The organism is Streptomyces venezuelae (genome assembly GCF_008642355.1).
In the GTDB taxonomy this organism is placed as follows: Bacteria; Actinomycetota; Actinomycetes; order Streptomycetales; family Streptomycetaceae; genus Streptomyces; species Streptomyces venezuelae_B.
The window spans coordinates 2,738,461-2,794,421 of sequence record NZ_CP029193.1 but is presented as its reverse complement, the minus strand read 5'-3'; the positions used below and the strand labels follow the sequence as shown (position 1 = coordinate 2,794,421).

Here is a 55,961-nt window from a genome sequence, read left to right as displayed (position 1 = left end):
CGTAGGGCTCGCTCCGCATCAGTGCGTCGTAGCGGTCTGCCGCCGAGAAGTGCCAGAATTCCGTTCCGTAGTTCGTGAATCCGGCGCCTTCCATGGCGTCGAGTAGCAGAGCGCGGTGGTGGCGCGCGGACTTGCTGAGGTTCGGGGCGTGCGTGAAGCAGGCATCGTCGCTTTCCTCGGGGGAGGCGTTGACGCGGGCGCCGAGGTCGAGCTCGTGGCCGTCCTGGTCGACGAGCGTGATGTCCACGGCCGCGCCCGCGGAGTGGGGCGCGATATCCGGCGGCGACACGTACCGGCTCGCGGCCTGGTGCAGCTGCTGAGCCGTCCACTCGGGCTGCGCAACGGCCAACTCCTGCCGGTACTCGGTGAAGTAGCGTCTTTGGAGGGACAGTGGCCGGTAGCCCTCGATGAATAGCAGGTCGATGCCGGCGGGCAGGAGCGAGCGCGCGTGCATCAGCCGGGCCAGGACACCCTCGCGGACGTGGGCGAACGCGCCCAGCGGATCTTCCTTGCGGGGATCGACGCGGAGGCCGTGGTCGCGCACGTCGACGAGCGGTTCCCCGCACTCCCTCACCGGGATCGCGGCGACCTGCGGATCGGACATCAGCACCAGACTGCTCATCGAGTCTCCCTGGAATGGCTTGTACTGCGGCGTCGGGGTAGGAGCGAGGCCGGTTTCGCGCAGGATGCGCGCAATGGTGTCCTGCAATGTGCTGTCGGCTTGGACCACGGTCTCCAGACCGTCAGGCAGTAGATCCAGCTCGCGGTACCAGGAGACGAGGTGGTCGTCGGTGACTTGCTCCAGGTAGGCGGCATCTGCCTTCGAGGCGTGTCGGGCCAACGTCGTCTCCAGCGGTACGTCCAGGTAGTAGCAGCTGGAGATGCCGCGGTGGTCGCGTACCAGAGAGGTGATCATGTGGCCGTAGCGGTCCGCGTAGAGGATTCCTTCGAGCACGACGTGGAAGCCTGCGTCGAGAGCCTCGCGTGCGATCCTGCTGAGTAGGGCGATGTTGGCGCCGCGTGCGGTGTCGTGTTCCCGGAGCACGTTCCGGCGGATCACGTCCTGGCCCACGATCGCGATGCCGCGGCCGTGGTGATCTCGCAGGCCCTGGGCCACGCTTGACTTGCCCGACGCCGAGTTGCCGCGAATCACTACGAGGCGGGTGTCTTCACGTCCGGTCGCAAGTGCAGTGGAGGTGCGGCGGTGTGTACCGCTTGGTGCCCCGGTCATGCGGGCCAGCCCGTCTCGCTGTACAGCTCCCCGTTCTGGATGGCCTCGATGGCCACCCGGGTGTACGGGACGAGGTTGTCGGGGAGTGCGGAGGGGTCCCAGAATTTCCACTGGGTGCATTTGTCCGGCTCGCGTAGCTCAGGCTCGCCGCTCCAGGTTCGCGCGCGGAAGAAGAGGCCCATGCGGGGCGGGTATTTGGGCTTGCCGATGTGGTGGATGACGTGGGCGAGTTCGACGTCCTGGCGCTCGATGTGAAGGCCGGCTTCCTCCTGGGCCTCCCTGAGCAGGCAGGCGATGGCGTTCTCGTTCCCGCAGTGGCCGGCCAGCACATGCCATGTGGATGGCGCGAATGCGGAGTCGGGGTGGCGCAGTCCGAGCAGCACCGTCCCGTCGGGTCGCTCCAGGTAGAGGTGGACACCGATGATGTTGGGGACTGTGCCACGTGGTGAGGCCAGACTTCGTCCCTCGGTTGCGGGCCCGCTCTGCGTCGCCGGAAGGCTGGCGGCATGGCGTCGTACGAGGTCGCTGGTGGTGTCAGCGATGCGCAGGCGGTAAAGGTCCTCGGGGGCGAACCAGGCGAGCATCACCCCTTCGGTGAGGGGGAGTTCGCGTGGCTCACCGTTCCAGCGGCCGGCGTAGATGGCGATGGGTACCGCCGCTCCGGCGTCGTTGGAGGCGTACTCGGTGCCGAACGGGGTCAGGTCTGCGAGAGCGAGCCCGGCCTCCTCGGCCAGTTCGCGCCGCACGGTGTGTTCCAAAGTGGCGTCCTGGCGCTCTCGGCCGCCGCCGAGCAGGGACCACATGCCCGGCTCCCAGATCTGGCCGGGGAAATAGTCGCGTAGGTGGAGCAGGTACTCGCCACGGTCGTTGTAGATCAGGGCGGACGCGTTGGCTGTCTCCGGTTCGGTCTGGAGCGGGAGCTTGACCAGCTTCTCTCGCAGGGAAGGGGAGGCCGCCCGGTCCATGGGCCGCCACTCGATGCCGCCGACCTCCTCTTCCTGCAGGACCACCGGTGTCTCGTTCACTTTGCGCAGGCGGAAGAGGAACCGGAGGTCGTAGTGCTGGTGGCCGGGCTCGCCCTTGGCCGCGTGGGCATCGATGTCGTGGATGTCGATGTCGAACGGCACTGTCTCGTAGCCGGGCCACGGCGTGACGGCCTGGGGCGAGATCCCGGTCTCCTCGTGCAGTTCTCGCAGCGCTGCTCTGGCCAGGGACTCATCCGATGGCTCGGTATGTCCGCCGGGGGCGAGAAACTTCCCGCTGGCTAGGTGCAGCACGTGCAGGACGCGGCCAAGATCGTCGAGGACGATAGCGCCGCAGGTGACGTGTCCCGTGAAGGTGGAACGGCTGGCGATGTCCTCGCCGGTCCGGTCGAGGGCATTCAAGAAGTCGGCGAGCTGCTCGCGCTCGTGCGGGTGGCGAGCGAGGTAGGTCTCGACGGTGGTGCGGACGTGGTCGTGCGACAACGGCATGGGCTACCTCAGAGATGCATGGGAAGGGGGACGAGTCGAGGTGGGGGTCGGGTCAGCTCAGCCGCATCCCCGCCGCCGGGATCTCCTCGATGACTGCAGCGAAAGCGGTGGGCAGCCGCCATTGCTCGCGTGCCACGCCCGCGGCGATTTGGGCCTGTCGCGCGCCGGGCTGGCCCCAGCCCAACAGGGCGGCTGCCTGGGCGGGCGTGGCGAGCAGGCGGGCGAAGGGCCGACCGGTGGCGGGATCGACGGCCGCCGGTCCGATGGCGGTGACCCTGGCGGCCAGGCGGAGCCTCGCGTTGGGCCCTACGCCGCCGTAGACCTCGCCGTTCTCGTCCAGCACCCAGCCCAGCCGTACCGGATCGGCCAGCGTGAGCTGGCCTTCCTCTTTAGCCTCGCGGTGGAGGGTCTCTTCGGGCGTCGTATCGGTGCTCTCCACGGTGCCACCGGGCAGCATCGGCAGCGCGCCCCGCGGGCCGGGGTCGGCCACGACGACGACCCGGCCGTCGGGGACGAAGCACCACGCCCACGTCTGCTGCACGGGCAGTTGGTCGGGGACGGGTCCGCGGTGGAGCGGACTGTCCCACAAGGGCCGGTAGCGGACGTGGACGTCGAGCCGGTCCAGGGCCGGGACGTCGAGGATGTGCTGGCCGTCGGCGAGGTGCGCGGTCGCGGTGTTCCCGAGCCGGGCTCGGTAGGCGGCGAGCATGATCCGCCCGTCCACGGGCCGCAGCCGTTGCACTGCGTCCCGGGTCTCCTGGAAGGCGTACTCGGACAGCTCCTCGTGCGGCAGCCGGATCGTCGCCACCTGGTCGGGGGTGAGGGTTCCTCCGTCGAATACGAACCGGACCTCTCCGGGGCATGGCGTGCCGGGCTGGAGGTCGGGGTGGTGCGCGGAGAAGGAGTGGACGGCGAGCACGGCCGACAGGGGCAGATCCAGGCCCAGTTCCTCTGTGATCTCGCGTCGGCAGGTGACGTGCGGGTGTTCGCCGGCTTCGACGACGCCTCCGGGCAGCAGCCACGAGTCGTCCTTGCGGTAGGTGGGGTGCACCAGCAGGACCCGGCCCACCTCGTCGGTGATGATCGCCGCCGCGCCGAGCCACGCCGCATGCCGGGACGAGGCGTACTGGTCTTCGGGTTCAAAAGCACCCGGGGCGGGGTGATCTGCAGGGCTAACGGGAGAGGCCACAGGGCTCTGCCTTTCAGGTGGTGGGCGGGCGAAGGTACGCCTACCAGCGGGACGATCGTGATGCGCCGGTGTTCATCCGGTGCTGCGGTTCCCCTTGCCGTCGTCGAGCTCGCTCGTCACTCAGTTGCACCTTTCGGAGAGGAGGACGGGAGGGCGCCGAGTGGTGCGGGGCCCTGACGGAGGTCTTCCCCGCTCGACGTGGGCACGGGCATCTCGCGCAGCCCTCGCAGTGGGGAGAGCAGGAGGACGAGGAACGGAACGGTCAGCAGTCCGGTTCCGGCGACCAGCGCGGCGCGCACCCCGACTCCTGTGCCCAGGACTCCCGCGACAAGGGCTCCCAGCGGTCTGCCGGCCGAGGTCAGGCACGTACTCACGGCCTGCATGCGGGCCTGCATGGCGGGCTGTGTGACCATCTGCCGGATCGAACGCTGCGTGGTTCCAGCTGCGCCCGCACAGGCGAGTTGCACGAACAGGGCGCCGGCGATCACGACCTCCCAGGCGAGTCCGGGGGAGGCGACCAGGAGAGGGACCTGCGTCAGGGGCGTGACGGCGAGCGCGGCGAGCATCATCGGGCCCGGCCCATACCTGTCCGCGAGGAGTGGTGCGGCCAGCGCGCCGACGGCAGCGCCCATAGCGCCCCCTCCCAGAACGACGCCGAACGCGGTCGGGCTCATGTGCAAAGACCGCAACAGATACAGCGCCCAGAGCGAGTTCAAGAGCGCCAAGGCGAAGGAAATGGTCGTGTTCACCCAGGTCAGTACGGCCAGGCGGGGATCAGCGCGGACGTAGCGGACCCCCTCCATGATCTCGGTCCGCATCGCACGCCGTGCTCGGGGCGGGGAAGTCGTTCGGGACTGGATCCGCAGGGTGCACCAGGCGCTCACCAGGTAGGACACGACGTCGCCGACGAGGGCCCGCGCCGGTCCCGCTACCGCGGTCAAGAGGGCTCCGAGGTTGCTGCCACCCGTCGCCGCGACAGCGAACAAGGCGCCGATCCTGCTGTTGCCACGTTGGATCAGTGCTCGATCGACCAGAGACGGCAGCAGGCTGATCGCCGCAGCATCCTGCATTACCCCCGCCGCCCCCTGCACGACGGCCACGACCATGAGCTGTTCGATGGTGAGCCGTCCCAGTGCTGCCGCGACGGGCACCGTCGCCAGCGCGGTCGCGCAGATCAGGTCGCTGACGATCATCTGCTGCTTCTTCGAGTGCCGGTCGGCGAGCGCTCCGGCGTGCAGAGCCAGCAGCGCTGGTGGCAGCTGGCCCAGGAAAGCCAGGACGGCGACTTGTGCGGTGGTGGCGTGCAGGTGCACGACGGCGAGCACGGGCAGGGCCATAGAGGTGATCGAGCTGCCTGCCACGCTGGCCGCCTGGCCCGTCAGGTACCGGCGGAAGTCGCGGTGCCGCCAGAGGGACGGGGCGCGCCGGGGGCTGGTCATGCGGGCTCGGAGGTTGAGGGCCGGGCGGGCCGGGGCACGGAGGGGTACTCGTACTGCTCGGCCTGGAGGCGGTACATCCGCGCGTAGCGGCTGGCAGGTTCGGCGGCGAACAGCTCGGCGTGACTGCCCTGCTCGACGAGGCGCCCTTCGTGCATGACGAAGATGTGGTCGACGTGCCGGACCGCCGCCATGCGGTGGGTGACCAGGACGATGATCCGGTCAGGGCCGGCAAGCCCCAGGATCTGCTCAAAGGCACGTTGCTCGGCGTCCGGATCGAGCGCCGAGGTCGGCTCATCCACGATGATCATGCAGGCGTCACGGAAGTGGGCACGCGCCAGCCCGATTTTCTGCCATTGGCCTCCGCTCAGGTCGTGGCCGCCCCGGAACTGCTTGCCCAGGAGCGTGTTCATCTCCCGCGGCAGGGCTGCGATGTCAGTGTCCGCACCCGAGTACAAGGCGGAGGCTGCCAGGCCCTCCGGGGAGGCGGTGCGGTCGTGCTGGCCGATGCGGATGTTGGTCCCTGCGGTGAACGGCCAGCGCTCGAATGTCTGGGTGAGCAGGCTGACGTGGCTGAAGAGCTGGCGCCGGTCGGCAGCCGCGACGTCCACCTCGTCCCAGCGGATCCGGCCGGCGTCGGGCAGGTGGAGGCCGGACAGCAGCCGGACCAGCGTGGACTTACCGCTCCCGTTCGGACCAACCAAGGCGATGACACTGCCCAGCGGGATGGTGAACGTCACTTCCTTGACCGCAGGTTCGGTCCGCCCGGGGTAGCAGAAGGAAACCTTCTCCAGGCTGATGGAGCGCGGGCGTTCCGTCAGCGGAAGGCCGGCATCAGGGATGGCACGCTCCTGCGCCCGCACCAGGAACTCGGACAGATCAGCCACGTACAGGGACTGTTCATGCAGCTGGCTCATGGTGCTGACCAGCGCGCCGATGCCGGCGGAGCCGGAGTTGAGGGCCATGGCGGCGGTGCCGAACGCGGCCACGCTCATGTGCCCGGTCAGGCACAGGCTGATCATCAGCGTGAACGTCAGGAGGTAGCCGACGCCCTGGAGGGCGGAGGCCAGCAGTTCCGTGCGGGCCTTGTCGCGCGCCAGGCGCTCCTGCTCGCTCTCCGCCGTGTGCGACATCGTTTTGAAGTGGCGCAGCAGGTAGGTGCCAACCCCATGGACGCGTACCTCCAGCGCGGCGGTGACGGAGGTGAGGAGGTTCGACAGCACCCGGCTGGCCCGCAGGTGCTCCACCCAGGACATGGTCGAGGCGTAGCGCTGCTGGGCTACCCGCATGACGCCCCAGCCGCGCGGCGCCACGATCAGGACGAGCATCGGCAGCAGAGCCGGGTTGAGCGAGAGCAGCACCCCGCCGGACGCGACCAGGGACAGGACGCTGTTGATGGCGGCCACGCTGGAGCCGATCATGTGGCGTGCCTCGTTCGCCCCGTACTGGGCGCGGTCGATCAGCTCGCGGAACTCGCCGTCCTCGATCGCCTCCATCTCGACGCGTTCGCAGGCGGTCAGGTACTGCTCGGAAGCGGCTCGCTCGACCTTGGGTTCCAGGCTTCCCGCGGCCGAGGTCGACCAGGAAGCGAGCAGGGCGTTGATGCTGTTGATCACCACGAGCAGGACCCCGGCGGGCAGCGCGTGCCGCAGGCCCCGCACATCTGTGCCGGCCGCGAGGACGGCGTGCAGGGCAGCGTTGACGGCCAGCAACTTGAATGCCGTGGCGACGCCCTGGCCCACCTCTGTGACACCGACGGTGATCAGGGAGCGCCGGTCGGTCCGCCAGGCCAGCGCGACCGTCCGCCCCACGAGACGTGGCAGCGACTTCAGTGCACCCCACAATGTGAGGTCGAGTCGTGCGTACTCGTGAGTGCTCCACCCCATGTCGTACCGCAGCGGCCCGCCGAACAGCTCCAGCTCCGCCTCGCTGATCTTCGTGTCCGCCTTGGTGATCCTGCCGAAGAGCTTCTTCACCGAGCGCCTCCTGCAGGCCAGTTGACGGCCCGGTAGGACGGGCCGTGGGTGAGCATGTGGAAGATCGTGGCGGTGTAGGGGTGGCAGTCCGGCGACGGCTTCTCCATGTGCACCCAGAAGAGCCCTTCGTGTGTGTCCGGCTCGGCGTTGTAGGGCTCGCCTGTCCACGACTGGGTCACGAACACGGCGGTGATCCGGTCTGCCTCGCCGTCCGGGGCGTGGTGGTGGATGAGGCCGCAGAACTCCTGCTGGTCTGCGCTGATGAGGACCCCTGCTTCCTCCCGCGCTTCACGCCGCGCCGCGTGATCGAGCGGCTCACCGGTCTCCAGGTGGCCGCCCACGATCGTGAGCTGGCCCGGAGCGAGGGGGGCATCTGCCTTGCGGCGTACGCACAGGGCGGATCCGTTCGACCGAAGCAGGACTTGCGCCACGTCGGCGATCAGCAGGTGAGGCGTGTGCTTCACAGGCCCCCCTCCCGTGCGAGTCGCTCGACGGTGCGCCGGCCTCGCGCGGTCACCAGCGCATCGCCGTGCCGGGGACCGTAGGCGAGGGCACTGGCAGCGTCAGCGGCGGCGAATGCGGCAAGCGCCTCGCTCTCCGCCGCGGAAAGGGGCCTGCCGTACCCCTCGAACAGGGCCGTCCGCAGGTCGGGATGATCCGGCCACAACGAGGTGGCGAGTTTGACGAAGTCGGCGACGCACGGGCCCAGTGCGCTGCGCTCGAAGTCGATCAGTGCGCACCTCTGTCCGTCCCAGAGCAGGTTGCGCTCCCAGAAGTCACCATGCTGCAGCCCAGCCGGTAGCGGCCCGCAGTCGGGCAGCGTGCTCACCAGCTGCCGCAGAACACCGGCCTCCACGGCAGACAGGTGGTCGCCGGCCTCGGCGATGTGCTTGTCCAGGCCGGTGACCGTGCTGTCGACGATCCTGTCCGTCTCCGGTTGGCCGAGGGCGCCGGCCAGCGTGCCGTGGAGGCGGCGCAGGAGCTGGCCGGCCTGCCGGTGGGCCGCGCGGCGGCGCGATGGTGACCGCTCATCCTTCAAGGGCTCGCCATCCACGGCCGTCAGGATCAGGGCGAGTAGTTCAGCGGAACTGTCCTGCAGCACAGGGGCGTTGCCGTGGCCGAGGTGAGGGACGGCCTCCCGATAGGCGCGGGTTTCCCGCGTGTAGAGGATGGGCTTGGGCGCCACTTTCACATAGTGGTCCCCGGCGGCACTGCTCACCCGCCACACCTGTGAGTTGTCACGGTCGTGCGAGGAGTCCCGCACCCCGTCCAGGGGCCCCAGCACACTTTCCACCCAAGCTTGGAGGGGTGAGGGCAGACGAGTCGAGTCCGTCATGCCAGGTACCTCGTATCCGGTCGTGAACCGTCGGCGAGGACTACGGCGTGTTCGGAGCTGACGCGGTGGAGGGTGCCCGAGGAGGCGGTGGGGTTTTCGAACGCAGGATGAACGAGTACGGGATGCATGTGGGCTCCTCGGGGCGAGATGCGGACAGGTGATCGGGTAACGGCGGGTTTGCTGTCGCCGTAATGGGTGTAAGCGGGCGAAATCTAGAACCTGATTTCGAATAATGGGCCCTTCCCTTCTGTGGCTGGGTGCGGTGGTCTGTGATGGTGTGTTCGATCACTCGTGTGGGTTCTGGTACCTCCAGCGGGGGATTGCCGGGGGCCGCGTGGGCGGTCATGGGGTGGCGAGGTCCGGGCGGCGAGTGAGGGCGTCGCGGAGAAAGCTGCGTTTGGAGTAGAAGGTGTGCTCGGCCGCCCAGCCGTGCTGGGCGAGGTACTCGCCGAGCCAGGTGTTGATCCGCTGCATCTCAGTGAGGACCTCGTCCTGGGCGTGGTCGAGGATGCTGCGTGAGCGCAGGTACTCCAGCTCGCACTGGGAGAGCATGACGTCGGGGGCGGCCAGGAGGGCGCACCGGTCGAGGAAGATGCCGTAGATGTGTCCGGTGCGCAGCGACTCGCACTGGATGTCGTAGCGCACGCGCTGGAAGGGCGGCATGGCCCGGACCTGGAGGCCCAGTTCGTCGCGCAAGTACGGCCCGAAGCGATCAGGGGTGAGGTCGAGGCCGGGAGTGAGTTCCTCGCGGCGGGCAAAAGCGTCCTGGGTGAACCATTTGCGTTTGAGCACGTGCTCGGCGGTGACGGTGGGGATGAAGGAGGCGTAGCCGATCTCGGGCTCGGGGCCGGTGACGTCGAACAGGTGGTTCTCGGTGTGGTGGATCTGGAATTCCTCCCGGTATTCCGGGCGGCAGCCTTCCAACTTGCCGTCGCGCAGCGCCTTGAGTAGTTCCATGGACGCGGCCCAGATGTCCGGTGCCGGGTCGAGGGTGTACTTGAACTCCAGCTCGGTGCCGGTGAAGTGCTTGCGGAAGTACCGCAGATGGTTGTTGAGCGCCATGCTCGACTCGGCGTGCGCTGTCAGCACGGGCTCGAACCAGCGCAGGTCTTCGACTGGACCGAGGCCGACGGGCTCTGGGGTGGTGCGGATGAAGCAGGCGTCCTCGGGGTGGAAGCGGACCTGTGCGTAGGCGTGGTAGCCGCCGCCGGGGTGTTCGGCCAGGTAGCACAGCGGCACCAGACTGGGGATAGCTTCGGCGCCGATCAGTCCGTGCAGGGCGGGGCCTGCGATGCCGTCGGGGAACAGTGCGTCGCCATCAATGCCGGCCGCCGCGAGGCGGGTGCCGTTGGAGAGGAGCGCCTGGGCCGGGCAGTGCCCCAGGGTCTGCCAGCGGACGATCACGGTGGTGGCCGGCCTGCACACCTCCTGCGGCGGCACCTTGACGAGTACGACCGGCTCGTCCGGTCGCCGCGGCGCGGTGCGGTTGAGTAGGTGGATGCCGCCGAGGACGACCCACGCTCCCCGAGCCAGTGTCGTTTCATCGTGCACGCTGGTCTCCTTCGTGCGAACCGGGCACCGCGGATGATCGCCCCGCAGCCCGGCGCAGGCACCGGGGCGGGCGGACATCACCGGACGGCTGCCTGCTCGTCATTACGCCGTCCGGCTGGGCCAGCGGCCTAGGGTGGGACGGATGAGTCATGGTGAAGTCAGTCCGGTGATCTTGGACGAGGTGGTTGCGGACGCCCGCCTCGCAGCCTGGGAGTTCGACGGTGCGCGGGCCTGGCTGGAGGAAGCGCGTCGGCACCCCATGGAGCCGCTGGCCGCCGAGGTGTGGGTCACCGACCCAGCTTTCGAGTACGTCCTGCTGGTCAAGCACCGCGTACGCGGGTGGGTGCCGCCGGGCGGAAAGGTCGAGCTGGGCGAGGCGCCGCGTGCGGCAGCGGCACGGGAGCTGCTGGAGGAGACCGGCCTGCACTGCGAGCTGCTGCGTGAGCCCGCAGCCGTGGCGGTGCGCTCTTACCGGGCCGACTGGTCCGCGACGCTGGGCCTGTCCTACGCCGCAGTCGCCGGACGCGACGTACCGCTCGCCGGCGAGCAGAACCAGCCGGTCGCATGGTTCCGCCTGGACACGGGCTGGGACAGCGTCTTCCCCGAGGACCGCGAGCGGATCCATGCGCACGCACGCCGTCTGGAAGCCGCCCGGGTGGTCGGATCCCGCTGAGGTGTGCTCCTGGCCGCCGTTCACAGGACGGCCTCGATCCGGTCCAGGTCGGCCGTGGCCAGGGTGACCAAGTCAAGATCGTGAAGGAAGCGGCACCACACCGGCTCCAGGCCGGGTTCCTGCTCGAACTCCTCACGATTCAGGTGGCCGTTGGCGTATGCGGCGGTCCGCGCGGCGTACTGCCGCAGACGGGTTGGGCGCAGCCACCGCGGGGCGCTGACCTCGCGGGGCGAGGGGCGGAGCGTTCCGGATACCTCGGCCTGGAAGATCCACCAGCGGTGGCCGACCGGTCCGATGGGTGTGCGGCGGCAGTGGTTGGGACGCCATTGGTTCAGCAGCGGGTGCAGGTGGGTGACGGTGAGACCGACCTCTTCGGTGACCTCGGCGCGCGCTGCCTGTTCGGGGCCGCCGTGCTCGTCGACATGGCCGGCGACCGGGGCGATGCCAGCCGGAGGAGTCGCCCGCTCGAACACCAGCAGGCCGCTCGGAGAGGAGATCAGCACCCCGACGCTCGCGTGATCACAGAGTCCGGCACCGGCACCGGCACCGGTAGCCGGGGCAGCGGGAGTCATGTGGTGGCCTGTGGCAGTTGGGCGACGACGACGAGCCAGCTCGTCACGGTCGGGGCATCAGGGGTGGTCATGGCGTAGGCGGCATCGAGGATCTGCATCCGCTGAGCGTGAGTGAAGTTGCCTTCGGGCCGGGCAAAGACGGGAATGGACAGCCATGCCTTCTTTTCGGCCGCGGTGCCGTGCTGAGCGGTGACCTCTGTGTCGACCACGATCATTCCGGCTGCTGCCAGTTGGCCGGTCACGGTTTCCAGCGGCAACTTCGGCGGCCCGCCTGCATCCCGTGAGAGGGGTATGTATCCGTGTGTATCGGCCGCGACTTGGCGGATGAGGGCGTTCAGGGAGGGCCCGGTGCGGGTGGTCAGCTCGTCAGGATGCCGGACGCCGGCGAAGCCGCCGCCGATGTTGAAGACGAAGTATCCGCCCGGGCGCAGGACGTGGGCGACGGCCGAGAACACGGTGGCGGTGTCGGTCTTCCAGATCGCGGAGTTGCACACCACGGCATCGGCGCTGCTGGCCGGCAGGTGATCGGCGAGCCGTTCGGCCGGGGAGGTAATCCAGGTCACGCGGGCATCGGCCAAGGCACGGCGGCCGACGTGCTGCATCGCGGCGGCATTGTCGACGGAGACGACCCGGGCCTGGGCCGGAATCACGCCCAGGATCGCGCGGGCGGTCGCGCCGGCGCCGCCGCACAGGTCGACCACCAGGCTCGCGTCGGTCAGATGACTTCGGCGTGCGAGGTCGCGGCTGGTCGCGTCGTACATGGGGTGCTCGCGGGTGAAGGCGTTGTACGCTTCGGCGTTGCTGTCCTCGTCCCAGCCGAGGACGGCGTCCTGGGGTGCCATATGGCTGTGGCCTCGCTTCTCGGGGCGGCCCGGCAGTGCAGGCCGAGGGGGCAGGGTCAAAAGAGCGCGGACTGTACGGCGCCGGGCGGGGATGAGAACTTGGCGCCGAGGATGATGCGCCGGCCCTTGAGGGCACCGAGGTCCAGCAGATGGGGCAGTTGTTCGCCGTCGCCGTCGAGGGTGGCCAGGACCTGGGAGCCGAGGCAGGAGAGCACCGTCAGACCGTGCTCACCAGAGCGCGGGTCGTGCGGATACAGTGCGCGCCCCGCATCTGGGGTTCGCAGCAGGTCGCCTACTCCGGGCGGTGTCCACGGCTCCGGCGAGGCCGGGACGTCCAGGGCGTTCAGGGCCTCCGTTGCGCGGGCGAGGTGCTGCTGGTGGGCTGCGTGAGCTGGTGCGAGGTCGCGCAGTGCGGCCAGGGCCGCCAGTTTGGCCGAGGCACGCACTGTCTGTGTCAGGCCGAGGCGGCGGGTGAGGGCGTCCTCCAGGAACCGCACCGCGCGGCCGTCGCCGCTCCGGGTGAGGTAGGTGGCGATCAGCGCGCCCTGTTCGTCGAGGCGCGAGCGCTTGCGAGGCTCGGCTGCGGTGCCGATCTTGGTGGTGCCGTCGGCGAATGTGGCCAGGTACAGCCAGTGCGGCTGGGCCATGTACGACGCCAGGGCGTCGGGGACGTGCCCGCCATCGTGGAACCGGTGGGCGAAGCGGAAGTCGTCCCGGCCTGTGCAGGCCGCGCACTGGCCGCCGGCTTCGGCCGGGGCCTGGTCGGGGCAGGCGATGGCCTCGACGCGGACGCGGTCGGCGAACCGGTACCGGCCGGTGCACCACCTGCCGGTACCGCTCACCCGGTATCCCAGGCGCCTGCTCATAACGCGGGCGTGGACAAGCGGCCCGGTGGCCACGGGGGCGAGTAGAAGGCGGGGGTCTCCACTCGCCCAGGTGATGCCGTGGCACACGTATGTCCCGCTGTCGGGCAGGGCCTGGTCCATGGTGCGTTCCTTCTCGATCGAAGAGCGAGGGGTCAGACGGTCAAACGCAGACGGTCGGCAAGGGCGGCGGAGGCGGCCTTAAAGACCTGGCCCCGGCCCGACTGGGCGACGTCGAGCCTCGCCCAGCCACCCGCGTCGGCCTGTTCGCGCATCTGCCGCAGGACGGCGTCCTGGTAGCGGATGAAGTCCTCGTCACTGCCGCCGGCGTGGCCGGCCTCCAGGGAAGTGAACGAGCCCTTGCGCACGAGAGCCTCGCGAGCGCCGATATTCAGGAAAAACACCAGGTCCGGCGGTGTTAGATGCGCGAAGACCTGCTCGCACAGACCGGAGGGCACGGCAGGGTTGACCGCATACCGGGCGAGGATCTTGTGGTGCCCGTTGTCGAGGACCACATGGGTGCCTGCGGCGAGGGCCGGGCGGATGACGAGCCGGTCCTGCAGGGTGTACCAGGAAGCCAGGGCGAGCAGCCAGTAGTGATCTCCGCACGCCTGGGCGACACGGGCGTCACGCCGATAGACCAGCTCGTTGAGGTGGTCGAGGTAGGCGGACAGGTCCGGGTCCTGGGGGACGTCGGTGTTGTGCTTGCCGATGAGGAGCGCCGCGTGGCCGGCGTCGTTGAGGGCCTGGTGCAGGCGGGCAGCGAGGGTCGACTTGCCGGCCCCGTCACCGCCGACGAAGGTGATCAGCTTCCCGGCTGCGGTGGTGGTCGGCGCGTTCGCCGTCATCGGGACTCTCCAGGGGTGTGGGCGGGACCGGTGGTCAGGCGGCCGGTGATGAGGGTGCGGATGCGGTCCACCAGGACGGCGCGCCGGCGCAGGACGTCGCTGTGCCGCTCATTGGACAGGTCGGCGGGATAGTGGGAGGCGAGGTTGTTGGATATGACGTGGAGGTAGCCGAAACCGATCGCTGCCTGGCGTGCTGCTGCCCCCATGGGGCCGATCTCCGGGTCGACGAAGGCGTACGAGGCGGTGTGCTGAAGAAGCCAGTCGCGGTTCTCCAGCAGGATCGACGGGGAGGAGACGTGCAGACCGCCGAGCACTCCTTCGTGGTTGACGGCGTAGTCGCCGAAGAAGTCGTCCCAGGTCACCATCGCCCCACGGACCAGGCTGGTGTTGCCGGTCGCCAGCCAGGAGTTCGGCTCGACGCCGGGGGTCAGGGAGCCGACCTTGCCGACGTAGACGACGTCGCCTGCGCCGAGTTCGGCAAGGCGCGCGACGACCCGCCCAGCCACGTCTCCCCAGATGCTGTGCAGGAACCCGAGGTAGACCACGCGACGGCCGGCGACCACGGCTCTCTGCCAGGCGTAGCCAGGCCCGCGGGTCCACACGCCGTTCCCGGGAGCGAGGTACTGAAGGCCCCAGCCGATGATCACCAGGTCGCCGTCCAGGTCCAGGTCCAGCGCGTTGAACGCCGCGCGGCACTGCTCCTGCTCGGGCGGCTGGTAGGTGACAGTTCCGACCGGTCGGCCGGTCATGGCCAGGTACGTGGCGATGATCAGGGCGTAGTGCTGGACGTAGTCGGCGCCGGGGAACGCCTTGACGATGAGGTCACGGCCGTGAACCTCTGCGGTGGGCCGCTCGATGTTGAACAGCTTCCCAGTCTTCTCGTACCGCGATACCACCGCAGTGCGGTCGTAGCCGCCGATGACGCGGATGCTGTCCCACTCCTGGTCCTGGATGAGGTGGTGGACCTTGATCTCCAGGTAGCGCAGCAGCCGCGCGTGACTCATAGTGTGCCCGGCCGGCTCTATCGCGGCAGCGCGCAGGAGGCCGGGCGCGGGGTCGGCCAGTAAGGGGGTCATCGGCACTCCTCGGCGATCTTCACTGTGCTGCCGGCCGCCGCGCGGACAACGCAGATGTTCTCCCGGACGAGGCCGAACCGGTCCTCGGGAATCGGGCCGAGGTTCTCGATCCGCGGCGTGGAGGGCTTCTCGTACGGGCCTTCGGGCAGCAGGGCGATGCCCATCGCGCCGAGGATGACCGGCGCCGCGCCGTCCACGGAGGAGATCCACTCGTGCTCGCGCTGTTCGATCAGCTCCAGGTGCCCGGTCCGGCCCAGACCGAGCAGCCGGTAGACGAGCAGATCGTCGACCAAGCCGTGCTCTTGCAGGTAGGCGGTAGCCAGCCAGCGGGTGCGGCACAACTGCTGGTGTGGATCAGGTCGGCGCGACGCAGGCAGCGCGATGGCCCCGGCCCAGTCGCTGGTCACATAGGCGTCGTAGGTGCGCAGCCACTCGTCATCGTCCGCGGCGTGCAGCACCGCGCACAGACGGAACGCCTCGCCGGACAGTGCCCGGATCTCGCACGCGGCCTTCTCGCTCGCCTTCAGGGTCGCGGCCCCATCCCGCATGACGTCCGGCAGGATGATCTCCCTCGCGGACACCGCAAGCGCAGCTTCGACGAGGCGCTCCGCCGGCAGGGCGTAGCCGAGGTCGAAGAGCCCGTTGTCGACGATGATCTCGGCGCCGCGCTCGGCCTCACGGGCGAAGAAATCCCGGTACGTCTCGTCGGAGAGCACGTGTTGGGCGGCCACGTGGTGCACGCGGGCCGGCTCCTGGGCGACGAAGTGCTTCAGGTAGGCGGGCGGAGCGATGACGGAGAAGTCGATGCCCGTGGCGGTCACGACGCCCTCCACAGGCCGGTGGTGAGCGTGAGGAACTGCTGGGAGAGAACCGGGTCGGTCTCGAATCGGCCTCCCGCGAGCATCGTGGTGGTGCGGGCTTCCTCCATGCGTACGCCCCGCATGCTCATGCACAGGTGAACGCCGCGCACGGCGACGGCGACGTTCTCGTGTCCGATCACGTGTTTGAGGTAGTCAGTGACCTGATGGGTGAAGCGTTCCTGGACCTGCAGTCGGCCGGCGAAGTGATGGGCGACCCGCCCGAACTTCGACAGGCCCACCACCTCGCCGTGCGGCACGTATCCGGCTGTGACCTGAAGGTTCATTGGCAGCAAGTGGTGCTCGCAGAGCGACCACACGCTCATGCCGCCCACGATGACCAGCTGGCCACCCAGTTGGGACTCGGTGAAGCAGGTGGTCGTCGCGGCGCCGTGTGGGGACAGGAAGGTGTTCCACCACTCCGCAACACGGTCCGGTGTGTCGGCCAGCCCCTCGCGGGCGGGGTTTTCGCCCAACTCGACCAGGAGTTGATGGACCAGGTTGGCGACCCGGCCCATGTCGATGATCGCGGCGGGCCCGGGGCTGGTGGCGGGCGGTGCCGCTTCCGGGCTGGCGGTGGAGATCGTCATGGACGTCTCTCGCTTCCTGGGGTTATGGGAACGGATGGGGCGTGGTGATGTGCGGTTACCGGCCTCGGGCGTCCGCGAAGGCCAATACGTGAAGCCGGGTGGTGAAGTGCCAGTGCCGAGCGGCGACCGCGTCGGCCAGGACTCGGGTGGTTGCGGTGATCGCTTCGGGGGTAGTCCCTTCCGGCATCACCCACACCGGCGCGAGCCGGTAGGTGTCCGCCAGCTCGGCGATCCGGTCCAGATCGGCCAGCGTGGACGCGACGAACTTGAAACCTGCACGCCTGGAAGCGACAAATGCCTCCAGTGCGGCGGGGACGATGCTCTTGCTCTCCTTGATCCCGAAGCTGGCGAGTTTGGGCGAGACGTTGAACCGGACCCCGTCGATCACCAGCTCATGAAGAGGGGCGATGGAGCCGTTCGTCTCGACCTCGACCCGCTTGCCGGCTGATATCAGGCCCCGGACGAGCGGCACCAGCCGAGCCTGCTGGATCAACGGCTCACCGCCGGTGATGACGACCAACTCGACCGGCGACAACGCCGCATAGGCCAGCAGGTCCTCCACGGTCCGTTTCGTCGATTCCTTGCGCGGATCGAACTGGGACCAGTCCCACGTGTACTTCGTGTCGCATTTCGTGCAGGTCAAGTTGCACCGGGACAGGCGGATGAAAATGGCTGGGTGTCCGCAGCTCGGCCCCTCACCCTGGAACGTCGGGACTTCGACACCGAAACACTCTGCGACGATCAGCCCAAAATCGGCTTCTCCAGCCTGGGGCCCGAGGCTGATCGGCTGGGGTGTGGTCACTGGCCCTCCACGGTAAAGCGGGCCCAGCTTGCGCGGGTCTCGCGGACCAAGACGGAAACCAGACGGCCGGGGATGGCGGGCTGGAGGTTCTGGACGAACCAGCCGGCCAGGAATTGGGCCAGGCGCTCCGAGGTCGGCTCGAAGGGGAGGATCTCGTGCAGGTTGTGGTGGTCGAGTTCGTTGTTCAGGAACTCCTTGAACGGAGCGAGCGCCCCGAAGTCCGTGACGAAGCCGGGCTCCTCCAGAGAGGCAGTGGTGAGTACGACCTCGACCTCGTAACTGTGTCCGTGCTGGCGGGAGCATTTGTGCTCGTCCGGCAGCCCAGGGATCCGGTGTCCCGCTTCGAAAGTGAACGTCTTTCCGATGGTGAAGTCGCCGGACGGCAGTAGGACAGCGCTGAAATCCATCGATTTCCTCCGCAAGTTCAAGGTGAGACTGACTTGGGCAGCATGTGGCAGCCCCTGTTTAGGAGGCTGCGAGCTGTTCGTTCTTATGGGCCTGCGAGGCCCGGTCAAAGGCGTCCGTGAACCGCTCGGCGCGCTCGTCACCCTCGGCTCGGAGACCCCCCGAAAAGGTCCCAGTGCCGCCGGCACACATCGCTGCCCATCACCATCGCCGCGTAGAACGGCAGCTTGCTGGCGCGGACGAAGCCGAGGCGGTCGCGGAGGCTGAGCGTGCAGATGAGCTGGTTGGCCTTGAGCAGCTGCATGTACTCCTCGGCGTTCAGGTCCTCGGGCGCCCAGATTTTGTTGAGATCGGGGATGGTGGACATCTGCGCCAGCCAGTCGAGCTGGTTGCTGCCGACGACCACCTCGTTCTGCTCGGCCTGGTGCCGCGCGTCCTGCCGGAGTCGGGCCGCACCGACCACGGCGGTGGTGAGGGAGACAGCGGCGCCGGGCGGTGAGGACGGCAGTGGTGAGCTTCATCAGTCAACATCCCTTTCGCAGGGCGGAGTTGTGACCGATTGGCCGACTGGTAGTGGATTTGGGCGTTGGCTCGTTCACGCGGCCCGTGCGAGGACGACGGGCGTGAATCGGTGTCTCACTGCCTCTAGCGCGACGGCGAGCGGCGGCAGACCCACCGAGCTTCGGCGGGCGTCAACGGACTCAGGTGCGCGTAGCGGGCACAGTTCGATACTGCTGGCGATCAGGCGGTGCTGGGTGCCGAATTCCTGGGCGTGTCCGTTGGTGATGAGGGCACGGTCGTGCAGGTGTGCCCAGTGCTGAACCAGCGCGTCTTCGGCCTGGACTGCGCGCTTAAGCAGGATGGTGGCGGCGCGTTGGAAGGCGGGGTCGTCGTCGCTGTGGAGGGCGATCGTCCATGCGGCGCGGGCAGCGGTGAGGCCCACGAGCCGGTGGCCGGGCCAGTCGTGCTCGATGAGGATCCGACGCAACATGGCGGTGTTGGCGTGCTCGGTGTGCCGGCCTCGCCCGAGTTGGATGGCGTCGAGCTGGTCACGTACGCGCTTGGCTCGCTGCGCGTCCGAGCCGTCGGCACGGGCGATCAGCTCGCGGGCGAGGTCGGGCCGCCGCGGTTCGTCGGTGGTCACGTGGCGCTCCGTTCTCCGTGAGCGGGCTGGGGGACGCGGACCCGGCAACTGAGCAGTGCGTGGAGCCCGGAGCGGCGCTCGGCGCTCAGTTCGAGGTGGGCGACCTCGCCGGCCTGTCCGTCGCCGGCACCGTGCAGAGCCCAGCCCATGTCGATCAGGCGATTGAGGAGTCGCGCGACCGGGGCCGGATCACGCAGCTGGCGGGTGGGCACTTCCGCTCGTATGCGGGGTAAACCGTGGCGGGCGGCGACGTCGGAAGCCCACAAGGTGATCAGACGCGTGACGTCGTCCGGGTGACCGGGCAGCGTATAGAGGCTGCGGAGGAAGAGGCACGGCCCTTGGCCCCACCGAATATCGGGGGTGTGCTCAGGGATCAGGCAGGCCAGCATCCGTCCGTCCTCGAACAACCCGGCGGAGCGGGTCTGCGCAGCTCGGAACTGCGCGGGGACGTCCTCGTCACCAGGGAGGGGCAGGCCGTGCCGGATGAGCCAGCCCTGGCGATCCTGAACAAGCGCTGCGGCTTCCTGACGCTCTGCAGCGGTGTCCAGCATGCGCATCGTGTAGAGAGCGGACGCCGGCGTCTGTGTGAACGGGACGGGAGCGGAGCGGTCTTCGCTGCCCGTGTGGGATGCGGGCCGGATCACTGGGATACCCCGCTTCCCGTTTCACCGGTCTTTTCGGCGGTCAATACCTGCCAGCTGTGCGCGAGCACGATCAGCTCGGTGACGGTCTGTGCGCCCGTGTCGGCGAGAAGTTGGTCGAGTGCGGCGCGCAGGTCGGCAGGGGGGAGGCCCGCGGCGAGAGCGATGTCCCGAGGCAGAGTGTGTGCGGTCGTAGCCTTGATCAGGCTGATCTGCTCGGGCTCGAGATCTGGGACCGGCCGTGGTGGTGGCGGGGCGGAGACCTGGCCGGAGTCGAGGATGTGGTGGGCGACGACGGAGAGAGGGCAGCGTTCGGGGCAGGCCAGCTTCCAGCGCACGGTGCGCAGCGCGGAGTGGATGGTGCCCGGCTTGAGCTGGGTGGCCGCGGCGATCCCGCGGACGTCCAGACCCTTGATCACGTGCTGGGCGATGCGCCGTTCGGACGGGGTGAGTGGCTGTGTCGGGGTGGTGATCATGGCAGCGTCCTCGTCGAGGGCAGGTCAGTGGGTCGGGAGCGGGCCTGTAGATGCGCTGTAGGCGGGCGATATGGACACCGGGTGAGTGATGGCGGTGACCTGCCCGAAGATGCTGCCCTCGCCGAGCTTCGAGTTGTTGCTGGTCAGGGGCAGTCGCTGCACCGTCAGGGCGGCTCCCTGGAGGAGGGCTTGCCATACCCCGGTGCCGAGTACGACCTTGAGGACGTTGCGTGAGGCGTCCTCATCACCGTCGCTGAGGAGGAGGCAGCTGGGGGCAGGCCGGAAGGAAGCAGGGTCTCTCCGGTTGTCTGCGAGACGAGTCGCAAGCCTCGGGAACGACGTGAGGCGCGGACGATGTGCCCCTTGTCCTCCAACTTGGCGAGCTGGCGAGCCACGGAGGAGGAGCTGGACAGTCCGACCGCATCGCCGATCTCGCGGATGGACGGCGCGTACCCCGTCTCCTGCATGGTCGATTGAACGAACCGCAGGATCGCCTGTTGACGCTCTGAAAGTGGCTGCCTCGGCCGTACCGGCGTGGGGGCATTGCTGCTGGCGGGGCGAGCCTGGGTGGGGTCGGTCATGAGTCCTCGGCTGGTCAGGTGTGGAGTGAGTAGAGTCGGTCGTGGGCGGCGCCCGGTGACGGAGAGCGCCTATAGCGGCGAGGGTTAGATGCTGGCGGTGGACAGTTCGTTGGCGGGCGTTGCTGAGGTGGCGGCGAGGCGTTCGGACCACTGGACGTGGTCCTCGTCAAAGGCGGCGTCGGCGAGGCGAATCCGCTGGACTTCCCCGGTTCCGGCCGGCGGGTAGGTGTGCTGTATGTCCCGCCACAGGCGCTGGAGGAGGTAGTCGCGGTCCAGGGCGTGGGCGCCGTGCAGCTCCATGGCGTCCTGGGCTGACTTCATCGCCCATCGGTGGCCGAGGTACTTGCTGTTGATCAGTTCCGCGTCGCAGGACACGCCCTCGTCGAGGAGGTGCACGGCCTGGTAGGCGAGGATGCGCGCGGCGCGCAGTCGAGCTTCCATGCCGCCGACGCGGTCGCGCAGGACTGGCAGGTCGGACAGGGTGCTCCTATAGCGGATGCGGGTTTTGAGGCGTTCGGTCGTGGTGGCTACGACGGCCTCGTGGATACCGAGGCTGACGGCGGCGAGGTTGGGGCGGCCGTAGAGGATGCTGCTGCTCTGCGCTACGGCCGAGCCCCGCCCGATGTCGCCGAGCACGTTGTCGTGCGGGATGCGGACCTGGTCGAGGTCGAGGCGGCCGGCGGAGAAGCCGTGCAGGCCCAGGCCGCCGCGGTGGTCGTGAAGGGTGAGGCCGGGCCGGTCGGATTCGACCATGAACGCGGTCAGAGCGGTGGAGGTGCTCGCCCCGGCCCCGGCGGTACGGGCGACGACGAGGTGGGCAGCGGCAATGTGACTGTTGCCGACGTGGACTTTGCTGCCGGTGATCACCCACTCCTTCCCGGCGCGGCGGGCGGTGGTTTCGATGCCGCCGATGTGCCCGCCGGCCTCCGGTTCCGTCACCGCGATCGACAGCAGGCGCGAGCCGTCTGCGACTCCGGGCAGCCATCGCTGCCTCTGCTCGTCGTTGGCGAAGTGGAGCACGGCGCCGACCGGGATCAGCGTGGCCTGCAGGATGGCCGCGGCGGAAGCGGAGGCGCAGGCGATTCGGTGGACCAGCACGGACCGCGCCACGTGCCCGGCGCCGATCCCACCCAGCGCGGTCGGGATGGTGGCGCCGAACCAGCCGCGTGCGCCCATCAGTTCGGCAAGTTTGCGCTCCACCCGATCGGGTGCGGCCTCCATGCGCGCGATGCGGGGAGTGACCTGTTCGTCAGCGAACGTGTCCGCCTCGGTCCACAACTGTGCGTGGCGGGCGCTGAGGTAGGGGCGCAGAGCCGGTGGCGGAGTGCTGGATGTGGCGGGCAAGATCGTCTCCCTCTGCGTGGGCGAAGGTCGCACGGTGGAGCGGCCGACCGGGCGCGCTCTTGGGTGGTGCGGGCCGAACGTCTAGCGCAATGACGTGGGGGCGATGTGGTCCATCACATGGGCTCCGCCGTCGATGACGATGTCCCGGATCCGTCGGGCGTCGCTCAGGGGGCGCTTCTCGGGGTCGATCACGCACACCGTGCCGAGCACGGTGCCGCTGTCGTGGATGAGCGGAGCGCCGAAGTAGGAGCGGATTCCGACGGCGTCGACCACGTGGTTGCCGCTGAAGCGGGGGCTGGCGTGCACATCAGGCAGCGGCAGGGCCTTCTTGCGTGCCACGACCTCGGGGCACCAGCCGTGCTCGCGGCTCATGGTGCGCCCGACGATGACGTATCCGCTGTCCGCCGGTGGTTGGTGCAGCCCGACGAAGGTCTGCGTGTCCAGGAACAGGTTGACGAACCCGTAGAGGAATCCGGCTTTCTCGGCCATGGCGCGGGCCATCTCGTCGAATTCGTCGCTGGCGGTGGTGGGCATGCCCAGGCGGCGCAGCAGTTCGTACCGCCGGGCCAGTTCGCTCGGCTCCGCCTCCTGCGGGCGGGCTGGGGTGGTGGCGACGGGCTGCGCCGGGTTCTGCGTTCCGTGACGCAGGGCTCGTTGCGGTAAAGGGAGGATGGGCGCGGCCGGCGGCGTCAGGAGATGAGGCGTAGAGGGCTGGTACGACATCAGGCGTCCTGGTAAGTGGTGGCGGATGGGACGGGGGCGGGCTCTGTCGGGGGGGTTCGCATGGCGTGGCCGACGAGGGCGATCAGGATGCCCGCCACGTGGTCCGGATTGCGGGCGTCGCAGGGCAACACCGGCACGGACGCCGACAGTCCGAGGGCATCACGCACCTCTTCGGGGTGATGGCGCTCGGTTCCATCGAAGTGGTTCACCGCGATGGCGAAGGGCAGCTGGATGTCTTCGAAGAAGTCGATGGGGGCAAAGCTGCTTTCCAGGCGGCGGGTGTCGACCAGCACGACCGCGCCGACGGCTCCGCGGGAGAGGTCGTACCAGAGGTCTCCGAACCGGTCCTGGCCGGGCGTGCCGAACAGGAACAACTCCAGGGGAACGGGCGCGTCGGGCAGGCTGGTCCGGCCGAAGTCGAAGGCGACTGTGGTGGTTTCCTTCGCCTCGACGCCCTCGAGACTGTCCACGCCCGTGCTTGCCTCGGTCAGGTACTCCTCCGTGCTCAGAGGAGTGATGTCGCTGACCGCTGCCACGGCGGTGGTCTTGCCCACGCCGAAGCCTCCGGCGATCACGATTTTCAGCACGGTTGGTGCAGCAGCCTGTACGGGCGGCGAAGTGCGCAGTCCCGCGCGGGGGTCATCCGGCCTGGGAATAACGGTTGGCATTGGGCCACTTCCTTTTTAGGCCCACCGCGAAGGCAGCCAGTAGATCGGTGGTGGGTCGTTCTTCCGCGTCCGCGTCGAGGGCGGCATCGGAGGAGGTATACGCGGAGGGCACGGAGATGATCAGGGCGTTGGCGTCCAGAAGGTCTGAGATGAGGACCTTGACTGCGGTGACGGGGCGGGCAAGCAGCCCGGCCAGCTCGGTGACCGGTCGCGGGTGCTCCTGGCACAGGGCGAGGATCTGCTCGCACTCCTCGGCCTGACGGGGACCGGGACGTCCGGGGCCGGTGGCCAGGACGGTCTCCAGGCTCAGCAGGTGTCGCGGCCGGGTGCGCCCGCGCGTCAGCGTGTAGGTCCGTACGAACGTGGCGTCCTCGTCTGTGCGGTCGTGGGTATTCACCGGGCCTCGTCGTCAGTGCGGCTGCGGACCGGTACCTGCATGTAGGAGGCGAACCTCTGGACCAAGCGCCCGATTTCGAAGCCGACGCTGCCCGCGTCCGCCTCCGTGGTGGCGACAACGCCCAGGATCGTGTCCTTCACCTTGCTGCCCGGGTGGTTGTTGAAGGCGGTGCTGCTTCCGGCGCTCTGGACGAAAATGAGGCAGTCGTCGCGCTCGATGATGACCTGGCTTGCGGGCCGCTTCAGATGGCTTGGCCCGGTGAGGTTCTTCGCGACAGCGGAGATTCCGCTGAGGGCGGCGGACAACTCGTCCGCCCAGTCCCTGTCGACTTCGCTGTCCAGAAGTTGCAGGCCGTCCCGCGACAGCAGGACGGCGTGCGTGACGCCCGCGACCTCGGCGACGAAGTGCTTCAGCAGCCACTGCATGTCACCGCGCATGCCGCTGGCCGTCACCTCCACCTGCGACGTGGAGGTGTCCTCGGACGCGGTGTCCAACTCGGCGTGGGTGCTCATGGGAATCACTCCTGGAGGGGGAAGGGCCGGCGACTATGGCCGGTTCGTCGGGAGACGAGGGAAGGTGTGCTCGTCAGGGGCGGGTGGGCTCGTCGGAGTCTGTGGGTGTGGCGGCGCATTCGCCGGCCTGGACGCCGCGACGGAAGGCAGCTGCCAGCCCCGGCCTGGGCGCAGCCACGGGAACGTGCTCACGCTCGCCCGGCGGACGAACCGAGCCGGGCTTGCGTGTTCTCCGCGGCAGAGTGGAGGGCCTGGGGCTTCCGGCTGAAGGCAGTGGCGCCGCGGTCGGGCTTCCGCCCGGGTGGATCGCGGGGGCAGGTGCCGTGCGGGTCTGCTCCGGCGGCGGCCCGACGAGACGGACGTCGCGTTGGGTGCTCACGTTCCCGGCAGGTGTGATCGTCACGAGGAGCCGCTTGGGGATGATCACCTGGGCAGTGGTGCCTCCCATGGCGTTCTCCTGGAGGTGCACGGTCAGGTTGTGCGACTGTGCGATCTTCGCTGCGACCAGCAGACCGATCTGCCCCGCCCGCACCTGGGCACTGACGTCGACCTCGTCGGGGGCCTTGAGCAGGTGATTCATCTGTGCGCGGGACTGCGGGGGCATGGGGATGGCTCGGTCCTCGACCTCGATGACCAGTCCGTTGGGCACCGGCTCCGCGCGCACCAGCACTCTGGTGGCGGGATCGGAGGACTCGCACGCGTTCTCGATCAGTTCCGCCAGCAGGTGGGTCAAGTCGGGGCCCACATGTCCCGGGAGCCCCAGCTGAACTCCTACCGAACCCGCTGCGACCACCACCCTTGAGTACTGGACGACCTCCGAGACCGCGCCGCGCAGCGTGGTCGTGACGGACACCGGCTGACGAGTGCTGCGCAGGGACTGACCGCCCAGAACTGCTGTGTTTTCCACCTGACGACGCACCCGTGTCACTAGGTGATCGATCTGGAAGATCCTGTCCAGCAGTTCCGGATCGTCGGTGAGCTTCTCCAGTTGGTTCAGGGCCTCCAGGGCTTTGCCCACCAGGGCGTGCTCTCGCATGGCCAGACGGCGCAGGACCTGGAGAAGGACGATGGACTGGGACTCGTCGCGCACACGTATCAGCGCCGTGACGGCCTCTACCTGGAGTGCCCCGAGCGCACTGCTGATCTCCGCCGTCGCACCGGCCGGACCAGGCATCCGACGCTCGGGCAGCGGCGGCCGGGCTCCTCGGCACAGTTCCTCAGCCGACCACAGCACCGTCTTCTCCGCAGCCGCCGTGTCCTTGGCGAGGGCGGTCAGCTCCGCCGCTCGCCGCTCTTCCACGACTGCATGGATGGCGACGGCTGCCGTGCGCGTGCCGCTCCGGGCGACCAGCGCGATGACGCCCAGCCCGCAGACCAAGCCGACCACGATCCAGGCGTGAGCCGTCGCGGCCGTCAGCCACACGATCCAAGCGCCACTCAACAACACCGCCACTAGGACCAGAGGCAGCATCACGGCGCGACGGACGCGACCCACGGTAAGGGCGTCGATCTGTGGGGCTTGCCGTCTGCGGTGACTGGTCGCGGCCGGCCGTGTCGGGAACGCGCGGTCAGGCATGGGAAACCTCGTCAGTGGGTGGGGCGACAGAGCGTGCCTCGGCGTCGGGTTCTGAATCGTCTGGCGCGGTCCGGGGGACGCTTCGAGCGTCGCGCTCGGCCAACTCGCAGCCAATTACCGGCCGTTCTACTTCCGTTCCACTTCCGTCCCGCCGGAGGCGCGGATCGCGCCCTAGGCGGAGGGAGGGCTGCGGCGACAGCCGGTGCAGGAGCTGGGCGCTCTGGATCAGGCCCATGTGGCTGAACGCCTGCGGGAAGTTGCCGAGTTGCCGTCCCTGTGTGGGGTCGTACTCCTCGGCCAGGAGCCCGAGATCGCTGCGCAGTGCGAGGAGGCGTTCGAACAGGCCGGTGGCCTCATTCAGGCGGCCGGTCAAGGCCAGGGCATCGACCAGCCAGAACGAGCAGAGAAGGAAGGTGCCTTCGTCGCCCTTGAGGCCGTCCATTCCGGCTCGGTTGCCGGCCGTCGGGTATCGGCGCACCAGTCCGTCCGGGGTGCTCAGCTCCCGGCGTACCGCGTCCACGGTGCCGATGACGCGCGGGTCGCCGGGCGGTAGGAACCCGGTGCTGGGGATGAGCAGGGTGGCGGCGTCCAGAGTCGTCGATTCGTAGGACTGCGTGAAGGTGTTGCGGTGGGGGTCGAAGCCCTTGGTGCACACCTCGTGGTGGATCGTCTCGCGCAGCTTGATCAGGGGGCCCAGCTCCATGTTGAGAGCACCGGCCTCGATCAGGCGGATGGTGCGGTCGATGGCCACCCAGGCCATGACCTTGGAGTGCACGAAGTGTCGGCGGGCCCCGCGGATCTCCCAGATCCCCTCGTCGGGCTCCTGCCAGCGCTGGACCAAGTGCTCGACGAGTCGCTGGTGCAGGACCGCGGTGTCCGCGCAGTGCGCGACCCCACTCTGATGTGCGAGGTACAGGGTCTCGATCACCTCGCCGTACACGTCGAGCTGAAGCTGGTCGGCCGCTCCGTTGCCGACCCGTACCGGCGCTGATCCCTCGTATCCGGGAAGCCACGGCAGCTCCCGCTCGCGCAGGTCGCGCTCACCGGTGATTCCGTACATGATCTGCAGGTTTTGTGGGTCGCCGGCCACGGCTCGTAGCAGCCAGCGTCGCCACGCCTGCGCTTCCTGCCGGTACCCGGTGCCCAGCAGCGCGCCCAGCGTGGTTGAGGCGTCGCGCAGCCAGGTGTGCCGGTAGTCCCAGTTCCGGATGCCCCCGATCTCCTCGGGTAACGACGTCGTCGGCGCCGCTACGATCCCGCCACTTGGCCCGTAGGTCATCGCCTTCAGCGTGATCAACGAGCGGACTACGGGCTCGCGGTAAGGCCCGTCGTACGAGCACTCGCTGGTCCAGCTCTGCCAGAAGGTGAGCGTCTCGGTGAGCGCGGCCTGCGGGTCGGGAAGGTCCGGCGCCGCAGCGTGGGAGGGGCACCAGCTGAGCACGAACGCCACGCTCTGCCCCGCGGCAATTGCGAAGGCACTGACGACGGCTCCGTCCTTCTCCACCTGCTGCACGCCGGTGTCGAGCCACAACGCGTCCGCGCCTGCCTCCGCGACCATGCGCCCGCCGACCTCGTGGATCCACGGGCTGACGCTGCCGTAACCCGGCCGCGGACGCAGAGCCGAGACCATCTGCACCTCACCGGTCACGCCCTCAACCAGCCGGATCACCTGCGGCGCTCCGTCACGCGGCGGCATGAAGTCGAGTACCCGAACCGAACCTGTCGGTGTGCACCAGCGCGACTCTAGGACGAGCGAGTCACCTACGTACCGACGCTCGGCGACCACTCCCTCGTCGGACTCGCTGGTCCAAGGAGCGGGAGCGAGGCGCCAGGAACCGTGCTTCTGCGTGCCGAGCAGGCCGGCAAGCATGGCCGACGAGTCAAACCGAGGCAGGCACAGCCAGTCGATCGAACCGTCGTCACAGACGTGGGCACTCGTCTGCATGTCGCCGATCAGGCCGTACTGCTCGATGCGCGGACGTCGAATCATCGCGTGGATCTCCATAAGCCCCGTGACTGCGGGGTTGGCTTCGGGGCTGCGGTGGCAGCCAGGATCGGTGGACGGACCTCAGTTCGGTGGCCGTCGGAAAGAGGGGGGCTTGCCGCGCGGCGGCTGGTGCTGGGCAGATCGCCGCTCGCCGCGAAGCATCAGTCAGGCCGTCGGTCCGAGGACGAGAGCCAGCACGACGACTCCGCTCACCGTCATGGCCGTGGAACCGACGCAGCGAGGACCAAGCAGGCCAGGGCGAGAGCGAAGACGGCCCCGCGCAGCACATTGACCTTGGGCCGGCGCCAACGCCGTGCTCCCCTCGTGGCCTTCGGTCCGCACTCACCGGGCTCCACGTGAGCTGCCAGCTCCTGCGTGGCCTCCGCGAGCCTGACCAGGTACACCCTGCTCGGCATGTAGCCCTCGGGGATGCTCTCGGAGCAAAGCTGCTGCGCCCGCAGCAGCGCGGAGGTCCCCTGAACGGAACGCGCGCCCAGCTGGGCAACGTGGCCGCGCAACAGGCGTACGAGGTCCTCCACATCGGCAGGGCTCTCGGGAAGTAGCGAATCCTCGCCCAGCACCAGCGTCACCGTCTCTGACGCGGCCACCACGTGATCACGGTCCGCCGTCGGCGCTCCAGCAACAGGCGCTTGCCGCCCGAGCCCGCCCGTGAACTGGCCGCTGGCTCGGCGAGGGGCCAACGAAAGGCGCATGGCGCTACTCCTCTTCACATCAGGCCAACCAGGGCTGGCCGCGACTCGTGCAGGGCTCATCGGGGTCCTCGGAGGTGGGCTGTGCAGCGGTGGGCGGCACACGGCGCCGTTGCGGCGTGCGGCACCGACCTCGCCGTCGATCACTCGAAGTGACTGCGCGGTGACTAGCGAACACCTCGCCGTGAAGGCTTGGGAATGACTCTCAGATGACGTTGACCCGTCAGTAACCTGAATCGGGGTGCCGCCCGACCGGGCGGTCCTGCCATGCTGGGCGCCATGGCGACTCTCGATGGCAAGCCCGTATCCGCAGACGACCTGCTCTCCCTGGCGCTGACCAACGTCGGGCACTTCACGTCCATGCGCGTCGACACCGACGGGAGCATCCGTGGCCTGACGCTGCACATGGAACGCCTCGTACGGGATTGCAAGATCGTGTGGAACGCAGCCCTGAATACCGACCGTGTGCGCGACTACGTCCGCCAGGCGCTGGAGGGACAGACCTTGCCGTGCGTCGTGCGCGTTTCGATCTATGACCCCAAGGTCGAGATGGGGCACCCGGCCGACGCCAACGAGCCGCACGTTCTCGTGTCCGTACGCGGCGCCGGCGCACTGCCTCCTGCGCCGCTGCGCGCACAGAGCCTGGTGTACGAGCGCGATCTCCCCCAGGTGAAGCACGTCGGCCTGTTCGGTGCCCTTCACGCCCGAAGCGCAGCCCAGCGCGCAGGCTTCGACGACGCCCTCTTCGTCGGCCGTGACGGCTTGGTCTCCGAGGGCGGAACCTGGAACGTGGCCTTCGTCGACCAGGAGGGCACCGTGGTGTGGCCCGATGCTCCTGTGCTGCCCGGCGTCACCATGGCCCTGCTTCAGCAGCAGGGCGAACACCGCACGGCCACGGTCACCTTGGACCAGGCGAGGGGCATGGCCGCTGCCTTCGCCACGAACACCTCGATCGGTGTCCGGCCGCTCGCCGCGATCGACGACACCGAGTTCCCTGTGGACCATCCCGTCCTGCGGCAGTTGCAGGAGGCGTACCTGTCGATCCCCGGTGAGACTCTGTAAGGCGACATCGTGGCGGGGGTGACTAGGTGGACCGGCCGAGAGGCCGAGTTGCTGCGCATGGCCATGCGCAAGAAGCAGAAGGACTTCGCCGACCTGGTTGGTGTGAACCCGCGCCAGGTCCCACGGTGGAAGCGACGCGGGGAGACCATCGAGCTTGGGCTCGACAACCAGGCAGCTCTTGACACGCTCCTGGCCCAGGCCCCACCTGACGTCCAGCAGCGGTTTGCTGCGCTGCTGACCGAACGTGCCGCTGCCGAGCACGACGAACGAGCCGAGGAACTGCTGCGCAGGGAGCCGAGTACTCGCCGACACCCGGTCGACAGGAAGGTCATGGCCCTCGTTGAAGAGGGCATCTACCTCTCGGGGCCCGACAACCGTTCGGTGTGGCTGGAGCCGTTCCTCATCGACGTCTACCCGACGACCAACGAGGACTACGGAAGGTTCGTGCTTGCCACGAATCACCGGCCACCACAGCACTGGCCAGATGGCCACTGTCCTGTCACTCTGGCCACTCATCCGGTGGTATGGGTCACCTGGCACGACGCGACCGCCTACGCCCGCTGGGCCGGTAAGTCGCTGCCCACTGCGCGGCAATGGGAGAAGGCGGCTCGCGGACCACGGGGGCGCATCTACCCCTGGGGCAACGAGCCGACCGCCGCGAAGGCGAACACGACTGAGGCCGGCATCGACGCGACAACTCCCGTCTTCCGCTACCAGTCCGGCGTTAGCCCGTTCGGCATCTTCGACCTCTGCGGCAACGTCTGGGAGTGGTGCTCCACCGAGGAAGAGCCTGGCAATGGCCGCTACCACCTGAAGGGTTCGGCCTTCACCTCTCCGTTCGAGCGCGCGGCGCCGTCCCTGCAGAACACGGCCGCCGCGTCGATGAAGGACAACGACACCGGATTCCGCTGTGCCGCGCTCGCGTAATTGGGAGACCTGGTCGATGCCGTTCCACGGTCCTCGGAACGGTGTTGCACCTTCGGCCACCAGCGCCCTCATCGCTGGTGCCCTGAGAGGGGAAAGGCGACGGTGGTGGTGTAGCCGTCGTCGCTGACCTCGATACGCTGCGCGAAGACTGCGGCCAGGAACATCCCGCGGCCCGAGATGTCGTCCGGGCTCGCGTTCTTCACCATGGCCGGCTGCGGGTTGCTGTCGGTGACCTCCACCCGGATCTCGTTGGCGACCTGCCGAAGGACGAAGCAGACCGATCCTTCGCCGTGGACTACCGAGTTCGTGACGAGTTCCGACACCGCGAGGGTGATGCCCTCGGCGTCCCGCTGAGAGATCTTCCACGCCTGGAGCCGGCTGGCTGTGCGGCGGCGCATCTCACCGACTCGCGAGGGGCAAGGAGGAAAGGTTGCTGCGAAGCCAGGGCTCGGGTCTAGGCGCAGGTCGGCAGCGGCGCTGAGAAGCGCAGTTGTGGCTGGGCTCATCGGCAGTCTCCCAAGTGACGTGCATGGGGGCGCTCGGCGTCAGGGGTGCGAGTGAAGCGGCGTCGCTACCGTGGTCTCGCGTCCAAGGGTCTGAAGCGGACCGTTAAGCGCGCTTGCTCAACTGCGGTGCGAATCGATTGAGTTGGAGTATGGGCGCGGGAACGCTCTCCATGTAACGCTCACGGCGGAAGTGTCCGCATGAGACTTCCGGGCTCCATCCGGTGCGTAACCCGGCCTCTGTTCCGCCGTGTAACGTCCCTTGTGGTCGCTACGCGCCAGACAGGACACTGGTCGCACTCGTTCAAGGGGAGCCGCCAGCATGACGAACGCGTCGAAGAGTGCCGCGCTGAACGGCGAGATCGAGTCGGGTCCGACAGCCCGACGCCGCCAGCTCGGCTTTCGCCTGCTCGCGCTGAGGAAGGGTTCTGGTCTCTCGGCCGAGGAGGCTGGCCGGCGGGCAGGCATGTCGAAGGCGACGGTCAGCCGATATGAGCAGGCCAAGGGAAATGTGCGGTGGAATCAGGTCAAGCAACTCGGCGAGGTATACGGAGCCTCACCAGAGGAGACGGCAGAGCTGATCGACCTGGCACAGAACAGTAAGGTCACGGACGGGTGGTGGGTACCCTACGCGGGAAAGCTCTCGGACCCCATGAGGGTGCTGCTGCCGCTTGAGAATGAGGCCAAATCGATCTGGCACCTTTCTAACGGCGTGGTGCCGGGCCTCCTTCAGACGAGGCGCTACGCCGCCGCCATCAAGGCAACGCCGGGCAACACCCTTACGGCGGAAGAGGTGACGGAGTATCTGGACATGCGAATGCAACGCCAACAGATCCTTTCGCGCGTGACGCCACCGACCTACCACTGCGTGCTCGACGAGAGCGTGCTCCGGCGCAACGTCGGAGGACCCGAAGTCATGGTCGAGCAGCTTGACCTGCTGCTGGACCGGCGAGCAGAGCCGACCATCACGATCCAAGTCCTCCCGTTCAACTCTGGCGCGTACAGCGCAACGCTCACCAGCTTCATCGTCTACGGCGGGCCAGATCCGTCCCTCGATGTCATTTTCATCGAAAACGCCGTAGGTTCCCTCTTTCTGGAAGAAGAAGGTTCGCGAGCCGCCTACGAGCGTGCTCGCGCTTTTCTTAGCGAAGAGGCGCTAGACCCCGATTCTTCGGCCGAGTTGATCGCCGAGGCCCGCAAGAGGCACCTGCAAGATCAGAAGTAGCGAGGACAGAATTCGTGGCCGAACAGCCCCAGGAAATCACATGGTTCAAGAGTAGTTACAGCGCCTCACCCGACAATGAATGCGTGGAAGTAGCCAACACGCCGCTGCTGACGTTGGTCCGGGACTCCAAGTGCCCCGACGGCCCGCGCACCCGGTTCTCGCCGGACGCGTGGGCCACATTCACTACCTGCATCGGCTCCTTGACGTCGCCCCTACTCAGGTGACGGTGCGCTCGCGCTGTGCGGCCCGGCCCTCGCCATGGGGGCCGGGCCGTCATGTTTGCGCCACGGCCACATTGCTGACGGGGCACCAGAACCCCTGTGAACGACTGCGGTTGAGCTCGACCAGTCTCGAAGAAACCCTGTGAACGGGAACCGGGATGCGGACAATCGAAGGGCAGCAGTGCTGTCCGCATCAGGGCGCCGGAGGAGAAGTCATGGCACAGAAGCCCAAGCCCCTGGATGAGACGGCGTCGGTACGCGCATGGTGGGGCAAGGAGCTGCGCAACTGGCGCAACATGCGCAGGATGTCGACGCGCGAGGTCGGCGCAAAGGTGCACCTCAGCGCCACAATGATTGAGCGCATCGAGAAGTGTGAGCGGGAGTGCGACGGGGCGCTGGCCAGCCTCCTGGATGGCGCCGTTGAGGCCGGAGGTGCGCTCACGAGGTTGTGGCGTCTTGTCGAGGAGGAGGCAGCCAGGGAGGCCACGCATGCGGACAAAGTCGCTAGCGAAGTCGATCAGGGTGCCAATGGCCCCCGGACGGAGGGCATGCTGGAACTGAACCCGCCTGTGCTTTCGGAACGGAGCCAGTCAGCTATGGAGCGCCGCGCCTTCTTCTCCTTGGGTGGGGTAGCCGCCCTCGCCCCGACCGCATTCGTTGACCTGCTCCCGTCGTCTGGACCAAATGCACTCCCCAAGTCCGTCCGACCCGAGGACATCCGCCAGGTCCTGACAGCGGCGGACACCCTCGCGGGCTGGGACAACCTCTACGGAGGTGGAGGAATCGTCGGCAGCTCATCCCTGGGTCTGTTCATCTGGGCCAAGGGGCTGCTCGCCGCGAAGTACCCGACTGAGCTGAAGGACGGCCTCTATACCGCTGTCGGGCGTCTTTCCGTCGTGATGGGCGCCAGTGCCTTCGATGCTTACGCCCACGACGACGCGACCGAGCTGCTGCGGTTCGGCACCTGGTGCGCTGAACAGGGCAATAACTGGCACTTGCGCGCATCGGCACTCAACTGGCGTGCACGTCACGAAATTTGGCGCGGGCGCCCGGACGAGGGCCTCACCTACGCGGAGAGCGGCCTTCTGCGCTCAGATCGCCTCACGCCGCGTGAGCAGTCGATGCTCCATAACGCCAGGGCGCGGGCATGGGCGAAGATGCGGAAACCGGATGAGGCGTTGGCCGCGATCAATCAGTCCGACAAGATCTTCGGGCGAGCCCGCGATGGCGAAGACGTACCTTGGATGTCCTACTACGACGACGCGCAGCACCACGGGGACACCGGTCACGCTGCCTTCGATATCGCGCTCATGCCTGGACAGTCGACCGAGTTGGCGATCTCTCGACTCGAGACGGCGATCGAAGGCCATACGGACGCCTATGTACGCTCGCGCGCCTTGTCCGGCACCAAGCTGGCCACGCTGACGATGGTCACGGGCGACCCCCAGCAGGCCGTGGCCATCGCGAACCGAGCCCTGGACGAGGTCGGGAAGCTCCGGTCCAAACGCGCAGTCACTGACATAGACGATCTCACGAGCGCCTCCGCCCGGTATGCCCGCAGGCCCGACGTGGCTGAACTCCGGAGCAGGATCACCACTACGGTCAACGCATGATCACGACGCCCACCGAGGAGTCCTTCGCCGTCCTCGAAGAGGTGGCTGCGGCTGCCGGCCTGTCCGCTGACGGCGCTGAACCCATCCGCCTCGCCGAGAACGACCTGTGGAAGCTCGCCAGCGACGTGGTCGTGCGCATCTCTCGATCGGGCCAGGATGATGTCGCCGCCCGCGAGGTAGCCGTGGCGCGATGGCTCGCCGAGAACAGCGTCCCGGCCGTGCGGCCGATATCGAGAGATCAGCCCGTCCAGGCACGTGGTCGCGCGGCGACGTTCTGGGAACTTCTTCCTCCACATCGGCAGGGCAGTGAAGCTGAACTGGCCCCGCTCCTACGGCGGATGCACAATCTGCCCAGGCCGACGTTTCCCATCGGGCAGCTACAGCCGTTCGTGCGTATCGCCGAGCGACTCAGCGCTGCGCGCTGCGCGACCGAGGGCGATAAGTCCTGGCTTCTGGGTCGCCTCGACGAACTGAAGGAGCAGTGGTCCCAACTCCCGCCGGGACTGCCGCACTGCGTGGTCCATGGAGATGCATGGGGCGGCAACTGCGCAGTTACCGACCAGGGTGCCCTCCTCCTGGACTTCGAACGCACATCGATGGGGCCTCCCGAATGGGACCTGACCTCAACGGCGGTGGCCCTCGATACATTCGGCACCCTGTCCGCCAGCCAGTACGCCGATTACAGCGATCAGTACGGCTTTGACGTACGCGACTGGGCGGGGTATCCGACCCTGCGGGGCATCCGTGAACTGCGGCTGGTGACATTCGGGATGCAAACAGCGGACCAGAATGCTGGGGCGCGAGAGCAGGCTCAATATCGAATCGACTGCGTAAGAGGACGGGAAGGACGCCGGCCCTGGCATTGGACCGCGGTGGGCTGACGGGTGTCGGCGTGCGCAGGCTCAGATCGCGGCTGGCCGGACTTCGTCCCCTGGCCGCTGGGATGCCTGCGTACAAGGGTGCGACCGACGCGAAGCGTTCGGTTCCGATGTGACCAGTCCCTAATCGGCGAGGTGGTGCAGTTGCTTCGCGTTGAAGGCGTCGCCTCCCTCCTCCCGCCGAGATGGCCGGACCCCGCCTCGTAGGCCCGAGGTCAGATTCGCCCACGGCAGACGAGAAAGAGCCCCGGGGGACTGGAACCACCCCCGGAGACCATGTCAACGTACTACCTCCCCGGAAAACACCAGGTCAGAGACGCTTCCAGCGGTGCGGGTGCCAGCGTGCCGCGCTGGCTTCCGTCTCCCGTCTCGCCCCTGGGCCCTAGCAAGGAGGCCCACCTGCCGAAGGCCGCACTTCGATCGGCCCGCGTCACTGCTTCGATCCTCATGGCGCTCGGCGCCATGAACGCATGGACCGCCCAGACGAAAGCCGACTACGCCGCCCTTTCCACGGCCCTGTGCCTCTGCGTCTGCGCCGCCGGCCTCTTCGGTGAGGACTTGGTGCAGCGCGGGTATCGCCAAGACCTGATGGTGCTGGCGCACGTCGCGGCTCACCTGGGCGCCGAAGCCCGAGGTATCGCCCGAGCCGTCGGCAGCCCCGAACGCGTCGTGGCTCGCAACCTCAGCCGACTCACCGAGAACGGACTCGTGGTCCTGGTGGACGACGACGCGCACCCCGCGCTCAGGTCCTACCGACTTACCTCGTAGTTCGCGGTGCTGGGCGGAATGTAGCCGACGATCCCCGGTTACCGAAACCGGGGATCGTGCAGATCATTGAGGGAGTTCGCACCCGGCTGTGCTTGGCGGTGGAGCCGTGGCGGACACAGTTACCCGTGCCGCAAATAAGTAGGGAGGTCATGACCGGCTCGCGGTTGCTGTTGACCTGAAACGCAACGCCCATCCGCTGAAGGCCAGCGACATTTCGCTGTGCTGGCGGATCTAGGCATTTCCGGAATCCTCTTAGCCGCTCCACGCGCCCGTCTGCAAGGAACCTCGCCCATGTGCCGATTTGCGATACCCCCTGCCCATTTTCGCTGCGAGACAGGTGGATCGTTCCTCCTCGACGATCACGGAACTAGTGGGGCGGCGTCATGACAGTAGCCGTTCGAACTGGGGAGAAGCTGACCGTCGATGACGTATGCGACGAGCTGGGGGTCGCACGCAGCACCTTCTACGACTGGCGACAGAAGGGGCGGGGGCCGCGCTGCATCCGTCTCCCGAACGGGTCCCTCCGAATACGACGCAGCGATTTCGAAAACTGGCTTAGTGATTGCGAGGACGCCTCTTGATAGAAAGCACGTTTGACGTACGGATCTACGGCATCGAGCGCCGAACGAGGGCGAACGGATACACCTACAAGGTGGTCTGGAAGGTCGGCACAAAAAAGCACAGCAAGACCTACCCGACCAAAGCGCTCGCAGATGCCCGCCGCTCCGATTTGTTGACCGCCGTCAAGCGTGGCGAACCGTTTAGCACCGAGACCGGACAGCCGATCTCGTACGCCAGCAAGGCCGCTGACGCCAACTGGTACGACTTCGCGGTTGAATTCATCGACAAGAACTGGATGCAGTGGTCGCCGAACCATCGCAAGAACGTCGCCAAGGCCATGACCTCGGCCACCGTCGCGCTGCTCCGTACCCCTCCCAAGCAGTTTGACGCGGTGCGGGTCCGCACTGCTCTGCGCGAGTGGGCCTTCAACACCAAGCGACGCAGCAACCCCGACGTCCCGATGCCGGACGATATTCGGGTCATCCTCGACTGGGTCCGGCGGAACACGCTGCCTATGTCGGCGTGGGAGCAGACCGAGAAGATCGACGTCGTAGTCGGCGCCCTTGGAACGCTCCTGGACGGCACCGCTGCAGCGGCTAGCTCTGTGACCCGGAACCGCCGGATCATGAGCCTCGCGATGGACTATGCGGTCCGCCACGGGATCTTGCGGCAGAACCCCATGCCCAAGGGCAAGGGCAGCAGTGGCGGCGCCCCCAAGGTGGCTCAGGCCATCGACAAGCGCTCGCTGCTCAACGCGCAGCAGGTCACGGCGCTCCTCGAATGGATTGGCAAGCGTCCTCGGCGAGGGCTCCTATATCGGGCCTTCTTTGCCACGCTCTGCTATGCCGGCCTTCGTCCGGAAGAGGCAGTCGCACTTCGTGTCAGTGACGCCATTCTGCCGGACTCGGGATGGGGGGAGTTCGTCATCTACCAGGCCGCTCCGGAAGTGGGCAGTCAGTGGACCGACAGTGGTGACACCCACGATGACCGCGGGCTGAAGGGCCGGGCTGAGGGTGACACGCGGACTGTCCCCATCCATCCGGACCTTGTGGCCTTTCTGCGCGAGATCATCAACCGCTACGAGCTCAAGCCCACTGACCTGCTCTTTCCGGGGGAGGGCGGTGGCAAGCTGGCGGGGTCGGTGTTCCGACGAGTCTGGGAGAAGGCGCGGAAGGCGGTCCTGGCGCCGCACGAGTTCAGCTCTCCCGCGGGCAGGCGCGTGTACGACTGCCGTCACACATGCCTGACGGCGTGGCTCAACCGGGGCATCCCGCCGGCTCAGGTCGCGGAGTGGGCGGGGAACAGCGTGCCCGTGCTCCTGGCGATCTATGCGAGGTGCATCGTTGGTCAGCTAGCCAACTACCTGCGGCAGATTGAAGACATCCGGTACGTCCCTACCGCGGCGTAGGCCAACGAGATCGAGGGCGGTGCGCGATCCCCACGTGGGGATCGCGCACCGCCCTTCAGTGTTGCCGGGCGGCGTATTTTGGATGCTTTTGGGTGAGAGGGCTTGGGGGACGCATGGGGGACAGGCAGCCGTATCGACCTGGATTCACCCGGCGTCAGCCGGACTTCAGCGCTGTCTGGCAGGGCGGGGCGCGCTAGAGGCCCGCGCGAGTCAGACACCATCTGACCAGGTAAAACGCGGCCAAGCTGACGTGTCGTCAGTGGCGCCCCCGGCAGGACTCGAACCTGCGGCCAAGCGCTTAGAAGGCGCCTGCTCTATCCACTGAGCTACGGGGGCCGGGTGTGGCCGGGTGGCATGGGGCCGGACGTGGGGGTGATCCGTGACCTTGCCGGGGACAAGGATAGGGCTCCCGGGTCCCTGTCCCTGGTGCTTCGCCTCCGCGCCGTGATGTGGAGGTTCGGTGAAGCGATCCTGATAATCGCAGGCAGGTGCGAATCTCGCATCGCTTTTGGCGCCTCACGCCCCGGGTGTTGTGCACTCGTTATGCCTGCGCCCCGGTCGCCCCTTCCCTCACCTGCGTCCGATCGGCGCGCAGAGGCGCCCATATGCTTCAGAAAGACGCCAAAATTGGGCATTCTTCGCATGTGGTGACCTTGGACGTACGGCCTCAGTTGCTTGACGCACTCTCCGCCCTGCGCGAGCGTGTCGCCGCCGCACGCTTTCCGCTCCCCCTGCCGGGGGCGCCACGCGCGCGTGCCAACCGGGACGAGTTGCTGGCGCAGCTCGATGACTATCTCGTGCCCCGGCTCAGGGCCCCCGAAGCGCCTCTTCTCGCCGTCGTCGGCGGATCCACCGGCACCGGCAAGTCCACCCTCGTGAACTCCCTCGTGGGCCGACAGGTCAGTGAGGCGGGTGTGCTGCGGCCCACCACCCGCACGCCGGTGCTCGTCTGCCATCCGGACGACCACCACTGGTTCTCCGGGATGCGGATCCTGCCCGACCTCACGCGCGTGTGGGTGCCCCGACAGGAGGACGGGGAGGAGGGCGGTGGAGAGGAGCGGGACGACGACGGCGGGGATGTGTCGGCCGACGTAGGTGAAGACGAGCGTGCGCTGCGCATCGAGACCGCGCACAGCCTCCCCCGTGGCCTCGCCCTCCTGGACGCACCCGACATCGACTCCCTCGTCGCCGACAACCGCGTCCTCGCCGCCGCACTCATCTCCGCGGCCGACGTATGGGTGATGGTCACCACCGCGTCGCGGTACGCCGACGCCGTCCCCTGGCACCTGCTGCGCACCGCCAAGGAACACGACGCCACCCTCGTCACGGTCCTCGACCGCGTGCCGCACCAGGTGGTGACCGAGGTCTCACGCCAGTACGGAGCACTGCTCGCCAAGGCCGGACTCGGCGACGTACCCCGCTTCACCGTTCCCGAACTGCCCGAGTCCGCGGGCGGCGGCGGGCTGCTCCCCGCCACCGCCGTCGCGCCCCTGCGCGCCTGGCTCGCCCACCACGCCCAGGAACCCGCCGTCCGCGACCGGGTCGTCGCCCGTACCGCCCTCGGAGTCCTCCGGTCCCTCGACTCGCGCATGCCGGAACTCGCGGGCGCCGTCGCCGCCCAGTACGCCGCCGCACTACGGCTCACCTCCGCCGTCGACGAGGCGTACGAGAACGAGCACGCGCGCGTGGGAAGGCGTTTGCGGGCCGGCGGGGTGCTGGCCGGGAGCGCCCTGAAGCGCTGGCGCAGTTACCCGCTCGACTGCGGCGCCGGTGAACTGCTCGACGCCATCGCCGAGAGCCTGGAGGCCCTGCTGCTGTGCGCCGTCACCGCCGCCGACGAGCGCATCGACGAGGCCTGGCGGCGCGAGCCCGCCGCCGGAGCCCCGATCCTGGCGGGCCGCGACCCGGACATCGAGACCGCCGAACACCGCATCGGGATGGCCGTACGCAGGTGGCGGCGCGAACTGGAGGAGTACGCCGAGGACGAGGTGCGCTGCCTCGAACGGGTCGACAAGAACGCCCTTCCCGACCCCGAGGTCGTCGCCGCGCTGCTCGCCACGACGCTGCTCGGCGGGCGCAGGGCGCGCGCGGCCGGGGAGATCCTCGCCGAGCGGATCGGCGCCCAGGCCGCCGTACGGCTGCGCGACCGCGGCGGGTGCCTCCTGACCGACTACCTGGAGAAGGTCCTCAACGCCGAGCGGGAGCGCAGGCTCGCCCCCTTGGACGCCCTCGAAGTGCATCCCGAACCCCAGGCCGAGCTGATCGCCGCCCTGTCCGTACTGCAGAAGGAGAGGTGACCGCGGTGACCGCCGTCACTGATCACACCGATCCCGCCGATCCCGCCGACCGTGCGCACCATGGGGAGCATGGCCGGGACCGTGGCCGTAGGCGTGGTGCGTCTGACGCCGACGCCACTGGCGAACGCCACGACCGCCGCGAGTGCCACGATCGCCGCGATGAACGTACCGACAGCCGTACCGGCCGCCCCTGGGACGACGGCCTCATCGCCCGCCGCGTCGAAGACGCGCAACGGGCCACCGGTGGCCGGGACACGGATTCGAGTACGGGAGCCCGCTCGTACGCCCCGGCCCCCGCCCCCTCCGCGGCCCCCACCCCCTCCTACGAAAACCCCCTCCGCACCCGCCTCGACGCACTGCGCGAACTCGTCGGGCTCTCCCGCACCCGCCTCGACAGCGGCACCCTCGCCGAGGCCGGGCGCGTCCTGGACGAGGCGGCCGCCCGGCGCAGGCTCTCCGACCGGCACACCGTCGTCGCCATCGCCGGGGCCACCGGCAGCGGCAAGTCGACGCTCTTCAACGCGCTCGCCGGAGTGATGATCTCGGAGACCGGTGTGCGCAGGCCGACCACCGCCGCGCCCATCGGGTGCAGCTGGACCGATGGCGCGGCGGGCCTCCTCGACCGGCTCGGGATCCCCGGACGCCTGCGCCGCCGCCCGCTCCAAGGACCCGGCGCCGACGAGCTCCAAGGGCTCGTCCTCGTCGATCTGCCCGACCATGACTCCGCGGTCGGCGAGCACCGCGAGCACGTCGACCGCATCCTGGCGCTCGTCGACGCCGTCATCTGGGTCGTCGACCCGGAGAAGTACGCCGACGCGATGCTCCACGAACGCTATCTGCGCCCCATGGCCGGCCACGCCGAAGTCACCTTCGTGGTGCTCAACCAGATCGACCGGCTGCCCGGCGACGCCGCCGACCAGGTCCTCGACGATCTGCGGCGCCTCCTCGACGAGGACGGCGTCGCCCTCGGGGAGCACGGGGAGCCGGGCGCCACGGTGCTGGCGATCTCCGCGCTGACGGGGGAGGGGATCGGTGAACTGCGGGAGGCGCTCGGCCAGTTCACCCAGGAGCGGGGCGCCGCGGCCCGTCGGATCTCCGCGGACGTGGACGCCACCGCGGAACGCCTGCGTCCGGTGTACGTCGCCGGGGCGCACTCCGGCCGCAACCGCGGGCGGATCGGGCTCAGCGAGGAGGCCCGCGAGGAGTTCGCGGACCGGCTCGCGGACGCCGTGGGCGCGGCGGCGGCCGGGGACGCCGCGGAGCGTGCCTGGCGCAGGCACGCGGGCAAGGCGTGTGGGGACCCGTGGTTCAGGCTGTGGCGCTGGTACGAGGCGCGGCGGTTCTCGCAGGGTGTGCTGACGCCGGTCGCCCTGCCGCCCGTGGACGAGGAGGCGACGGCGCGCCAGCGGGTGGAGCACGCCGTGCGCACGGTGGCCGACGAGGCGGCGCGAGGGTTGCCCCTGCCCTGGGGACAGGCCGTGCGGGACGCCGCGGTGCGGGGGGCTGAAGGGCTTCCCGAGGCGCTCGACGAGCTGGCGGTGACGGTGGGGGTGCCGGTCGGACGGCCGCCGCGGCCGGGCTGGTGGCCGGTCGCGGTCCTGGCACAGGCGGCGATGACGCTGCTGCAAGTCGTGGGCGGCGTCTGGCTGGTGGGCCAGATCGTCGGGCTCGCCACGCCGAACCTGGGCGTGCCGGTGCTGCTGATGCTGGCGGGCATCGTGGGCGGCCCGTGCGTGGAGTGGACGAGCCGGATCGCGGCGCGAGGGCCGGCGCGCCGGTACGGAAACGACGCGGAACGGCGGCTGCGGGAGGCGGCGGCCGGGTGCGGACGGGCTCGGGTCCTCGATCCGGTGGCGGCGGAGCTGCTGCGGTACCGGGAGGTCAGGGAGCAGTTCGTGCGGGTGTCGGGGGAGCTGTCCGGGGCTGCCCGTTCCCCGATCGGGTGACGGAGTTTTCCACAAGCTGGGGGCGGTCCACAGGGCCCAGCGGGATGTGCCCGACCGGTGCAATCTGAGTTCACAGCCGCGGGGCGGCACGAGACAGACGGCCCGAAGTGTGGGGCGGAATAGGGGGTTCGGCGATGAACGAGACCTTGGTGACGGTCGTGGGCAATGTGGCGACGACGCCGGTGTACCGGGAGCTGCCGTCGGGACCGGTGGCACGGTTCCGGCTCGCGGTGACGGCGCGGTACTACGACGGGGCGAAGAGCACATGGACCGACGGGCACACGAACTTCTTCACGGTCTGGGCGTGGCGGGCGCTCGGCACGAACGTGCAGGGGTCGGTGTCCGTGGGCGAACCGGTCATCGTGCAGGGCAGGTTGAAGGTGCGCGACGAGGAGCGGGGCGGGCAGCACTGGACGTCGGCGGACATCGAGGCGGTGGCCATCGGGCACGATCTGTCGCGCGGAACGGCGGCGTTCAGAAGGGTCGGCAGGGGCAACCCGGCGCTGACGGAACCGACGCAGGGGCAGGCGCAGGGGCGGGGGCAGGAGAAGGAGCAGAGTCGGAGCCAGGTGCAGGGCGACGATGTCTCCGGGCTCTGGGAGAAGAAGCCGGAGCCGGTCGGGTGACGTGGCGTCAGGCGTCCGGCGGGGGAGGGCCCGGACACGCCACGCGAGGACGACCGAAGTGCCGCATATGGGCGAACGGATGCCGTGGATTTGTCGATAAGCCCAGCTCGGAGCGTTGTTGGCGATAACGATTCCGAGTCGGATACGCCGTCCGGTGATCTGCATGGGGCTCGTGATGCGGCGTTTCCCTAGGATGCCGGACGTAGCTCACGGGGCAGTCGGCAGGTGACATCACGCAGGTGACTGGTGAACCTGCCCCTTTCAGTCTGCTGGCGGGACCACCCCCCAACGTTGTGAACGGGTCCCGCCCGGAGGGGAATTCAGTGTTTTCTGCGTTGTCCATACGTAGCCGAGGCCGGAGTCGCGGGCGCGGCATGAGCGGATCCGGCCGGGGCCCCGTCAGGCTCGCCGCGGTGACCGCGGCGGCGGGTCTGGCTCTGGCGGGCGGGGTGGCCTTCGCGGGCACGGCCGCCGCGGAGGAGGCGCCGGCGCACCGGGGCGGAGCCGTCGCGACGCTGGGCGGGCTGCAGACGTTCGACCAGGCCGTCATCCGCGACAACGGCATCGCGCAGCAGGTGCCCGCGGGGCTCTTCGAGATGTCCGTGGACGGCGGCGGCACCCTGCAGACGTACTGCATCGACGTCCTGAACCCCACGCAGAAGGACGCCAAGTACCAGGAGACCGCCTGGAGCGGCACCTCGCTGAACGGCAACCGGGACGCGGGCAAGATCCGCTGGATCCTCCAGCACTCGTACCCGCAGGTGAACGACCTCGCCGCGCTGTCCCGCAAGGCGGGCGTGCGATCCCTCACCGCGCAGACCGCCGCCGCCGGCACGCAGGTGGCGATCTGGCGGTACTCCGACGGCGCGAAGGTCGACGCCGTCGACCCGCAGGCCGAGAAGCTCGCCGACTACCTGTACAGGAGCGCGCGGAACAGCGCCGAACCCAAGGCGTCGCTGACGCTGGACCCGCCGGCCGTGTCCGGCCGCGCGGGGGAGAAGCTCGGCCCGGTCACCGTGCGGACCGACGCCGAGTCGGTGACGGTCACGCCGCCCGCGGACTCCGAGGCGAGCGGCGTGAAGGTCGTCGGCAGGAACGGCAAGCCGGTGAAGTCGGCGCGCGACGGCAGCCGCCTCTACTTCGACGTGCCGAAGGACGCGCCCGACGGCGCCGCCGCACTGTCCGTGCAGACGTCGACCACCGTGCCGGTGGGCCGGGCGTTCGCGTCCGAGACCAGGAGTCAGACGCAGATCCTCGCCGGCTCCAGCGAGTCGACGGTGTCGGCCACGGCGACCGCGAACTGGGCCGCCGAGGGGGCGCTGCCCGCGCTGTCGGCCGAGAAGAACTGCGCCAAGAGCGGTGTGGACATCACCGCGACCAACAAGGGCGACAAGCCGTTCACCTTCCGCTTGATGGGCTTCAAGCACACGATCGAGGCGGGCACGTCACAGACCGTGACGATCCCGCTGCAGGAAGACCAGCCCTACGACTTCACGATCAACGGGCCGAGCGGCTTCGAGAAGCGGTTCAAGGGCGTGCTGGACTGCCGCACCGCGGGCGACACGATCACGAGCAAGGCGCAGCCCGCCTCCCAGCCGAGCCCCGCTTCGGCCGGCGGCACCGTCGGAGGCGGCGACCTCGCCGAGACCGGCAGCAGCAGCAACACCCCGTTGATCGTCGGCATCGCGGTGGCGTTCGTCGTGGTCGGTGGCGCGGCGGTGTTCTTCCTCCGCAAGAAGGACGCTCCGTCGGAGACCGGGACCTCCGCCGAGGAGTAGACGATGGAGTGATGGTGGAGTGATCGGCCGGTGAGGGAGGTGCGCGCGGTAGTCGTACGGCTACCGCGCGCGAGGCGAGGAACCGGCCGCCCGCCATCCGGTTTCCGCCGGGGGCTGGCCGTACGGCAAGATGGGGTGTATCTGCCCACTCACTGATTGCCGGACGGTTTCTCTTGGCTGAGTACATCTACACCATGCGCAAGACGCGCAAGGCGCACGGCGACAAGGTGATCCTCGACGATGTCACCTTGAGCTTCCTTCCTGGCGCGAAGATCGGTGTCGTGGGCCCCAACGGCGCCGGTAAGTCCACGGTGCTGAAGATCATGGCCGGCCTCGAGCAGCCGTCCAACGGTGACGCGTTCCTCTCGCCCGGGTTCAGCGTCGGCATCCTCATGCAGGAGCCGCAGCTCGACGAGTCGAAGACGGTCCTGGAGAACGTGCAGGACGGCGCCGCCGAGATCATGGGCAAGCTCAAGCGCTTCAACGAGGTCGCCGAGCTCATGGCGACGGACTACTCCGACGCGCTCATGGAGGAGATGGGCAAGCTCCAGGAGGACCTGGACCACGCCAACGCGTGGGACCTGGACGCCCAGCTGGAGCAGGCCATGGACGCGCTGGGCTGCCCGCCCGGCGACTGGCCCGTCGTGAACCTCTCCGGTGGCGAGAAGCGCCGCGTCGCGCTCTGCAAGCTCCTCATCGAGGCGCCCGACCTGCTCCTCCTCGACGAGCCCACCAACCACCTCGACGCCGAGTCGGTGAACTGGCTGGAGCAGCACCTCTCCCAGTACTCCGGCGCTGTCGTCGCGGTCACCCACGACCGGTACTTCCTGGACAACGTCGCCCAGTGGATCCTGGAGCTCGACCGCGGTCGCGCCCACCCGTACGAGGGCAACTACTCCACGTACCTGGAGAAGAAGGCCCAGCGCCTCAAGGTCGAGGGCCAGAAGGACGCCAAGCGCGCGAAGCGTCTGAAGGAAGAACTCGAGTGGGTGCGGTCGAACGCCAAGGGGCGTCAGGCCAAGTCCAAGGCGCGTCTGGCGCGCTACGAGGAGATGGCCGCCGAGGCCGACAAGATGCGGAAGCTGGACTTCGAGGAGATTCAGATCCCGCCGGGCCCGCGTCTGGGCTCGATCGTCGTCGAGGTCGAGCACCTGTCGAAGGCGTTCGGCGACAAGGTCCTCGTCGACGACCTCAGCTTCTCGCTGCCGCGCAACGGCATCGTCGGCATCATCGGTCCGAACGGCGCGGGCAAGACCACGCTGTTCAAGATGATCCAGGGCCTGGAGCAGCCGGACTCCGGCACCATCAAGGTCGGCGACACGGTCAAGGTCAGCTACGTCGACCAGGGCCGCGCCAACATCGACCCGAAGAAGACGCTGTGGGCCGTCGTCTCCGACGAGCTGGACTACATCAACGTCGGCCAGGTCGAGATGCCCTCGCGGGCGTACGTCTCCGCGTTCGGCTTCAAGGGCCCGGACCAGCAGAAGCCGGCCGGTGTGCTCTCCGGTGGTGAGCGCAACCGCCTCAACCTGGCGCTGACCCTCAAGGAGGGCGGCAACCTGCTCCTCCTCGACGAGCCGACGAACGACCTGGACGTCGAGACCCTGTCGTCCCTGGAGAACGCGCTCCTGGAGTTCCCCGGTGCCGCCGTCGTGATCTCCCACGACCGCTGGTTCCTGGACCGGGTCGCCACGCACATCCTGGCGTACGAGGGCGACTCCAAGTGGTACTGGTTCGAGGGCAACTTCGAGTCGTACGAGAAGAACAAGATCGAGCGTCTCGGCCCGGACGCGGCCCGTCCGCACCGCGCCACCTACAAGAAGCTCACCCGGGGCTGAGGCGACCGTGGCCCGACACCTCTATCAATGCCCGCTCCGCTGGTCGGACATGGACGCCTTCGGGCACGTCAACAACGTCGTCTTCCTGCGGTATCTGGAAGAGGCGCGGATCGACTTCATGTTCCGGCTCGCACCCGGTGACGGCTCTCCGTCGTTCTCCGGCGGATCGGTCGTCGCCCGGCACGAGATCGACTACGTCCGGCCGCTGGTGCACCGGCACGAGCCGGTCACCATCGAGTCGTGGGTGACGAAGATCGGCGCGGCGTCGCTGACCATCGCGTACGAGATCAAGGACGCGCAGCAGGTGTACGTGCGGGCCTCCACCGTGGTCGTGCCCTTCGACCTGGAGGCGCAGCGGCCGCGGCGGATCACGGCCGAGGAGCGCTCGTTCCTCGAGGAGTACGTGGACGACAGCGCCGGCGGCCCCGACGGTGGCTCGGGGGCGCTCGCCGCATGACCGCGCGGCTCCACTTCGCCGATGCCGGGGAGGCGGCGGACCTCGCCGCCTTCCTGGCCCGGCTGATCCACTACGACAAGGCAGCCGCGGTGCGGCTGCAGGCCGCCGGGGACACGCTCGCCGTGTTCGGGCGGCCGCCGTCGTTCGAGGTGCTCGTCATCCGTACGGCACGGCTCGCCAAGCCGTACGAGTACGGCCTCGACACAACGCTCGACGTCACCGTCTCCGCGGGCGAGTTCCTCGAACGCGTCGGCGAGTCGGTGGAGTCCGCGGAGGCCGCGGGGGTCGCCGAGGTCCCGGCGGCCGTCACCGGGCCGCCGTGGGCGGGCGTGCTGCCGCCGCGCGGCGGCTGGCGCCAGGAACCGGGCCTTCCGGCTCCGGAAGCGGTGCGGTCCCTGGTCAAGCGGGCCGTCGCCGAATTCAGGGCGCGGGTCGAGGAGTTGCCGGCCGAGCGGCGCGTGCGCGCCGAACTCGACCGCGTGGGCCGGGAGATCTGGTCCCGGCCCGTCGCCGACACGGAACTCCCGGTACGGGCGGCGCACGCGGCGCAGTCCCTCGGCTTCCTGCGCGGCGACGCCCTGACCCTGCTGTCCTCGGGACCGTGGCTGCGGCTGCGTACGGCCTATGGGTCCGTCGCGGTGCGCAAGGCGGGCATCGGGGGGCTCACGGTCACGCCCGCGTAAGCGCGGGCGTCACCGTGTCCAGCTGCTAGGGGACTCAGCCCTCGGAGTTGACCATGGAAGCCGCCGCGTACGTCAGGTAGTTCCACAGGGTCCGCTCGTGCTCATCGGAGAGGTCGAGCCGGTCCACCGCCGCACGCATGTGCTTCAGCCACGCGTCGTGCGCGGCCCTGTCCACCGTGAACGGCGCGTGCCGCATGCGCAGCCGGGGGTGGCCGCGGTTGTCGCTGTACGTGCGGGGGCCGCCCCAGTACTGCATCAGGAAGAGCGCGAGACGCTCCTCGGCGGGCCCGAGGTCCTCCTCCGGGTACATCGGCCGCAGCAGCGGGTCCTCCGCGACCCCCTGGTAGAAGTAGTGCACCAGGCGTCGGAAGGTCTCCTCGCCGCCGACCTGCTCGTAGTAGGTCTGCTCCTGAAGCGTGCCGCGCGGGATCTCTGTCACGTGTTCCATGGTCTCAGACGGGACGGCCGAGTACGGAAGGCCTAGGACCATGGCCGACCACCTCGCATCGGAGGCCGTGGCGCAGCACAGTGGACCCATGGAACCCGATCCTGTACTGCTCGCCGAGGTCCGGGCCGGCCTCGTGCGGGAGATCGAGGCGAGCGGGGTCTGGCGGAACGACCCCGCCTGGCGCGCGGCGTTCGCCGCCGTCCCGCGGCACCTCTTCGTGCCCTACTACTACGTGGGCGTGAGCGGCGGGTACGAGCGGCTGTGGCGTGAGGACCCCGACGACGGCCGCCGCACGCGCTGGCTGCGCGGCGCCTACACGGACGCTCCCCTCGCGACCCGCGTGCGCGACGGGGACCTGCTCTCCTCCAGCAGCCAGCCGTCCCTGATGGCGAAGATGCTCAACGAACTGGACGTACGTCCGGGAGACCGCGTCCTGGAGATCGGCGCCGGCACCGGCTACAACGCGGCGCTCCTCGCCCACCGGCTCGGCGACGACCACGTCACGACCATCGACCTCGACCCGGAGATCACGGAGTCCGCCCGGCAGCATCTGGCGGCCGCCGGGTACCGCCCCGCTGTCATGACCGGTGACGGCGCGGCCGGCTGCCCGGAGCGGGCGCCCTACGACCGGATCATCGCCACCTGCACGCTCGGCTCGGTGCCGAGGGCATGGCTCGCCCAGTGCCGGCCCGGCGCCCGCATCCTGGCGCCCCTGGCCACCGGCCTGATCGCGCTGACCGTGCGGGACGCGGAGCACGCCGAGGGGCGCTTCCTGCACACGCCCGCCTACTTCGTACCGCTGCGCGGCGGTGACGCCAGGACCCCGTACGACCACCACATCGGCGGGCTGCCGCGCGGGGCCCTGCAGAGCGAGCTCTTCCGCTTCCTCCTGGAGCTGACCGCGGGCAGCCTCGATCCGCACGAAGCGCTCGCGCTGTGGCAGCGCGAGGGGCGGCCGGTGCGCGAGCGCTTCGGTGTCACGACGAGCGGGCCGTACGAGTGGGCCTGGCTCGACGACCCCGAAGGGCCGTACGTCTGGCCTCTCTGAACCGGCCCGCCCGGTCCTGCTCGCCTCAGTCGCGGCGGATCGTGAGCGTCGTCCAGGCGCCCACGTGGACCTGGTCGCCGTCCTGGAGGGGGACGGGCACGAACGGCTGGATGGGCTCCTCGCCGCCGTTGACCGTGGTGCCGTTCGTGGAGTTCTGGTCGACGACCGCCCAGCCGCCGTCCGGCTGCTGCACGAGGATCGCGTGCTGGTGCGAGACGCCCGGGTCCTCCGGCGGCACCGACAGGTCGATGTCCGGGGTGTCACCCGTGGAGTGCCTGCGGCGGCCGATGGTCAGCTGGTTGCCCGCCAGCGGACGCTGCTGCTCCGGCGAGTACGCGGGCAGGTTGAGTCCCGAGGCCTCGGGGCCGCTGCGCTGCATCATCGCCATGAAGTACTCGCGGTCGGGGCCGATCGTCACCGTCCACGTGCCGGGGCCCTGCGCCTGCGGGGGCGGCTGCTGCTGGAACGGTTCTTGCTGCTGGAACGGCTCCTGCTGCTGGAACGGCTCCTGCTGGGCCGGGGTCGGGGCGGGAGCCGACGGGGGAGAGATCACCCAGTCGTCGGCGGCACCGCCACCGAAGGACGGGCCTCCGGGACCACCGGGGCCGCCGGGACCACCGGGGCCGGGCGGCGGCGGAGCGGGCGGGCCCTGCGGGGAACCCGTCTCCTGCGGGAACGCGGGCGGCGCGGGCGGCCCCGGCTGCTGGAACGCCTGAGGCGCGCCCGGCGGGGCCTGACCGGGGCCGGGGCCCTGGTGACCACCCGGACCCTGCGGACCACTCGGACCCTGCGGACCACCCGGGCCCTGCGGACCGGACTGCCCCGGGAACGGCTGACCGGGACCCTGCGGGGCACCGGGACCCTGCTGGCCGCCACCGCCACCGTTGCCGCCGCCGTTCCCGAACGGCGGGATCGGCTCGGCGGGCCGGTTCATCTGCGAGGGGCGCGATCCCTGGTACTCGTAACCCGGCGGGGGCTGCTGGAACTGCTGCGACGGGTTCGGACCCGGTGGCCGTCCGGGACCGCCGCCGGGGCCGCCGTGCGTGCCCGGCAGCGGCGGATTCGGCGCGGCCGGGGTGTACGACGTCGCCGTGTTCGTCAGGAAGTTCCAGCGGCACTCCTCGCAGAACGGCGCGTTCGCCTCGCGGGGCGTGCGGCACTGCGGGCAGAGCTGGCCCTCGGGCGCCGGGTCCGGCACGGCGGCCAGATGCGGGCGCCCCGGCGCGGGCTGCGGGAAGCCCGGGTCCTGGCCGGGGGGCGGCGGGGTATAGCCGTACCCGGCCGCGGGCGGCGGCGGGGGCGGCGGAGGTACGGCACCGGCCATGCGGTGACCGCAGACCTCGCACCAGTCATCGGAACCCGACTGGTGTCCGTTCGGGCAGGTCGGCATGTCGGCGCTTCCCCCTCTCCTTCTCCGGCCCGAGGGCCGTACGCACGTACTTGCTGCTTCTTCAGGCCTACTGCTTCTTCAGGCCTACTGCTTCTTCAGGCCTACTGCTTCTTCACGCGAACAGTCTTCGTGGACCGCGTCTCGAGTGTCATCTCGTCGGCCTCGGCGACCTTCGCCTTCAATCGAACAGTACCTGCCGCGGCGTCCACGACGTCCACCACCTTCGAAAGCAGTTTCGCCGTATCCGCGTTGCCCGAGGCGCTCGCGAGCTGCACCGCGCGGCCCAGTTTGGCCGTCGCCCCGTCGACATCTCCCGATTTGCGGGCGTCCAGTCCCTGCTGGATCACCTGGGCCAGTTCCGCCTGGCCCGTGTAGTGCGCGACCTGCGGATTGATCGAGGTGGAGGCCGCCATGTCGTCCGTCCACACCGCCCGCACCAGGCCCTGCGACAGCGTCTGTACGCTGCCGTCCTCCCGCGGCACGACCAGGGAGACGCGGGCCGCCAGCATCTCCTGGCCGAGATCGGCGCCGGGCACCTGCACGCAGATGTGGTAGTCGCGGGACTCGTCGCCCCAGGACCCCGTCGGATAGTCCCCGGCGCGCGGTCCCGCCTCCGTACGGCGGTCGGTCAACTCCTCGACCGTGGGCGCCACTTGCTTGACGAACTTGATGTCCACGCCCACCGGCGTCCACAGCCGCAGACTGACGTCGGCGACCTCTTTGCCCATCGCCGCCTCCATCATCTGCGTGAAGTCGGCGGAGAGAGCGGCCGGGTCGGCGACGATGTCGGCGGTGCCGAGCAGGGCGGAGGCGATCCCTGTGACCTCCTTCACCTCCCAGTCCGTGCCGACGCCGCGGGCGTCGCAGGTGAAGCGGCCCGCGCAGGAGTCCAGGGCGGCGCGCAGATCCTCGGGCGACTCGTGTTCGTTGCGGCCGTCGGTGAGCAGGATGCCGTGCCGGACCGCCGAAGCGGGCACATCCGCGGAGGCCAGAAGGCGGTCGGCGAGGCGCAGCCAGGTGCCGATCGCCGTGCCGCCGCCCGCGCTCAGCCTGCGCAGCGCCTGCTTGGCCAGTTCGCGGGTCTGCGGTCCCGCGACGGCGAGCCGGCCGCCGCCCGGATAGACCTCCTTGGCGACGTGGGTGCCGCCGATCACCGCGAAGCGCACGCCGTCGCGGAGCGCGTCGATCGCGGCGGCGGTGGCGTCCCGGGCGCCGCGCATCTTCGTCGGCGGGTAGTCCATCGAACCGGAGCAGTCCACCATGATCGCGACGGCGGCGTCCGGGCTCTGCCCCGCCGTGTACAGGTGCGGTGCGCCGACCGCCGCCCCGATCGTCCCGCCGCCGGTCGAGGTGACCGTGGCGATGGCGTTGACCTCGCGGCCACCCTCCGGCAGGTACTCGTTCTGGTAGACGTCCACCGAGAACTGCGGCACGTTCGATTTCGAGAAATTGGCCATGGAACTGCTCCCCCTCAGATCCTCACAACCTCAGGTCCTCACAACCTCAAGACCACTGGCCCCGGTACGGTCCCCCCGCCGGGTGCTAGGCCGATCCTGCCCCCTGCGGCACGAACGGGAACGGCACGACGGCCACTGTTACGTTGTCGTGGCCCCCGCCGTCCAGTGCGTGGCCGACCAGGACCTGGGCGCTGTGCAGCGGCCGGGCCGCGGCGTCGGCGGGCACCGCGTCGGCCATCTCCTCGACGGCTTCCGCGTAGTTCCACAGACCGTCCGTGCACACCACCACTACACCCGCACGGTCCGGCTTGAAGGAAGCGGTGTGCGGCTCCAGTTCGTACGCGTCCGCGCCGAGCCAGCCCGTGATGGCGTGCGCGCGCTCGTCGGCGTACGCCTCGGCCTCGTTCATGAGTCCCGCGGCGACCATCTGCGCGGCCCACGAGTCGTCCTCGGTCAGGCGGACGGTGGGGCCCTCGCGGTCGTCGGGGACCCAGTAGGCGCGGCTGTCGCCGACCCAGCCGACGACGAGCAGGCCGCCCGCGACGATCGAGCCGACCAGGGTGCAGGCGGGCGCGTTCTGGTGGGGACTGTGCTCGCGGGCCGAAGCGGGTTCGGCGGCGAGCGCGTTGACGGCGTCGGCCGCCGCGAGGATCGCCTCGTGCATGGCCTGCTGCGGGTGCGTGCCGCGCGGCAGCGAGACGAGGAGCGACTCGTTGGCGGCGCGGGACGCGGCGAGTGACGCCTCGTCGGGGCGGGTCGCCGAGGAGACACCGTCGCAGACGATCGCGACGACGGCGGGGGAGCCGTCGGGCAGCGCGGCCGTGGAGATGGCGAAGGCGTCCTCGTTGCGGTGGTGGCGCAGGCCGCGGTCGCTGACGGCGGCCACGGTGTCGAGCTCCTGCTCCATGTGGTCGCGCTCGCGGGGCTGGGCGTGCCCGCAGTTCTCGCAGTACCCGTCCGGGTCGACGCGGCCCGACCGGCACGCCACGCACAGCTTGGTGCCCGCGGGAGGCGTCGCGTCGGGCGCGGCCGTGCGGGGGTCGGCGGCGGGTGGGGCGGGTGGGGCCGGGGTGCCGGGGGCGGGCAGCGGGTACTCGTCCGGCGCAGCGGACGCGGCGTCCGGGGCGACGGAACCGGCTCCGGGCCGCTCCGGGAGTTCACCGCCCGCCGAGTCCGTGCCCGGCAGGTCCGTCGGGAGATGCGTGGGCACCGGAGTGTCGGAGCTGTCGACCTCCGGCGCGACCGGCCACTCGGCGGCCTCCTCGCCCGCGGCGGCGGCCCGCACGGATCCGGCGGACCCGTTGGGGGACACGTCCGGCCGCGGCGGCACCGCCGACAGGTCGAACCCGCACGCACCGCAAAACAGGTCACCCGACTCCAGCGGCTCCTCACAGCTGGGGCAGGCAGACAGCTGGGGCATCTGCGACATACTCACACCCACGTCCGGGGGCGGAAACGGTTGGCCCGCTCCACCAGTTCGATCCTCTCCTCGCCACCCTGAGCGAGCCGGGCCAGTGTCCGGTACGAACGCTCCAGGCCGAACCGGAGGCCGCGCTCGTCCAGGTCGCTGCCGAGCAGTACGGCCCGCGTCCCGGTGGTGCCCGGTGGCGCGGAAACGTGACCAGAGTGCCTACCGGAGAGTACCCAGTCGAGCGCCGTCCCCAGAACCTCGGTCGACAGGCGCTCCCTGCGCACCGCGTCGAGCCCGAACCCGGCAAGTGCCTCGATCTGCCCGGCGGCGGCCGTCAGCTCGTCCAGGAAGGCGCCGCCCGAAGGGGCTGCCGTGTCCGACGTCATGCGCTGACGCAGCCGCGCCCGCACCGCGGCCACGCGGGCCGCGGTGTAGTGGATGGAGGACTCCGGCACCGACTCCAGGGTGCGTACGGAACCGGCCCTGTCGCCGGCCGCGAGCTGTACGCGGGCCAGGCCGAACGCCGCGCTCACATAGCTCGGGTCGGTCGTCCACACCAGACGGTAGTACTCGGCGGCGTTGTCCAGCTGGCCGAGGACCTCCGCGATGACGCCGAGCGCCAGCTTCGGGGCGGGCTCGCCGGGGAACGCGTCGTAGACCGCGTCGAAGGAGAGCGCCGAGTTCTCGAAGTCGCCGGTGGCCAGGGCCGCGACGCCCCGGTACCAGACCACCCGCCAGTCGTCGGGGTGCTGTTGTTCCAGCTCGGCGAGGGCCTGCGCGGCGGGCGCGAGCTCGCCCATCGCCAGCCGGGCCCGCAGCCCGCGCAGTTGCAGCTCCAGGGAGTCCGCGGACGCCGTGCCGAGCGCGGTGATCAGCTCGGCGGGCGCGGCTGCGATGAGACCGGCGAGGAACCCGGCGTTCGGGTCGTTCGGGTCCACCAGGGGCACGGGCAGCGCGAGGGCGGTCACCACCGGGTCGAGCCCCCGGACGATCCCCGCGGTCGAGGGGCTCTCCGGAAGCGCCCTCTCGTTCTCCCCGGCGGTGGCAGCGGCGGTGGCGGCGGTGGTGGCCGGGTCGGGGCGGGCGCCCAGCCGCGACACCTCCCCGGCCAACTCGGCGAACAGCTCCGTGTCCGGCACCTTCACCTCGGGCCCGAACAGGGTCGAGAGCGCGGGCCGCGGCAGCCCCGACTGGAGCGCCACGACCTCCCGCAGGACACCCGTCAGCTGCTCGGCCATCTCCTGCGCGGAGGCGAACCTGCGGGCCGGGTCCGGGTCCGTGGCGCGGACCAGGAGGCGGTAGAAGGACTCGTACGTCCGGAAGACCTCGATGTTGTCGGGGTCGGGCAGGGAGTCCACGAACACGTTCGTGTAGCCCTGGAAGTCGAAGGTGAGGACCGCGAGAGTGCGGGCGACGGTGTACAGGTCGGAGGCGACGGACGGGCCGACGTCGGCGACCTCCGGGGCCTGGTAGCCGACCGTTCCGTAGATCGCGGACTCGTCGTCGTCCATCCTGCGGACCGCGCCCATGTCGATCAGCTTCAGCTGGCCCTCGGTCTGGATGGCGTTGTCGACCTTGAAGTCGCAGTACAGGAGCTTGCGGCTGTGCAGGTGGCCCAGGGCGTCCAGGGCCTCGATGCCGTACGCGCAGGCCTGCTCGACCGGCAACGGGTCGCGTCTGCCCTCCGGCGTGCGGCGGCCGTTGGCGATCTCCTTCAGGGACTTGCCGCCGACGTACTCCATGACGATGTACCCGTCCATGGAGCCGGTGCGCTGGTCGAGGTGCTCGACGAAGTTGTAGATGCGGACGATGTTGGAGTGCTCGATCTCCGCGAGGAACCGCCGCTCGGAGATGGCCGCGGCCATCGCGTCCTGGTCACCCGTGTCCAGCAGGCCCTTCAGGACCACCCACCGGTCGGACACCGCGCGGTCGATGGCCAGATAGACCCAGCCGAGCCCGCCGTGCGCCAGACAGCCCACGACCTCGTACTGGCCGTGCACGATGTCGCCCGGGTGCAGCTTCGGCACGAACGAGTAGGGGTGGCCGCACTTGGTGCAGAACCCCTCCGTGCGGCCGGGCCGTTCGCCCCGCGCGCGGCCCACCGGCGCCCCGCAGTCGGAGCGCGAGCAGAACCGCTTCCGCTCGGGCACCTCGGGGTTCTTCTGCACGGCCCCGCGGGGGTCGGGCCGCGGCACGTCCGGCACGGTGACCAGGCCGACGCCGAGCCGCCCGCGCGCCGATGAGCCGGTCGCCGAGCCCGAGCTGCGCACCGACACCGAGCGGGACGTCGAACCGCCGGACAGGGACCGCGACAGCCGCCCGGACACCGACCTGCGCGAGGACTGCGAGCGCGACGACCCGGACGTACGGGAGGACCGCGACGACGACGAGCGGCCGCTGGAGCTCCCGGAGCCCCGCGAGCCCTTGCCGCCCGCCGTGAGACCGGTCGGCGGCGACGAGACCCTGCCGTCGGGCGCGACGACGGGGGCCAGGCCGCACGTGTCGCAGTACAGCTCACCGTCGCCGAAGTCGTCATAGCTGCCGGTGCACTTGGGCCGCTGGCATTCACGCCGGGTCATGATTCCCCCGTCCGGTCGGTGGGTCCGCCCTGCTGCGGAACCCTCGGCGCAAGCACTTCGGCGGCGGCCTGCTGATAGCGCAGGACCGCCTGCTCGGCCACCCGGAGATCGCAGGGCGCGCTCCACAGCATGCGCCGCGCCGCGTCGTACCGCTCGACGAGGAGCGGGTCCTCGGCGTGACCGAGCCGGGCGACCTTCGCCTTGTACGCGTCCAGGCGCCCGCGCAGCTCCGCGCGGACCGCGAGGGGCGCGGTGACGGCGGTCAGCGACTCGCGGGCGCGCAGCAGTTCGTCCTCGGCCTTCTGCTCCAGGGACTCCAGGAGTGGCGAGAGGCGGTGCCACTGGGCGTGCCTTCGGTA

56 protein-coding genes and 1 tRNA gene (2 of these 57 only partly in view) are annotated in these 55,961 nt (G+C 69.3%); 18 read left to right on the top strand and 39 right to left on the bottom strand.

Annotation, left to right across the window (positions count from 1 at the left end; all coding sequences use genetic code 11):
* The 8 genes from DEJ47_RS12840 to DEJ47_RS12805 form a co-directional block, all read right to left on the bottom strand.
* A protein-coding gene (locus DEJ47_RS12840) for a M15 family metallopeptidase (protein ID WP_150167908.1) crosses the window boundary here: on the bottom strand, positions 1–1,231 show its 5' portion. Its footprint begins 29 nt before the window's first position; the window shows 1,231 of its 1,260 coding nt (coding positions 1–1,231); its start codon is at positions 1,229–1,231; the stop codon falls past the left edge of the window.
* Positions 1,228–2,703, bottom strand: a complete 1,476-nt coding sequence (locus DEJ47_RS12835) for an NUDIX domain-containing protein (RefSeq protein WP_150167906.1) — start codon at positions 2,701–2,703, stop codon at positions 1,228–1,230. Before DEJ47_RS12835 ends, DEJ47_RS12840 begins: the two co-directional genes overlap by 4 nt.
* Positions 2,704–2,755: 52 nt before the next feature.
* Entirely contained in the window at positions 2,756–3,892 is a 1,137-nt protein-coding gene (locus DEJ47_RS12830) for an NUDIX hydrolase (RefSeq protein WP_150167904.1), read from the bottom strand.
* A gap of 116 nt (positions 3,893–4,008) precedes the next feature.
* On the bottom strand, positions 4,009–5,331 hold the full coding sequence (locus tag DEJ47_RS12825; RefSeq protein WP_150167902.1) for an MFS transporter: 1,323 nt from the start codon (positions 5,329–5,331) through the stop codon (positions 4,009–4,011).
* A complete protein-coding gene (locus tag DEJ47_RS12820) occupies positions 5,328–7,304 on the bottom strand; it encodes an ABC transporter ATP-binding protein (RefSeq protein ID WP_223828332.1) in 1,977 nt (658 codons plus the stop codon). The genes DEJ47_RS12825 and DEJ47_RS12820 overlap by 4 nt, the downstream gene beginning before the upstream one ends.
* Entirely contained in the window at positions 7,301–7,768 is a 468-nt protein-coding gene (locus DEJ47_RS12815; protein ID WP_150167900.1) for an NUDIX domain-containing protein, read from the bottom strand. Before DEJ47_RS12815 ends, DEJ47_RS12820 begins: the two co-directional genes overlap by 4 nt.
* Positions 7,765–8,640, bottom strand: a complete 876-nt coding sequence (locus DEJ47_RS12810) for an aminoglycoside phosphotransferase family protein (RefSeq protein ID WP_150167898.1) — start codon at positions 8,638–8,640, stop codon at positions 7,765–7,767. Before DEJ47_RS12810 ends, DEJ47_RS12815 begins: the two co-directional genes overlap by 4 nt.
* A gap of 342 nt (positions 8,641–8,982) precedes the next feature.
* Positions 8,983–10,191 carry a hypothetical protein gene (locus tag DEJ47_RS12805; protein WP_150167897.1) on the bottom strand — a complete coding sequence of 403 codons (1,209 nt, stop codon included), beginning with the start codon at positions 10,189–10,191 and terminating at the stop codon, positions 8,983–8,985.
* A 142-nt stretch (positions 10,192–10,333) separates the two neighbouring features.
* On the opposite strand from DEJ47_RS12805, the gene DEJ47_RS12800 reads away from it, so the two are divergent.
* A complete protein-coding gene (locus tag DEJ47_RS12800) occupies positions 10,334–10,864 on the top strand; it encodes an NUDIX domain-containing protein (RefSeq protein WP_190415380.1) in 531 nt (176 codons plus the stop codon).
* Between the two features lie 20 nt (positions 10,865–10,884).
* Here the strand turns inward: DEJ47_RS12800 and DEJ47_RS12795 are convergent, their stop codons facing one another.
* From DEJ47_RS12795 to DEJ47_RS36860, 23 genes are all read right to left on the bottom strand, one after another.
* Entirely contained in the window at positions 10,885–11,436 is a 552-nt protein-coding gene (locus DEJ47_RS12795; RefSeq protein ID WP_150167895.1) for an NUDIX hydrolase, read from the bottom strand.
* Positions 11,433–12,278 carry a class I SAM-dependent methyltransferase gene (locus DEJ47_RS12790; RefSeq protein ID WP_150167893.1) on the bottom strand — a complete coding sequence of 282 codons (846 nt, stop codon included), beginning with the start codon at positions 12,276–12,278 and terminating at the stop codon, positions 11,433–11,435. The genes DEJ47_RS12795 and DEJ47_RS12790 overlap by 4 nt, the downstream gene beginning before the upstream one ends.
* A 56-nt stretch (positions 12,279–12,334) precedes the next feature.
* Positions 12,335–13,144: a DUF2797 domain-containing protein gene (locus tag DEJ47_RS12785; RefSeq protein WP_223828331.1), complete on the bottom strand. Its 810-nt coding sequence runs from the start codon at positions 13,142–13,144 to the stop codon at positions 12,335–12,337.
* Positions 13,145–13,296: 152 nt separating this feature from the next.
* Positions 13,297–13,989: a dTMP kinase gene (locus DEJ47_RS12780; RefSeq protein WP_150167889.1), complete on the bottom strand. Its 693-nt coding sequence runs from the start codon at positions 13,987–13,989 to the stop codon at positions 13,297–13,299.
* On the bottom strand, positions 13,986–15,065 hold the full coding sequence (locus DEJ47_RS12775) for a hypothetical protein (RefSeq protein WP_150167887.1): 1,080 nt from the start codon (positions 15,063–15,065) through the stop codon (positions 13,986–13,988). The genes DEJ47_RS12780 and DEJ47_RS12775 overlap by 4 nt, the downstream gene beginning before the upstream one ends.
* Positions 15,062–15,886 carry a hypothetical protein gene (locus tag DEJ47_RS12770; RefSeq protein WP_223828330.1) on the bottom strand — a complete coding sequence of 275 codons (825 nt, stop codon included), beginning with the start codon at positions 15,884–15,886 and terminating at the stop codon, positions 15,062–15,064. Before DEJ47_RS12770 ends, DEJ47_RS12775 begins: the two co-directional genes overlap by 4 nt.
* Positions 15,883–16,512 carry a GTP cyclohydrolase I gene (gene folE / locus DEJ47_RS12765; protein WP_150167884.1) on the bottom strand — a complete coding sequence of 210 codons (630 nt, stop codon included), beginning with the start codon at positions 16,510–16,512 and terminating at the stop codon, positions 15,883–15,885. The genes DEJ47_RS12770 and folE overlap by 4 nt, the downstream gene beginning before the upstream one ends.
* Positions 16,513–16,567: 55 nt before the next feature.
* The gene (locus DEJ47_RS12760) at positions 16,568–17,314 is read right to left on the bottom strand and encodes a 7-carboxy-7-deazaguanine synthase QueE (protein ID WP_150167882.1); all 747 of its coding nucleotides are present in this window, start codon (positions 17,312–17,314) and stop codon (positions 16,568–16,570) included.
* Positions 17,311–17,721: a 6-pyruvoyl trahydropterin synthase family protein gene (locus DEJ47_RS12755; protein WP_150167880.1), complete on the bottom strand. Its 411-nt coding sequence runs from the start codon at positions 17,719–17,721 to the stop codon at positions 17,311–17,313. Before DEJ47_RS12755 ends, DEJ47_RS12760 begins: the two co-directional genes overlap by 4 nt.
* 137 nt (positions 17,722–17,858) lie before the next feature.
* A complete protein-coding gene (locus DEJ47_RS12750; RefSeq protein ID WP_223828329.1) occupies positions 17,859–18,182 on the bottom strand; it encodes a hypothetical protein in 324 nt (107 codons plus the stop codon).
* Positions 18,183–18,314: 132 nt separating this feature from the next.
* Entirely contained in the window at positions 18,315–18,863 is a 549-nt protein-coding gene (locus DEJ47_RS12745) for a DUF6624 domain-containing protein (protein ID WP_150167878.1), read from the bottom strand.
* A complete protein-coding gene (locus DEJ47_RS12740) occupies positions 18,860–19,414 on the bottom strand; it encodes a hypothetical protein (protein ID WP_317850799.1) in 555 nt (184 codons plus the stop codon). Before DEJ47_RS12740 ends, DEJ47_RS12745 begins: the two co-directional genes overlap by 4 nt.
* Before the next feature lie 89 nt (positions 19,415–19,503).
* The gene (locus tag DEJ47_RS12735; RefSeq protein ID WP_150167874.1) at positions 19,504–19,980 is read right to left on the bottom strand and encodes a LuxR C-terminal-related transcriptional regulator; all 477 of its coding nucleotides are present in this window, start codon (positions 19,978–19,980) and stop codon (positions 19,504–19,506) included.
* 24 nt (positions 19,981–20,004) lie between these two features.
* The gene (locus DEJ47_RS36415; protein ID WP_190415378.1) at positions 20,005–20,142 is read right to left on the bottom strand and encodes a hypothetical protein; all 138 of its coding nucleotides are present in this window, start codon (positions 20,140–20,142) and stop codon (positions 20,005–20,007) included.
* Positions 20,143–20,144: 2 nt separating this feature from the next.
* Positions 20,145–20,447 carry a LexA family protein gene (locus tag DEJ47_RS37615; protein WP_398334555.1) on the bottom strand — a complete coding sequence of 101 codons (303 nt, stop codon included), beginning with the start codon at positions 20,445–20,447 and terminating at the stop codon, positions 20,145–20,147.
* 198 nt (positions 20,448–20,645) lie between these two features.
* Entirely contained in the window at positions 20,646–21,905 is a 1,260-nt protein-coding gene (locus DEJ47_RS12725; protein WP_150167870.1) for an acyl-CoA dehydrogenase family protein, read from the bottom strand.
* 81 nt (positions 21,906–21,986) lie between these two features.
* Positions 21,987–22,628 carry a GAF domain-containing protein gene (locus DEJ47_RS12720; RefSeq protein WP_150167868.1) on the bottom strand — a complete coding sequence of 214 codons (642 nt, stop codon included), beginning with the start codon at positions 22,626–22,628 and terminating at the stop codon, positions 21,987–21,989.
* The gene (locus DEJ47_RS12715) at positions 22,628–23,296 is read right to left on the bottom strand and encodes a GTP-binding protein (protein ID WP_190415376.1); all 669 of its coding nucleotides are present in this window, start codon (positions 23,294–23,296) and stop codon (positions 22,628–22,630) included. Before DEJ47_RS12715 ends, DEJ47_RS12720 begins: the two co-directional genes overlap by 1 nt.
* Positions 23,268–23,693 (bottom strand): DUF742 domain-containing protein, encoded by a 426-nt coding sequence (locus DEJ47_RS12710; protein WP_150167866.1) that lies wholly within the window; start codon positions 23,691–23,693, stop codon positions 23,268–23,270. Before DEJ47_RS12710 ends, DEJ47_RS12715 begins: the two co-directional genes overlap by 29 nt.
* On the bottom strand, positions 23,690–24,205 hold the full coding sequence (locus DEJ47_RS12705; protein WP_150167864.1) for a roadblock/LC7 domain-containing protein: 516 nt from the start codon (positions 24,203–24,205) through the stop codon (positions 23,690–23,692). The genes DEJ47_RS12710 and DEJ47_RS12705 overlap by 4 nt, the downstream gene beginning before the upstream one ends.
* A 73-nt stretch (positions 24,206–24,278) precedes the next feature.
* Positions 24,279–25,781, bottom strand: coding sequence for a sensor histidine kinase (locus tag DEJ47_RS12700; protein WP_150167862.1), 1,503 nt, complete (start codon positions 25,779–25,781; stop codon positions 24,279–24,281).
* Entirely contained in the window at positions 25,774–27,771 is a 1,998-nt protein-coding gene (locus DEJ47_RS12695; protein WP_150175587.1) for a glycoside hydrolase family 15 protein, read from the bottom strand. The genes DEJ47_RS12700 and DEJ47_RS12695 overlap by 8 nt, the downstream gene beginning before the upstream one ends.
* Before the next feature lie 212 nt (positions 27,772–27,983).
* The gene (locus tag DEJ47_RS36860) at positions 27,984–28,481 is read right to left on the bottom strand and encodes a DUF6415 family natural product biosynthesis protein (RefSeq protein WP_223828328.1); all 498 of its coding nucleotides are present in this window, start codon (positions 28,479–28,481) and stop codon (positions 27,984–27,986) included.
* A gap of 264 nt (positions 28,482–28,745) precedes the next feature.
* Here DEJ47_RS36860 and DEJ47_RS12685 point away from each other — a divergent pair, with 264 nt between their 5' ends.
* Positions 28,746–29,540 (top strand): aminotransferase class IV family protein, encoded by a 795-nt coding sequence (locus tag DEJ47_RS12685; protein ID WP_150167860.1) that lies wholly within the window; start codon positions 28,746–28,748, stop codon positions 29,538–29,540.
* Positions 29,541–29,558: 18 nt separating this feature from the next.
* A complete protein-coding gene (locus tag DEJ47_RS12680; RefSeq protein WP_223828327.1) occupies positions 29,559–30,467 on the top strand; it encodes a formylglycine-generating enzyme family protein in 909 nt (302 codons plus the stop codon).
* Positions 30,468–30,535: 68 nt separating this feature from the next.
* Here the strand turns inward: DEJ47_RS12680 and DEJ47_RS12675 are convergent, their stop codons facing one another.
* The gene (locus DEJ47_RS12675) at positions 30,536–30,973 is read right to left on the bottom strand and encodes an ATP-binding protein (RefSeq protein ID WP_150167858.1); all 438 of its coding nucleotides are present in this window, start codon (positions 30,971–30,973) and stop codon (positions 30,536–30,538) included.
* A 319-nt stretch (positions 30,974–31,292) separates the two neighbouring features.
* Here DEJ47_RS12675 and DEJ47_RS12670 point away from each other — a divergent pair, with 319 nt between their 5' ends.
* From DEJ47_RS12670 to DEJ47_RS12640, 7 genes are all read left to right on the top strand, one after another.
* On the top strand, positions 31,293–32,195 hold the full coding sequence (locus DEJ47_RS12670) for a helix-turn-helix domain-containing protein (protein ID WP_150167856.1): 903 nt from the start codon (positions 31,293–31,295) through the stop codon (positions 32,193–32,195).
* Between the two features lie 14 nt (positions 32,196–32,209).
* Complete coding sequence (locus DEJ47_RS12665) at positions 32,210–32,419, top strand: DUF397 domain-containing protein (protein ID WP_150167853.1); 210 nt, start codon at positions 32,210–32,212, stop codon at positions 32,417–32,419.
* A 212-nt stretch (positions 32,420–32,631) separates the two neighbouring features.
* Positions 32,632–34,029, top strand: a complete 1,398-nt coding sequence (locus tag DEJ47_RS12660; protein ID WP_150167851.1) for an XRE family transcriptional regulator — start codon at positions 32,632–32,634, stop codon at positions 34,027–34,029.
* Entirely contained in the window at positions 34,026–34,910 is an 885-nt protein-coding gene (locus tag DEJ47_RS12655; protein ID WP_150167849.1) for a phosphotransferase enzyme family protein, read from the top strand. The genes DEJ47_RS12660 and DEJ47_RS12655 overlap by 4 nt, the downstream gene beginning before the upstream one ends.
* A gap of 459 nt (positions 34,911–35,369) precedes the next feature.
* The gene (locus tag DEJ47_RS12650; protein WP_223828326.1) at positions 35,370–35,675 is read left to right on the top strand and encodes a MarR family transcriptional regulator; all 306 of its coding nucleotides are present in this window, start codon (positions 35,370–35,372) and stop codon (positions 35,673–35,675) included.
* 383 nt (positions 35,676–36,058) lie between these two features.
* Positions 36,059–36,256: a helix-turn-helix transcriptional regulator gene (locus tag DEJ47_RS12645; RefSeq protein WP_150167847.1), complete on the top strand. Its 198-nt coding sequence runs from the start codon at positions 36,059–36,061 to the stop codon at positions 36,254–36,256.
* Positions 36,253–37,644 (top strand): tyrosine-type recombinase/integrase, encoded by a 1,392-nt coding sequence (locus DEJ47_RS12640; protein WP_223828325.1) that lies wholly within the window; start codon positions 36,253–36,255, stop codon positions 37,642–37,644. Before DEJ47_RS12645 ends, DEJ47_RS12640 begins: the two co-directional genes overlap by 4 nt.
* Before the next feature lie 260 nt (positions 37,645–37,904).
* Here DEJ47_RS12640 and DEJ47_RS12635 read toward each other — a convergent pair.
* Positions 37,905–37,980 (bottom strand) — tRNA-Arg (locus tag DEJ47_RS12635).
* A gap of 269 nt (positions 37,981–38,249) precedes the next feature.
* Here DEJ47_RS12635 and DEJ47_RS37510 point away from each other — a divergent pair.
* The 7 genes from DEJ47_RS37510 (at position 38,250) to DEJ47_RS12600 (ending at position 47,269) form a co-directional block, all read left to right on the top strand.
* Positions 38,250–39,941 (top strand): GTPase domain-containing protein, encoded by a 1,692-nt coding sequence (locus DEJ47_RS37510; RefSeq protein WP_161236392.1) that lies wholly within the window; start codon positions 38,250–38,252, stop codon positions 39,939–39,941.
* 5 nt (positions 39,942–39,946) lie between these two features.
* A complete protein-coding gene (locus DEJ47_RS12625; RefSeq protein ID WP_150167843.1) occupies positions 39,947–41,887 on the top strand; it encodes a YfjP family GTPase in 1,941 nt (646 codons plus the stop codon).
* 134 nt (positions 41,888–42,021) lie between these two features.
* On the top strand, positions 42,022–42,513 hold the full coding sequence (locus DEJ47_RS12620; RefSeq protein WP_150167842.1) for a single-stranded DNA-binding protein: 492 nt from the start codon (positions 42,022–42,024) through the stop codon (positions 42,511–42,513).
* A gap of 374 nt (positions 42,514–42,887) precedes the next feature.
* Complete coding sequence (locus DEJ47_RS12615; RefSeq protein WP_150167840.1) at positions 42,888–44,291, top strand: Cys-Gln thioester bond-forming surface protein; 1,404 nt, start codon at positions 42,888–42,890, stop codon at positions 44,289–44,291.
* Between the two features lie 173 nt (positions 44,292–44,464).
* Complete coding sequence (gene ettA / locus DEJ47_RS12610; protein ID WP_150167838.1) at positions 44,465–46,129, top strand: energy-dependent translational throttle protein EttA; 1,665 nt, start codon at positions 44,465–44,467, stop codon at positions 46,127–46,129.
* A 7-nt stretch (positions 46,130–46,136) separates the two neighbouring features.
* Positions 46,137–46,586, top strand: a complete 450-nt coding sequence (locus DEJ47_RS12605) for an acyl-CoA thioesterase (protein ID WP_150167836.1) — start codon at positions 46,137–46,139, stop codon at positions 46,584–46,586.
* A complete protein-coding gene (locus tag DEJ47_RS12600) occupies positions 46,583–47,269 on the top strand; it encodes a hypothetical protein (RefSeq protein WP_150167834.1) in 687 nt (228 codons plus the stop codon). The genes DEJ47_RS12605 and DEJ47_RS12600 overlap by 4 nt, the downstream gene beginning before the upstream one ends.
* 34 nt (positions 47,270–47,303) lie before the next feature.
* Here DEJ47_RS12600 and DEJ47_RS12595 read toward each other — a convergent pair whose 3' ends face one another.
* Positions 47,304–47,717 carry a globin gene (locus DEJ47_RS12595; RefSeq protein ID WP_190415372.1) on the bottom strand — a complete coding sequence of 138 codons (414 nt, stop codon included), beginning with the start codon at positions 47,715–47,717 and terminating at the stop codon, positions 47,304–47,306.
* 88 nt (positions 47,718–47,805) lie between these two features.
* Here DEJ47_RS12595 and DEJ47_RS12590 point away from each other — a divergent pair, with 88 nt between their 5' ends.
* The gene (locus DEJ47_RS12590) at positions 47,806–48,765 is read left to right on the top strand and encodes a methyltransferase domain-containing protein (protein ID WP_150167830.1); all 960 of its coding nucleotides are present in this window, start codon (positions 47,806–47,808) and stop codon (positions 48,763–48,765) included.
* A gap of 25 nt (positions 48,766–48,790) precedes the next feature.
* Here DEJ47_RS12590 and DEJ47_RS12585 read toward each other — a convergent pair whose 3' ends face one another.
* From DEJ47_RS12585 to DEJ47_RS12565, 5 genes are all read right to left on the bottom strand, one after another.
* Positions 48,791–50,155 (bottom strand): FHA domain-containing protein, encoded by a 1,365-nt coding sequence (locus DEJ47_RS12585; protein ID WP_150167828.1) that lies wholly within the window; start codon positions 50,153–50,155, stop codon positions 48,791–48,793.
* A gap of 101 nt (positions 50,156–50,256) precedes the next feature.
* The gene (locus DEJ47_RS12580; protein ID WP_150167826.1) at positions 50,257–51,612 is read right to left on the bottom strand and encodes a vWA domain-containing protein; all 1,356 of its coding nucleotides are present in this window, start codon (positions 51,610–51,612) and stop codon (positions 50,257–50,259) included.
* Positions 51,613–51,697: 85 nt separating this feature from the next.
* Entirely contained in the window at positions 51,698–53,041 is a 1,344-nt protein-coding gene (locus DEJ47_RS12575) for a PP2C family protein-serine/threonine phosphatase (RefSeq protein WP_150167824.1), read from the bottom strand.
* Positions 53,042–53,043: 2 nt separating this feature from the next.
* Positions 53,044–55,602, bottom strand: a complete 2,559-nt coding sequence (locus DEJ47_RS12570; protein ID WP_150167822.1) for a serine/threonine-protein kinase — start codon at positions 55,600–55,602, stop codon at positions 53,044–53,046.
* On the bottom strand, positions 55,599–55,961 hold the 3' end of the coding sequence (locus DEJ47_RS12565; protein WP_150167820.1) for a hypothetical protein. The gene runs 957 nt beyond the window's last position; the window shows 363 of its 1,320 coding nt (coding positions 958–1,320); its start codon lies off the right edge, out of view — the gene reads right to left on this strand; it ends in the stop codon at positions 55,599–55,601. The genes DEJ47_RS12570 and DEJ47_RS12565 overlap by 4 nt, the downstream gene beginning before the upstream one ends.

Excerpts from the sequence above, each read along its gene's own strand:
- DEJ47_RS12575 (WP_150167824.1), bottom strand. The coding sequence starts at position 53,041 with ATGTCGCAGATGCCCCAGCTGTCTGCCTGCCCCAGCTGTGAGGAGCCG.
- DEJ47_RS12580 (WP_150167826.1), bottom strand. The coding sequence starts at position 51,612 with ATGGCCAATTTCTCGAAATCGAACGTGCCGCAGTTCTCGGTGGACGTC.
- DEJ47_RS12795 (WP_150167895.1), bottom strand. The coding sequence starts at position 11,436 with ATGACTCCCGCTGCCCCGGCTACCGGTGCCGGTGCCGGTGCCGGACTC.
- DEJ47_RS12715 (WP_190415376.1), bottom strand. The coding sequence starts at position 23,296 with ATGCCAACCGTTATTCCCAGGCCGGATGACCCCCGCGCGGGACTGCGC.
- DEJ47_RS12570 (WP_150167822.1), bottom strand. The coding sequence starts at position 55,602 with ATGACCCGGCGTGAATGCCAGCGGCCCAAGTGCACCGGCAGCTATGAC.
- DEJ47_RS12660 (WP_150167851.1), top strand. The coding sequence starts at position 32,632 with ATGGCACAGAAGCCCAAGCCCCTGGATGAGACGGCGTCGGTACGCGCA.
- DEJ47_RS12800 (WP_190415380.1), top strand. The coding sequence starts at position 10,334 with ATGAGTCATGGTGAAGTCAGTCCGGTGATCTTGGACGAGGTGGTTGCG.
- DEJ47_RS12835 (WP_150167906.1), bottom strand. The coding sequence starts at position 2,703 with ATGCCGTTGTCGCACGACCACGTCCGCACCACCGTCGAGACCTACCTC.
- DEJ47_RS12735 (WP_150167874.1), bottom strand. The coding sequence starts at position 19,980 with ATGATCACCACCCCGACACAGCCACTCACCCCGTCCGAACGGCGCATC.
- DEJ47_RS12790 (WP_150167893.1), bottom strand. The coding sequence starts at position 12,278 with ATGGCACCCCAGGACGCCGTCCTCGGCTGGGACGAGGACAGCAACGCC.
- DEJ47_RS12785 (WP_223828331.1), bottom strand. The coding sequence starts at position 13,144 with ATGAGCAGGCGCCTGGGATACCGGGTGAGCGGTACCGGCAGGTGGTGC.
- DEJ47_RS12825 (WP_150167902.1), bottom strand. The coding sequence starts at position 5,331 with ATGACCAGCCCCCGGCGCGCCCCGTCCCTCTGGCGGCACCGCGACTTC.
- DEJ47_RS36860 (WP_223828328.1), bottom strand. The coding sequence starts at position 28,481 with ATGCGCCTTTCGTTGGCCCCTCGCCGAGCCAGCGGCCAGTTCACGGGC.
- DEJ47_RS12720 (WP_150167868.1), bottom strand. The coding sequence starts at position 22,628 with ATGTCGTACCAGCCCTCTACGCCTCATCTCCTGACGCCGCCGGCCGCG.
- DEJ47_RS12670 (WP_150167856.1), top strand. The coding sequence starts at position 31,293 with ATGACGAACGCGTCGAAGAGTGCCGCGCTGAACGGCGAGATCGAGTCG.
- DEJ47_RS12655 (WP_150167849.1), top strand. The coding sequence starts at position 34,026 with ATGATCACGACGCCCACCGAGGAGTCCTTCGCCGTCCTCGAAGAGGTG.
- DEJ47_RS12645 (WP_150167847.1), top strand. The coding sequence starts at position 36,059 with ATGACAGTAGCCGTTCGAACTGGGGAGAAGCTGACCGTCGATGACGTA.
- DEJ47_RS12695 (WP_150175587.1), bottom strand. The coding sequence starts at position 27,771 with ATGATTCGACGTCCGCGCATCGAGCAGTACGGCCTGATCGGCGACATG.
- DEJ47_RS12595 (WP_190415372.1), bottom strand. The coding sequence starts at position 47,717 with ATGGAACACGTGACAGAGATCCCGCGCGGCACGCTTCAGGAGCAGACC.
- DEJ47_RS12810 (WP_150167898.1), bottom strand. The coding sequence starts at position 8,640 with ATGACGGACTCGACTCGTCTGCCCTCACCCCTCCAAGCTTGGGTGGAA.
- folE (WP_150167884.1), bottom strand. The coding sequence starts at position 16,512 with ATGACGATCTCCACCGCCAGCCCGGAAGCGGCACCGCCCGCCACCAGC.
- DEJ47_RS12685 (WP_150167860.1), top strand. The coding sequence starts at position 28,746 with ATGCTGGGCGCCATGGCGACTCTCGATGGCAAGCCCGTATCCGCAGAC.
- DEJ47_RS12675 (WP_150167858.1), bottom strand. The coding sequence starts at position 30,973 with ATGAGCCCAGCCACAACTGCGCTTCTCAGCGCCGCTGCCGACCTGCGC.
- DEJ47_RS37510 (WP_161236392.1), top strand. The coding sequence starts at position 38,250 with ATGCTTCAGAAAGACGCCAAAATTGGGCATTCTTCGCATGTGGTGACC.
- DEJ47_RS12585 (WP_150167828.1), bottom strand. The coding sequence starts at position 50,155 with ATGCCGACCTGCCCGAACGGACACCAGTCGGGTTCCGATGACTGGTGC.
- DEJ47_RS12590 (WP_150167830.1), top strand. The coding sequence starts at position 47,806 with ATGGAACCCGATCCTGTACTGCTCGCCGAGGTCCGGGCCGGCCTCGTG.
- DEJ47_RS12775 (WP_150167887.1), bottom strand. The coding sequence starts at position 15,065 with ATGACCCCCTTACTGGCCGACCCCGCGCCCGGCCTCCTGCGCGCTGCC.
- DEJ47_RS12620 (WP_150167842.1), top strand. The coding sequence starts at position 42,022 with ATGAACGAGACCTTGGTGACGGTCGTGGGCAATGTGGCGACGACGCCG.
- DEJ47_RS12600 (WP_150167834.1), top strand. The coding sequence starts at position 46,583 with ATGACCGCGCGGCTCCACTTCGCCGATGCCGGGGAGGCGGCGGACCTC.
- DEJ47_RS12615 (WP_150167840.1), top strand. The coding sequence starts at position 42,888 with ATGAGCGGATCCGGCCGGGGCCCCGTCAGGCTCGCCGCGGTGACCGCG.
- DEJ47_RS12755 (WP_150167880.1), bottom strand. The coding sequence starts at position 17,721 with ATGGATTTCAGCGCTGTCCTACTGCCGTCCGGCGACTTCACCATCGGA.
- DEJ47_RS37615 (WP_398334555.1), bottom strand. The coding sequence starts at position 20,447 with ATGCAGGAGACGGGGTACGCGCCGTCCATCCGCGAGATCGGCGATGCG.
- DEJ47_RS12740 (WP_317850799.1), bottom strand. The coding sequence starts at position 19,414 with ATGCTGGACACCGCTGCAGAGCGTCAGGAAGCCGCAGCGCTTGTTCAG.
- DEJ47_RS12780 (WP_150167889.1), bottom strand. The coding sequence starts at position 13,989 with ATGACGGCGAACGCGCCGACCACCACCGCAGCCGGGAAGCTGATCACC.
- DEJ47_RS12705 (WP_150167864.1), bottom strand. The coding sequence starts at position 24,205 with ATGAGCACCCACGCCGAGTTGGACACCGCGTCCGAGGACACCTCCACG.
- DEJ47_RS12700 (WP_150167862.1), bottom strand. The coding sequence starts at position 25,781 with ATGCCTGACCGCGCGTTCCCGACACGGCCGGCCGCGACCAGTCACCGC.
- DEJ47_RS12650 (WP_223828326.1), top strand. The coding sequence starts at position 35,370 with ATGAACGCATGGACCGCCCAGACGAAAGCCGACTACGCCGCCCTTTCC.